52 protein-coding genes and 2 riboswitches (1 of these 54 running past the window's edge) are annotated in these 57,671 nt (G+C 33.4%); of the genes, 21 read left to right on the top strand and 31 right to left on the bottom strand.

Features of this window, described 5'->3' with window-relative positions; genetic code table 11:
- The 7 genes from B5X64_RS11370 to B5X64_RS11340 all read right to left on the bottom strand — a co-directional run.
- Positions 1 to 2,259, bottom strand: partial view of a choice-of-anchor L domain-containing protein gene (locus tag B5X64_RS11370; protein WP_079465361.1) — the 5' portion only. Its footprint begins 1,341 nt before the window's first position; the window shows 2,259 of its 3,600 coding nt (coding positions 1-2,259); it begins with the start codon at positions 2,257 to 2,259; its stop codon lies off the left edge, out of view.
- 169 nt (positions 2,260 to 2,428) lie between these two features.
- Complete coding sequence (locus tag B5X64_RS11365) at positions 2,429 to 4,798, bottom strand: choice-of-anchor L domain-containing protein (RefSeq protein ID WP_079465446.1); 2,370 nt, start codon at positions 4,796 to 4,798, stop codon at positions 2,429 to 2,431.
- 192 nt (positions 4,799 to 4,990) lie between these two features.
- A complete protein-coding gene (locus B5X64_RS11360) occupies positions 4,991 to 5,542 on the bottom strand; it encodes a coiled-coil domain-containing protein (protein ID WP_079465360.1) in 552 nt (183 codons plus the stop codon).
- 11 nt (positions 5,543 to 5,553) lie between these two features.
- Positions 5,554 to 6,321: a TIGR02757 family protein gene (locus tag B5X64_RS11355; protein WP_079465359.1), complete on the bottom strand. Its 768-nt coding sequence runs from the start codon at positions 6,319 to 6,321 to the stop codon at positions 5,554 to 5,556.
- Positions 6,322 to 6,328: 7 nt separating this feature from the next.
- Positions 6,329 to 7,243 carry a ribonuclease Z gene (locus B5X64_RS11350; RefSeq protein ID WP_079465358.1) on the bottom strand — a complete coding sequence of 305 codons (915 nt, stop codon included), beginning with the start codon at positions 7,241 to 7,243 and terminating at the stop codon, positions 6,329 to 6,331.
- 184 nt (positions 7,244 to 7,427) lie between these two features.
- Entirely contained in the window at positions 7,428 to 7,997 is a 570-nt protein-coding gene (gene rdgB / locus B5X64_RS11345; RefSeq protein ID WP_079465357.1) for an RdgB/HAM1 family non-canonical purine NTP pyrophosphatase, read from the bottom strand.
- Between the two features lie 96 nt (positions 7,998 to 8,093).
- Positions 8,094 to 8,924, bottom strand: coding sequence for a CPBP family intramembrane glutamic endopeptidase (locus B5X64_RS11340; protein ID WP_079465356.1), 831 nt, complete (start codon positions 8,922 to 8,924; stop codon positions 8,094 to 8,096).
- A 126-nt stretch (positions 8,925 to 9,050) separates the two neighbouring features.
- Between B5X64_RS11340 and B5X64_RS11335 the strand changes: the two genes are divergently transcribed.
- On the top strand, positions 9,051 to 10,298 hold the full coding sequence (locus tag B5X64_RS11335; protein ID WP_228418886.1) for an MFS transporter: 1,248 nt from the start codon (positions 9,051 to 9,053) through the stop codon (positions 10,296 to 10,298).
- A 34-nt stretch (positions 10,299 to 10,332) separates the two neighbouring features.
- Here the strand turns inward: B5X64_RS11335 and B5X64_RS11330 are convergent, their stop codons facing one another.
- The 4 genes from B5X64_RS11330 to namA form a co-directional block, all read right to left on the bottom strand.
- On the bottom strand, positions 10,333 to 10,917 hold the full coding sequence (locus tag B5X64_RS11330; protein ID WP_079465354.1) for a DUF3267 domain-containing protein: 585 nt from the start codon (positions 10,915 to 10,917) through the stop codon (positions 10,333 to 10,335).
- A gap of 105 nt (positions 10,918 to 11,022) precedes the next feature.
- The gene (locus B5X64_RS11325) at positions 11,023 to 11,355 is read right to left on the bottom strand and encodes a CCC motif membrane protein (protein WP_079465353.1); all 333 of its coding nucleotides are present in this window, start codon (positions 11,353 to 11,355) and stop codon (positions 11,023 to 11,025) included.
- Between the two features lie 19 nt (positions 11,356 to 11,374).
- Positions 11,375 to 11,650, bottom strand: coding sequence for a DUF2752 domain-containing protein (locus tag B5X64_RS11320; RefSeq protein WP_420808110.1), 276 nt, complete (start codon positions 11,648 to 11,650; stop codon positions 11,375 to 11,377).
- 45 nt (positions 11,651 to 11,695) lie between these two features.
- Positions 11,696 to 12,748 (bottom strand): NADPH dehydrogenase NamA, encoded by a 1,053-nt coding sequence (gene namA, locus B5X64_RS11315; protein WP_079465351.1) that lies wholly within the window; start codon positions 12,746 to 12,748, stop codon positions 11,696 to 11,698.
- 109 nt (positions 12,749 to 12,857) lie between these two features.
- Between namA and cdd the strand changes: the two genes are divergently transcribed.
- The 3 genes from cdd to B5X64_RS11300 all read left to right on the top strand — a co-directional run bounded on the left by cdd (position 12,858) and on the right by B5X64_RS11300 (position 16,703).
- On the top strand, positions 12,858 to 13,340 hold the full coding sequence (gene cdd / locus B5X64_RS11310; RefSeq protein WP_079465350.1) for a cytidine deaminase: 483 nt from the start codon (positions 12,858 to 12,860) through the stop codon (positions 13,338 to 13,340).
- 243 nt (positions 13,341 to 13,583) lie between these two features.
- A riboswitch (cobalamin riboswitch) is annotated at positions 13,584 to 13,761 on the top strand.
- Between the two features lie 35 nt (positions 13,762 to 13,796).
- Positions 13,797 to 15,632 (top strand): TonB-dependent receptor plug domain-containing protein, encoded by a 1,836-nt coding sequence (locus tag B5X64_RS11305; protein ID WP_079465349.1) that lies wholly within the window; start codon positions 13,797 to 13,799, stop codon positions 15,630 to 15,632.
- A gap of 12 nt (positions 15,633 to 15,644) precedes the next feature.
- Complete coding sequence (locus tag B5X64_RS11300) at positions 15,645 to 16,703, top strand: YncE family protein (RefSeq protein WP_079465348.1); 1,059 nt, start codon at positions 15,645 to 15,647, stop codon at positions 16,701 to 16,703.
- Between the two features lie 64 nt (positions 16,704 to 16,767).
- Here the strand turns inward: B5X64_RS11300 and B5X64_RS11295 are convergent, their stop codons facing one another.
- The 3 genes from B5X64_RS11295 to B5X64_RS11280 form a co-directional block, all read right to left on the bottom strand.
- Positions 16,768 to 19,116, bottom strand: a complete 2,349-nt coding sequence (locus B5X64_RS11295) for a hypothetical protein (protein WP_079465347.1) — start codon at positions 19,114 to 19,116, stop codon at positions 16,768 to 16,770.
- Positions 19,076 to 20,113, bottom strand: coding sequence for a hypothetical protein (locus tag B5X64_RS11290; RefSeq protein WP_123920728.1), 1,038 nt, complete (start codon positions 20,111 to 20,113; stop codon positions 19,076 to 19,078). Before B5X64_RS11290 ends, B5X64_RS11295 begins: the two co-directional genes overlap by 41 nt.
- Positions 20,114 to 20,524: 411 nt before the next feature.
- A complete protein-coding gene (locus tag B5X64_RS11280) occupies positions 20,525 to 21,946 on the bottom strand; it encodes a CCA tRNA nucleotidyltransferase (protein ID WP_079465344.1) in 1,422 nt (473 codons plus the stop codon).
- A gap of 62 nt (positions 21,947 to 22,008) precedes the next feature.
- On the opposite strand from B5X64_RS11280, the gene B5X64_RS11275 reads away from it, so the two are divergent.
- Positions 22,009 to 24,579, top strand: coding sequence for a YCF48-related protein (locus B5X64_RS11275; RefSeq protein WP_164463397.1), 2,571 nt, complete (start codon positions 22,009 to 22,011; stop codon positions 24,577 to 24,579).
- A gap of 43 nt (positions 24,580 to 24,622) precedes the next feature.
- Here B5X64_RS11275 and B5X64_RS11270 read toward each other — a convergent pair whose 3' ends face one another.
- The 7 genes from B5X64_RS11270 to gldB form a co-directional block, all read right to left on the bottom strand.
- The gene (locus B5X64_RS11270; protein WP_079465342.1) at positions 24,623 to 25,171 is read right to left on the bottom strand and encodes an L-threonylcarbamoyladenylate synthase; all 549 of its coding nucleotides are present in this window, start codon (positions 25,169 to 25,171) and stop codon (positions 24,623 to 24,625) included.
- A gap of 64 nt (positions 25,172 to 25,235) precedes the next feature.
- The gene (gene tnpA, locus B5X64_RS11265; RefSeq protein ID WP_079465341.1) at positions 25,236 to 25,661 is read right to left on the bottom strand and encodes an IS200/IS605 family transposase; all 426 of its coding nucleotides are present in this window, start codon (positions 25,659 to 25,661) and stop codon (positions 25,236 to 25,238) included.
- 145 nt (positions 25,662 to 25,806) lie between these two features.
- Positions 25,807 to 26,310, bottom strand: coding sequence for a DinB family protein (locus tag B5X64_RS11260; RefSeq protein WP_079465340.1), 504 nt, complete (start codon positions 26,308 to 26,310; stop codon positions 25,807 to 25,809).
- Between the two features lie 78 nt (positions 26,311 to 26,388).
- Positions 26,389 to 26,838, bottom strand: coding sequence for a GNAT family N-acetyltransferase (locus tag B5X64_RS11255; RefSeq protein WP_079465339.1), 450 nt, complete (start codon positions 26,836 to 26,838; stop codon positions 26,389 to 26,391).
- A 60-nt stretch (positions 26,839 to 26,898) separates the two neighbouring features.
- Positions 26,899 to 28,038: a cystathionine gamma-synthase gene (locus B5X64_RS11250; protein WP_079465338.1), complete on the bottom strand. Its 1,140-nt coding sequence runs from the start codon at positions 28,036 to 28,038 to the stop codon at positions 26,899 to 26,901.
- 98 nt (positions 28,039 to 28,136) lie between these two features.
- On the bottom strand, positions 28,137 to 28,463 hold the full coding sequence (gldC, locus tag B5X64_RS11245) for a gliding motility protein GldC (RefSeq protein ID WP_079465337.1): 327 nt from the start codon (positions 28,461 to 28,463) through the stop codon (positions 28,137 to 28,139).
- A 118-nt stretch (positions 28,464 to 28,581) separates the two neighbouring features.
- Complete coding sequence (gene gldB / locus B5X64_RS11240) at positions 28,582 to 29,568, bottom strand: gliding motility lipoprotein GldB (protein WP_079465336.1); 987 nt, start codon at positions 29,566 to 29,568, stop codon at positions 28,582 to 28,584.
- Between the two features lie 119 nt (positions 29,569 to 29,687).
- Between gldB and B5X64_RS11235 the strand changes: the two genes are divergently transcribed.
- The 5 genes from B5X64_RS11235 (at position 29,688) to B5X64_RS11215 (ending at position 32,626) form a co-directional block, all read left to right on the top strand.
- Positions 29,688 to 30,230, top strand: a complete 543-nt coding sequence (locus tag B5X64_RS11235; RefSeq protein WP_228418883.1) for a GNAT family N-acetyltransferase — start codon at positions 29,688 to 29,690, stop codon at positions 30,228 to 30,230.
- A complete protein-coding gene (locus tag B5X64_RS11230) occupies positions 30,227 to 30,775 on the top strand; it encodes a GNAT family N-acetyltransferase (protein ID WP_228418881.1) in 549 nt (182 codons plus the stop codon). The genes B5X64_RS11235 and B5X64_RS11230 overlap by 4 nt, the downstream gene beginning before the upstream one ends.
- 14 nt (positions 30,776 to 30,789) lie before the next feature.
- Positions 30,790 to 31,581, top strand: coding sequence for an NAD(+) synthase (nadE, locus tag B5X64_RS11225; RefSeq protein ID WP_079465334.1), 792 nt, complete (start codon positions 30,790 to 30,792; stop codon positions 31,579 to 31,581).
- 82 nt (positions 31,582 to 31,663) lie between these two features.
- Entirely contained in the window at positions 31,664 to 32,146 is a 483-nt protein-coding gene (locus tag B5X64_RS11220) for a ribonuclease domain-containing protein (protein WP_079465333.1), read from the top strand.
- Between the two features lie 174 nt (positions 32,147 to 32,320).
- Positions 32,321 to 32,626, top strand: a complete 306-nt coding sequence (locus B5X64_RS11215) for a barstar family protein (protein ID WP_079465332.1) — start codon at positions 32,321 to 32,323, stop codon at positions 32,624 to 32,626.
- Positions 32,627 to 32,740: 114 nt separating this feature from the next.
- Here the strand turns inward: B5X64_RS11215 and pafA are convergent, their stop codons facing one another.
- A complete protein-coding gene (pafA, locus tag B5X64_RS11210) occupies positions 32,741 to 34,387 on the bottom strand; it encodes an alkaline phosphatase PafA (protein WP_079465331.1) in 1,647 nt (548 codons plus the stop codon).
- A gap of 234 nt (positions 34,388 to 34,621) precedes the next feature.
- Here pafA and B5X64_RS11205 point away from each other — a divergent pair, with 234 nt between their 5' ends.
- Together B5X64_RS11205 and B5X64_RS11200 are read left to right on the top strand one after the other, a co-directional pair.
- On the top strand, positions 34,622 to 36,337 hold the full coding sequence (locus B5X64_RS11205; RefSeq protein WP_079465330.1) for a S41 family peptidase: 1,716 nt from the start codon (positions 34,622 to 34,624) through the stop codon (positions 36,335 to 36,337).
- A 115-nt stretch (positions 36,338 to 36,452) separates the two neighbouring features.
- Complete coding sequence (locus B5X64_RS11200; protein WP_079465329.1) at positions 36,453 to 37,166, top strand: hypothetical protein; 714 nt, start codon at positions 36,453 to 36,455, stop codon at positions 37,164 to 37,166.
- Between the two features lie 56 nt (positions 37,167 to 37,222).
- On the opposite strand, the gene B5X64_RS11195 is transcribed toward B5X64_RS11200, so the two are convergent.
- The gene (locus B5X64_RS11195) at positions 37,223 to 37,597 is read right to left on the bottom strand and encodes a Fur family transcriptional regulator (RefSeq protein WP_079465328.1); all 375 of its coding nucleotides are present in this window, start codon (positions 37,595 to 37,597) and stop codon (positions 37,223 to 37,225) included.
- Positions 37,598 to 37,695: 98 nt separating this feature from the next.
- On the opposite strand from B5X64_RS11195, the gene B5X64_RS11190 reads away from it, so the two are divergent.
- From B5X64_RS11190 to B5X64_RS11180, 3 genes are all read left to right on the top strand, one after another.
- Positions 37,696 to 38,601, top strand: a complete 906-nt coding sequence (locus tag B5X64_RS11190) for an NAD(P)/FAD-dependent oxidoreductase (RefSeq protein ID WP_079465327.1) — start codon at positions 37,696 to 37,698, stop codon at positions 38,599 to 38,601.
- An 83-nt stretch (positions 38,602 to 38,684) separates the two neighbouring features.
- A complete protein-coding gene (locus tag B5X64_RS11185; protein ID WP_111944876.1) occupies positions 38,685 to 40,052 on the top strand; it encodes a glycine-rich domain-containing protein in 1,368 nt (455 codons plus the stop codon).
- Positions 40,053 to 40,069: 17 nt separating this feature from the next.
- Positions 40,070 to 40,630, top strand: a complete 561-nt coding sequence (locus B5X64_RS11180) for a hypothetical protein (RefSeq protein WP_079465325.1) — start codon at positions 40,070 to 40,072, stop codon at positions 40,628 to 40,630.
- Positions 40,631 to 40,879: 249 nt separating this feature from the next.
- Here B5X64_RS11180 and B5X64_RS23040 read toward each other — a convergent pair whose 3' ends face one another.
- From B5X64_RS23040 to B5X64_RS11155, 6 genes are all read right to left on the bottom strand, one after another.
- Positions 40,880 to 41,032: a hypothetical protein gene (locus B5X64_RS23040; protein ID WP_228418879.1), complete on the bottom strand. Its 153-nt coding sequence runs from the start codon at positions 41,030 to 41,032 to the stop codon at positions 40,880 to 40,882.
- 201 nt (positions 41,033 to 41,233) lie between these two features.
- Complete coding sequence (locus B5X64_RS11175; RefSeq protein WP_079465324.1) at positions 41,234 to 42,160, bottom strand: malate dehydrogenase; 927 nt, start codon at positions 42,158 to 42,160, stop codon at positions 41,234 to 41,236.
- A gap of 160 nt (positions 42,161 to 42,320) precedes the next feature.
- Positions 42,321 to 42,872 carry a biliverdin-producing heme oxygenase gene (locus B5X64_RS11170; protein ID WP_079465323.1) on the bottom strand — a complete coding sequence of 184 codons (552 nt, stop codon included), beginning with the start codon at positions 42,870 to 42,872 and terminating at the stop codon, positions 42,321 to 42,323.
- A 9-nt stretch (positions 42,873 to 42,881) separates the two neighbouring features.
- Positions 42,882 to 45,089 (bottom strand): ATP-binding protein, encoded by a 2,208-nt coding sequence (locus tag B5X64_RS11165; RefSeq protein WP_079465322.1) that lies wholly within the window; start codon positions 45,087 to 45,089, stop codon positions 42,882 to 42,884.
- 205 nt (positions 45,090 to 45,294) lie between these two features.
- Positions 45,295 to 47,022, bottom strand: coding sequence for an RDD family protein (locus B5X64_RS11160; RefSeq protein WP_079465321.1), 1,728 nt, complete (start codon positions 47,020 to 47,022; stop codon positions 45,295 to 45,297).
- 31 nt (positions 47,023 to 47,053) lie between these two features.
- Complete coding sequence (locus B5X64_RS11155; RefSeq protein ID WP_079465320.1) at positions 47,054 to 48,067, bottom strand: nucleoid-associated protein; 1,014 nt, start codon at positions 48,065 to 48,067, stop codon at positions 47,054 to 47,056.
- A gap of 540 nt (positions 48,068 to 48,607) precedes the next feature.
- Here B5X64_RS11155 and B5X64_RS11150 point away from each other — a divergent pair.
- Complete coding sequence (locus B5X64_RS11150) at positions 48,608 to 49,006, top strand: DUF7674 family protein (protein ID WP_066676224.1); 399 nt, start codon at positions 48,608 to 48,610, stop codon at positions 49,004 to 49,006.
- A gap of 124 nt (positions 49,007 to 49,130) precedes the next feature.
- Here B5X64_RS11150 and B5X64_RS11145 read toward each other — a convergent pair whose 3' ends face one another.
- Together B5X64_RS11145 and B5X64_RS11140 are read right to left on the bottom strand one after the other, a co-directional pair.
- Positions 49,131 to 50,669 (bottom strand): RagB/SusD family nutrient uptake outer membrane protein, encoded by a 1,539-nt coding sequence (locus B5X64_RS11145; protein ID WP_079465319.1) that lies wholly within the window; start codon positions 50,667 to 50,669, stop codon positions 49,131 to 49,133.
- Between the two features lie 10 nt (positions 50,670 to 50,679).
- Complete coding sequence (locus B5X64_RS11140; protein ID WP_079465318.1) at positions 50,680 to 53,577, bottom strand: SusC/RagA family TonB-linked outer membrane protein; 2,898 nt, start codon at positions 53,575 to 53,577, stop codon at positions 50,680 to 50,682.
- A 418-nt stretch (positions 53,578 to 53,995) separates the two neighbouring features.
- On the opposite strand from B5X64_RS11140, the gene B5X64_RS11135 reads away from it, so the two are divergent.
- From B5X64_RS11135 to tenA, 5 genes are all read left to right on the top strand, one after another.
- Positions 53,996 to 54,352, top strand: coding sequence for a response regulator (locus tag B5X64_RS11135; RefSeq protein WP_079465317.1), 357 nt, complete (start codon positions 53,996 to 53,998; stop codon positions 54,350 to 54,352).
- 148 nt (positions 54,353 to 54,500) lie between these two features.
- Positions 54,501 to 54,593, top strand: a riboswitch (TPP riboswitch).
- Between the two features lie 61 nt (positions 54,594 to 54,654).
- Positions 54,655 to 55,452 (top strand): hydroxyethylthiazole kinase, encoded by a 798-nt coding sequence (gene thiM / locus B5X64_RS11130; RefSeq protein ID WP_172459106.1) that lies wholly within the window; start codon positions 54,655 to 54,657, stop codon positions 55,450 to 55,452.
- Positions 55,449 to 56,087, top strand: a complete 639-nt coding sequence (gene thiE, locus B5X64_RS11125; protein ID WP_079465315.1) for a thiamine phosphate synthase — start codon at positions 55,449 to 55,451, stop codon at positions 56,085 to 56,087. The genes thiM and thiE overlap by 4 nt, the downstream gene beginning before the upstream one ends.
- Entirely contained in the window at positions 56,084 to 56,917 is an 834-nt protein-coding gene (thiD, locus tag B5X64_RS11120; protein WP_079465314.1) for a bifunctional hydroxymethylpyrimidine kinase/phosphomethylpyrimidine kinase, read from the top strand. The genes thiE and thiD overlap by 4 nt, the downstream gene beginning before the upstream one ends.
- Entirely contained in the window at positions 56,904 to 57,554 is a 651-nt protein-coding gene (gene tenA, locus B5X64_RS11115; protein ID WP_079465313.1) for a thiaminase II, read from the top strand. Before thiD ends, tenA begins: the two co-directional genes overlap by 14 nt.
- The last annotated feature ends 117 nt before the right edge of the window (positions 57,555 to 57,671 follow it).

Here is a 57,671-nt window from a genome sequence, read left to right as displayed (position 1 = left end):
ATTAAGCGTAATCTGAGGAACCGCACAAGTAATTGTTTGTGGAGCAGCTATTGTAAGATTGGTAACAGCTGTAGTCAACAACTGTAAAGTTACCACATAGCTACATCCTCCATTTTTAACTAATACATAAATCGTTTGATTTCCTGCACTTTGGAATGTTGTAGGAGCAGCAATTGTATTGCCATTCCCTGCATTGGCATCAGCCTGAAGCACATAATAAGCAAAAGTTGCAGTTCCTACAGTGGTCATCTGAGGTTGTGCAGACGTTAAGTCATAAGTAATATTTCCTTGCTGATAACATTTCAAGAGTGTCGCATTCTGTACGGTTATCGGCTGCGAAACTTCAATCGTTATTGTTGCAGGTGCTGTAGAAGTACATCCGTTTGCTCCTTGTGCAATAACCGTATAAGTGGTCGTTATGGCCGGAGTTACTGTTTGTGTATTTCCTGTTCCGGTAAGCCCTGTCCAAATATAAGTATTACCACCTCCTGCAGTAAGTGTTACGGTTTCTCCTGCACAAATCAATATTTTGCTCGCCGTAAGTGTTGTCGTTGGCGGAGTACTATTTCCTGAAACTGTTACATTAGCTGTTCCTGTACAAACAACAGTTCCCGGTTGATATGTATTTGAAATGGTTAAAGTGTAAATTCCTGCTGTATTAACAATGGGATTTAGGGTATTTCCACCAGATACGATATTACCTCCTGTAGTTGTCCATGCAAATGTAGAACCTGCAGGATATACTGATGCCGCAGCATTAAGAGTTACTTGGGTGTTTGTACAATCTAGAGTTGTAGGTGTTGCAATAGTTGCCGTAATCTGCGGAGCTTTTACCAATTGAAGTTGTGCCACCTTAGAACAGAAGCCATTTTTCACCAATACATAAATTGTCTGACCTCCGGCACTTGAAAATGTGGTAGGAGTTCCAATTGTACTTGTATTTCCTGCATTTGCATCTGCTTGATTGACATAATATGAAAAATTAATTCCTGGAGTGGTACTGATGCTTGCTTCAGCTGATGTTAAATTAAAATTGACATTACCTGGGCCATAACAACTCGTCAATGTTGCGTTTTGTACCGTGGGAGATGTTCCTCCAACAATTGTTACCGTAGCTGAACCAGGACATGAGCTACCTGGAACAGTAACCTCAACTTTATAAATTCCCGGTTGTGTGGCAGTGTAAGAAGCATTGGTTGCACCAAGAATAACTCCATTATTAAAATACCAAACATAGGTTGCACCAGGAACCTGCGTAGAAGCTGTAAAAGTCTGTGGAGTATTATCACAAACGTTAATGGATGCAGGAAGCTGTACACCTCCCGGGCCTAAAATCTGTACCCCGATATCAAAAGACCCTGCTTCTAAAAAGACTCCTGAATCAAATTGAGAATCTTGATTATCTGCTAAAACCATTTTAAAATGATAAGACTGCCCTGGAACTACTGTCGCTTGTGCTGTCAATGGAATAGTTCTCCCACTAAAATTAGTTTCTATATTTGATGTATTATAACCCCCAAAATATGGAGCGTTCAAGGCTCCACAAGCCAATGGAAGACCATTAAATCTTGTTGCTGGACGAATATTTTTAACACTAACAGGACCTCCACCAGCAGGTAGAATAGCTAAGTTTGTATAGGTGGAGCCTGGTGTATTGGGCTTTAATAGCAATGCAAAACCATCTGTAAAATCACAAGGATAATTATCAAAATATTCTTCGGAAGCAAATAGATAGTTAAACTTAATTTCAGTTGCTGTCGGAATAAAGTCAAACTCTATATAACTCGCATCTTTTAACACATTATTAGAAATTCCTAATGCATTTGCTAAATCAATGTCGCCTTGGGTTGGAAGCGCATCACTTAATTCACCTAATATAAAAGAATTCCCTGCTTTTCTAGCTTGTCCTGTAGTCAGTACAATACCTTTTGCAAAAGGGAAATTGGTGGTTCCTTTATTGAAAAAACCCCAGCTTCTTGTTTGGTCACCTGCTGAGAGATTTGGAGAAACTACTACATTAGAAACATTTGCCGTAGAACAAGCAGAACCTCCAGAAATAAGCACATCTTTTACCAATTGTGAAATACTGAAAGAAGATTCTGGGTAACTTGCTGTATTGACATCAATAAATGCTCCTGCTTTCATCGTGAGATTTGATGGCTTGTTGGTACTCTTACTTATTTTTCTCTGTTGAGAAAAAGTAAAATTACCAAGAAGCATCAAAACAAGAAGCAAATATTGTAATCTACCATTTAACATTTTAAACTATTTTTAACAAAAATACTATTTTTTTTGATTAAAATTTAACCAAAATTCATTTACATTAGTTTTAACACAATTCCATAAAGTTCAGGTTTTCAGTTTCATTCGTTACTAAAACAAAAAAAGACCGACAAAATCGGTCTTTTTAAAATATTTGGATTGAATATTATTCAAAATTCTTAAGTAAAATCCAGCCTGTTTTTAAAGTAAGTTGCTTACTTGCAGGGTCTTCAAACGTTACCTGATACCAGTAAGAAGCAGTCGGTAGTTTTTTACCCTGGAAATAACCATCCCAGAAAGGTCTTGTTTTTTCTGCTTTAAATACTACTTTACCATATCGGTCTGAAATAGCTGCCTGGAATTTATTATAATCACTCACGCCTCTGAAATCAATCATATCATTTACATTATCTCCATTTGGAGTAATTACATTCTGCATGATAAAAGTAAAATACTCTAAAGTTCCAACACAACTGGTTGTTTTTACTCGAACTCTAATAGAGATTATTTTATTGTTCGGAATATTATTAAATACATTAGAACCTTGCCAAGTTACTCCGCCATCTGCAGAATATTCAAGTATACCATTACTCAGATTAGAAGCAGTAACAACCAAAGTACCACTCGGGCTGTAATCTACATTGATGATTTCCGGAACAATCGCCAGCTTTACTTCGGTTGTATATCTTTTAGAACAAACTCCATTGCTAATATCTACAAAATAAATCCCTGGAGTTTCAGCTACAACAGTTTGTGTAGTAGCACCATTACTCCAAATATATGAATAATTGGGCCCTGCCCCTGCATCTAAAGTAATTCTATCTCCCGCGCAAATAAATCCGCCTGAAAGATTAGATGTGATAGCAGGTACAACTTCTACTTTAATCGTTGCAGGCTGTAATGATTTACATCCCTGAGCTCCAATCGCATATACCGTATAAGTAGTAGTTTGCGTTGGTGAAAGTGTTTGTACAGCAGTAGCTATTGTAGAATTACTCCATTGGTAGGTAACCCCTCCTGAAGCAGTTAAGGTAACAGATTCCCCTACGCAGATCTTCAATTTCGTAGCAACAAGTTCAGCAACCGGGGTAGCTTCTTTATTTAAGGTCAAAGTAACCAATTTACTACAGAAAGCTCCGTTTGATACAACAACGTGTAAGACTTGACCATCAGTTCCGTTATATGAAGCTAGGTTTGCAGTAGGAATAAAATTGGCATTTTGAGCTTGAGCATCCGCCTGATTTACATAAAAACGAAATACTGCTCCAGCTGTTGTACTAATCTGAGGTTTAGCATCATTTAAATTAAAATTGCTAACAGTTGGAGTTGTACAAAGTTTTAAAATTGCATTTTGTGCTGTCGGAGTTGTACCTCCTACAATCGTTATTTTTGCTTCAACTGGACAAGTATTTCCCGGAATCGTAACAACTACCGTATAAACTCCCGGTGATGTAGCAACATAAGTAGCATTTGTGGCTCCCGGTATTAATACACCATCTTTATACCATTGATAAGTGGCTCCTGTAATCCCTGAAAGCTGAGCGACCAAAGTCTGAGGTGCATTATCGCACACATTCAAACTTGCAGGCAGCGTAGCTCCAGTTCCGTCAACAAGCTTAATTCCTATATCAAAAGATCCTCCTTCAAGAAATACTGCAGAATCATAACTCCAATCATTATAATCAGACAAAACCATTTTAAAATGATAGGCTACTCCTGGTGTTACAGTCCCCACTGCTGTCAAAGGAACGGTTCTACCATCATAATTTGTTACAATATTGGTCGCTGAATTATATCCTGCAAAATACATTTCATTGATCGCAGGACACCCAAAAGTTCCAGGAATAACAGGATGAATGTTTGTCATGGCAACAGGCCCTGCATTATTCGGTAAAATAGCCAAATTTACGTAAGGGCCGCCAGATACAGGTTTGATCAATAAAGCAAATGCATCTGAATAATCGCAAGGAAAAGTTCCGGAATATTCCTCAGAAGCAAAAATATAATTAAATTTTATTTGATTAGAGTTGGGTACAAAATCAAACTCCAGCATAACATTATCATTATAATCCTTACTAGGATCAGGATTAGGAACTGCTGCCAATAGATCTGCATCGTTAACCCCTGTTCCTGGTATTCTATAACTCGCACCAGATGCAACGTTACCAGCTTCCCTGGCACGACCTGTCGTTAAAACGATACCATCAGTAAAAGGAAAGTTTGTAGTCCCCTTATGAAAATACCCCCAAAACCTATCATTAAAAGTCTCCGAGTGAGTGGGAGTAACCGTTACATTAGATACATTAGGTACCGAACAAGTAGTACCACCACTAATCAAAACATTCTTAACAAGCTGCTCTATAGTGTAAGCAGATGGCGCATATCCTGTAGCATTTACATCGATAAATACTCCTGCTTTTTTATTGGTTTCGTCGACTATGTTTTTCGGTGGTTGCCTTTTTTGGGCAGAGGTAGAAACCGACATAAACAATACTACGAAAAGAAGAAGGTAATTTTTTAGTCTATAATTTAACATTTTTGTAATTGTTTGCCCAAAAATACCAAATTTATCCGATTTAAAACACATAATCACGCTTATTATTAGCAACAATATATTAATTCACTTAAATTCTAATGAAATTTTAATTTAATTCTAATTTTAAAACAAAAAAGACCGATCACAAGGATCAGTCTTCTTTATATTTTAATTAAAAAAATTTTTCTAAGATCAATCTTTTTTCAGCTCATCAATTTTATTCTGAAGCTCGGTTATTTTATCCTTTAAAAATCTTATTTCGTTTTTGTTAGAGCTTACATTGCTTTTAAGAATTGCTTTCTTGGCTCTTTCGTTGTGATCATCATCGTCTTCATCCTCATTAATTTCTTCAATATCTTCCTGAATATCTTCAATATCTTCACTGATTTCTTCTAAGTCTTCGCTGATCTCTTCAAGGTCTTCGCTGATTTCCTCGATATCTTCTTGGATATCTTCAATATCTTCACTAATTTCCTCAATATCTTCTTGAATATCTTCAATTTTCTCATGACTTTTATTGACTGACATCTGAATAAGGATCGAAAGATAAATAGCTTCCAATGACAAAACTGTTGTTAAAACAAGCAACATTTTATCTACATCTACAATACCAAATACAGGCAATAAAAAAGAGGTAATAAAAAGCAATGTATGGATAATGAGAGAAGGTATAGAACCGATCCACGAGGTGATCCCATCTGCCATTCTCTCAAGAAATTCTATTTTTTCGTGTGATGTTTTCATTGCTTTTCTGTTTAAAATAATTCTTTCGTTACGCCCAATCCAAATAAAGCAAAATCATATTTTGCAGGATCGGTTTCGTCAAATTTTCTAATAACTACATCTAATTCTTCAACAGTTTTCCAGTCATTCTGTGTTCTTGAAATTAATCCCAGTTTCCTCGAGATATTCCCTGTATGTACATCCAAAGGAATTGATAAAAATTTCTGATCAATATTTTTCCAGATTCCAAAATCTACGCCACGATTATCTTTCCTAGTCATCCATCGCAAAAACATAATAATCCTTTTTGAAGACGAATTCTTGTAAGGTGAACTTACATGTTTGTGCGTTCTGTGCTTTTCAACTCCTAAAAAATTTTGTCTGAATCTTTCAATAGAATGTTGAAAATTACTTTCATTTTCATTGATTAGAAATAAATTTTCAAGACTTTCGTTTTCCTTATAAATTTTGTTGAATTGTTTAATAAAATAAGCAAAGTCTTCTCCATTAAAAGTTCTGTGAATACTTTTGTCTTTAATGCTGTTTAAATCATTTTCAGAATAATTCATCACAAAATCATAAGGAGAATTCCCCATAATATCCAACATTTTTTCAGCTGATTTAATAATAGACTTTCTGTTTCCCCAAGAAATCGTTGCCGACAAAAAACCTGCAATTTCAACATCCTGCTTCAATGAAAAACGATGCGGAATCTGAATAGGATCATCCTGAATAAATTCAAGACTGTTGTAAACATCCGCCTTTTCGTCAAGAAAATCTTTTAATTCTGAAAAATTCATAATTCTTTTAAATTTTCACGCATTCCAAAGCTTTTGGAAGATAAGAATTTGGGAATACCGTTCGTGCCTCATCCGTAAAAACCGTCAAGTCACCATAACGGTTAGAAAAATGTCCTAAAATCAATTTTTCAACTTCGGCTTTTTTTGCAATCGTTGCTGCTTCTAAAGCGGTGGTATGCCCCGTGTAATCTGCCATTTCTTTCAGATCGTGCAAAAATGTCGACTCATGATATAAAACCGTTACATTTTTAATAATCGGGATTACTGATTCCAAATATCTTGTATCGCTACAAAATGCATAAGAAACCGACGGAGCCGGAGCCGTTGTAAGAATTTCATTTTTAAGAACGTATCCATCACTCAAAACAAAATCTTTTCCTGCTTTCAAGTTATGATAATCGCAAGTCTCAATTTCAGCATATTTTGAGACCTCTTCCATATTGATATGACGCTCTTTTGGTTTTTCTCTAAACAGATATCCATTACAGTAGATCCTGTGATCCAGAGGAATCGTAAACACTTCTACCCTGTTATCTTCATAGATTTTTTCTGAATAATTTTTATCCAATTCATGATATACAACCTCAAAGCCTCGGTGCGTTTCGGTAATGGTAAAAATAGTTTCCAGCATTTTTTTAATTCCTTTCGGACCGTAAACATGCAACGGAGTTTCTCTTCCCAAAAGTCGGAAAGAAGCTATTAAACCGGGCAAACCAAAACAGTGATCGCCATGAAGATGCGATATAAAAATATGATTGATTTTTGAAAATCTTGCCTTTGCTTTTCTCAGCTGCACCTGTGTTCCTTCACCACAATCAATTAGAAAACATCTTTCTTCCATTTCCAGAAGCTGAGCTGTAGGTGAAGTATTAATTGTGGGTATCGCCGAGTTAAAGCCTAATATCGTTAAATAAGTACTCAAATCAATAGTTTATTAAAGCAAATGTACAATAAAAGGTTGAGGTTGAAAATGAGGTTGAGGTTGAATCTAAGTTTTAAACCTAATTTAAAATAAGAAAAAAGTTCTTTAAAAACACAAAGTTTTTGCAACCTTAACCTTAACCTTAACCTTAACCTTAACCTTAACCTTAACCTTAACCTTAACCTTAACCTTTCAAAAAATCCAGGAACAAATCTAAAGCCTGTTTTCTGTGACTGATTTTGTTTTTATCTTCAGGATTCATTTCCGCGAAAGTTATTTCATATCCTTCGGGAACGAAAATAGGATCATAACCAAAACCTTGATGTCCTTTATTTTCTGTCAATAAATTTCCGTGAGCTCTTCCGTCAAAATATTGAGCGCCATTTTCATCATAATAACATAATACCGTGATGAAATAAGCTTTTCTGTTTTCAACATTTTCCATTTCGTTTAGAACTTTTTCGATGTTTTTAGCAAAATCGTGATCTCCTGCATATCTCGCCGAAAAAATCCCGGGTCTTCCGTCTAAAGATTCTACCACTAAACCGCTGTCGTCACCCAAACTTGGAATGCCTGTTTTTTCGAAACAGTATTTAGCCTTAATTAAAGCATTGGCGTTGAAAGAGTCTCCATCTTCAATGATTTCGTCGTGAATATCATAATCGGTAAGACTTTTTACCGTAAAATCATTTCCTAAAATCTGTTGAATTTCTTCTTTTTTATGGAGGTTGTGTGTGGCAACTAATATTTCCATTTTTTATTTTTTATATGTTTATTTAAACACAAATATTCTTCACATGATAACACAAAATGATTGTTCAGTGTATGTGATTTGTGTTTAAAATTGAATTTAAATTTCAGAGTAACGCACTTTATTTCTAAATGTAAATAGATAGAAAAATACAGAGAACAATACAATTCCGATTGCCAGAATCATCCATTCCTGTATTTCAAAAGCTTCTGCGAAGCTTTCTTTTTGGGTATAAAATATTAAGATTGCCGAGCAAAGATTATTAAAACCATGCAAAAGCATTGGCAAAAGCAGAGATTTTGTTTTATAATAAACCAATCCTAAGACCGTTCCCAACAAAGTTGCCCCTACCAACTGCCACGGATTTCCGTGTATCAGACCAAAAAGAACACTTGCTAAAAGTATAGCTTTCCATGGTTTTACGCCATTATTAATCATTCCTTTCTGGATAATTCCACGGAAAATAATTTCTTCAAAAATAGGCGCCATAATGACGGCTGTAATAACCATCACCAAAGGATCATCAGTAAGGCCAGCCATGAGGTTTTCAAAAAATTCATAAAAATCTCCAAAAAAAGGTCCCGTTGTAGGAATCTGAGAAGTGATAAACTCACCAACAAACATCATCCCAATCATCATCGGAAAAATCAGAAGATAGGTATAAAAATTAGTGGGTGAAAAATTAAAATTCAATTTCTTTCCCGTTTTTGGGCGTACCATTAAAAAATCGTAAGCTGCAATCATTAAACAGAAAACAACAGCATTGGCAAACATCATAAACCAAGGCTTCTGCATAAAATCTAATTTAAAAATTAATTTTCCTGAAAGTCCGGCAACGCCAACAAACATACTTCCAATAATATATCCCGCAAATAAGATAAGACCTCCCATCCAGTCAAAAATATATTTCGGATATTTTGAGTTTTCCATGTACTGATGAATTTTTTAAGAGAAACAAAGATAATTGAAATTATATGAAATGAAAACCGATATAAAACTTCTGACATTCTTAAAGTATGACAAATCTTATCTTTTTTTTAACCTTTGAGACCGAATGTGAAAAATAATATCGCTGTATCTTTGCAGCTTAATTTTTTTCATCACATGGACAGTTCAATTAATCCACCCAAAAATATCAATCTCCAACTTATTTCTTATGTTTCTTTTACTTTCATAGGATATTTCATTATTGGTCTTTCGCTTTCCGTTTTGCCGATTTTTATCAGCAAAAATTTAGGATACAGTCTTTTAATTGCAGGGATCGTAATTAGTTTACAATATATTTCCACTTTTTTCTTGAGAGCATACTCCGGAAAAGTCATTGATGGAAAAGGTCCCAAACCAGCCGTTTTATTCAGCATGATTGGTTTTTCATTAACCGGAATTTTTCTGATTCTTGCTTACTATTTTAAATTTTCACCGATACTAAGCCTTGCATTTTTGGTTATTACCAGACTTTTAACAGGCTGCGCGGAAGGTATGGTTGGAGCAAGCCCGATTAACTGGGCAATTATGGCTTTAGGTGAAAAACATACTGCAAAAATAATTTCCTATAATGGGGTTGCCTGTTACGGAGCTTTGGCAATGGGAGCTTCTTTAGGTATTGTAATTGAACACAAATTCGGTCTTTATGGCATTGGAATCCTGTCTATCATTTTGGGAATTATTGGATTTTTCTTTGCTAAAACGAAAGAAAACAAGACCAACACAAATCCACAAGAAAATCAGTCTTTTTGGAAAGTTTTGGGAAAAGTAGCTCCTTTTGGAGTTTGTTTGGCTTTAGGTGGAATCGGTTTTGCAAGCATTTCTACATTTATCACGTTATATTACAATTTTTTTCATTGGAATAATGGTGCTTTGTGCTTAAGTATTTTCGGAGCATTATTTGTTGCCGGAAGATTGGTCTTTAGCAATGTTATCAATAATTACGGCGGAATAAAAGTTGCGATTGCCTGTCTTTTTGTAGAAACTATCGGGCTTTTAATTATCGCATTTGCCACCAACGCTCAAATGGCATTGGTGGGAGCCGGTGTTACAGGATTAGGATTTTCTTTAATATTTCCGGCTTTAGGTGTGATGGCAATCAAAAGCGTTTCACCATCAAGCCAGGGTTCTGCTTTGGCAGGTTATGGACTTTTCATTGATATTTCTTTAGGTGTTGCAGGGCCGATAATCGGAAGTGTCGCTGATTTTTTTGGAATGCAGTTTATTTTCCCATTCAGTGCGGCAATGGTTTTCATCGGATTGGGACTGGCTTATTTCTTAAAGAAAAAATCAAACTTAAAGAAACTGAATGAGGTTTAAATTTAATCTGAATTAGGTTTAAACAAAATTCAAATTACACTTTTGCTGTATAAACAAAGCAACCAGCTTCGCTTGGATGGTCTAAAACCAGATCTTCAGGATTTTCATTTTTTAAAGTCATTAAAATCATAAAATCTCCTGCAGCTCCCATGATAAAGAAAATTCCGAAACACAGAAGGTAAAAGTTACCTATTGCGATTGCCCAAACAGAAGGAAGGAAACCCAAAATAATTGCAGGCATGAGAACTCCGATTCTGTAATATTTCAGCTTTAAAGGTTCTTTGCAATGACAGTAAGGGGTAAAATATTGTTTTAGAAAACCAAATTTTATTGATTTAAAACCATTTTTACAAAAAGGCAAAAAAGTGAGCCCATGAATAAGCTCATGCAAAACGATTCCCAAAACCATAAAAAACAATGGGATAAATCCACTTAAGAAAGTATACTTTTCTATAAACCTCTTAAAGGTTGCTGTAAAATGCTCGAAACTAAACTGATATTGCCAAAGAAACACATAAGGAATTAGAAAAATCACACACGAATACAGCAATATTTTCAATGAATAAATATTTGCTTTCTTTAAATCGATCGTCAGTTTTTTCTCAGTATAGTTTTCCATGAATCAAAAATTAAAACCTGAATATAGTAATTTAAATATCATTAATTAAAAATAAAAAAAGACCGCATTTCTGCAGTCTCTAAATTTTATGGGTTGATAAATATACTATCTACCTTGTAATTCTTTCATTCTTTCTTGCATCAATTCTGGATCAGAAAGAGCATCCATTCCAAAAAATGCTATACAGAAAATAAGATATGCAATAAATAGAACACTTAAAACAATACCAATAATTGCAAGGATTCTACCTGTATTCAAGTTATTGTAATCTGAATATAAACTTGGATTTTGTTTATACAAAGCATTGTCTTTTTTATAAAGAAAAAGTGCAATAATACCAGTAATTAATCCTGGAACACCATAGCAACAGCAAGCTACAATAGAAACAATTCCTAAAACAAGTACCGCCGTAGCATTAGGTAATTTTTGTTGATTCATAATTTGTTTTTTTTAATGTTTAGTTTAAATGAATAATAAAATGTTTATAAAAGTAAGAAAAAACCATGATCAGTGAATTAATTATTGCTAAAAAAATCAAAATCTGCCCATAATTTCTTTTCTTGTCGATAAAATTAATCCCTACAAAGCAGAAAAACAGCAACAAGGTGTAAACTGCTGGAAACATTTGAAAGGCCTCAGAAAACTTTCCCTGAAAAACCATCAAAATAGCCCGCTGAGTTCCACATCCGAAACATTCGATCCCCAAAAACTTTTTACTGGGACACGAAAGCATAAAATCTTCTATACGCATTGCAGTCTTATAAATTTGCTTTTAAAATTAAGAAGAAATTTTCGCTCTAAGGTATTGATGTGGAAAAAAAGATTCTTCTTTCATTTCAAAAGAACCCTGAACTGCCAAATAAGGGTTTCGCAAAATTTCTCTCGCTACAAATATTAAATCGGCTTCGTTGTTTTGTAAAATTTCTTCTGCCTGTGCGGTATTCGTAATCAACCCTACTGCTCCGGTTTTCACATGTGCCTGATTTTTCACAGTCGAAGAAAACGGTACTTGGTAACCATCAAAAACAGAAATTTTTGCGCCATGAATATTTCCACCACTCGAAACATCTACCAAATCTACATGATGATCTTTTAAAATTTTTGCCAACTCTACACTGTCATCAATATCCCAACCGTTTTCAGCATATTCCGTTCCTGAAATCCTCACAAATAGTGCTACATTTTCATTAAGCTCTTCATTAACAGCATCTACAATTTCCAGTAGAAATCTGATTCTGTTTTCAAAGCTTCCCCCATACTCATCGGTTCTTACATTAGAAAGCGGTGACAAAAACTGATGAATAAGATAACCATGCGCTGCGTGAATTTCAACAATATCAAAACCTGCATTTACTGCTCTTTTTGCAGCATTCTTAAAATTATGAACCTGTTCCTTTATTTCATCAACCGTCAAAACGTGCGGAATTCTTTCTGTCGGATGATACGGAATAGCACTTGGTGCAAGAGTTTCCCAACCTTCTTCCAAAGAGATTTGTTTATTTTCCCATGTAGAACCTTTTCTTCCCGCATGAGCAATTTGAATTCCTATTTTACTATCTGAATTCTTATGTACAAATTCTACAATTTTCTGAAGCGCAGCAGCTTGTTCGTCATTCCAGATTCCCATACAATGATTGGTAATTCTGCCTTTCGGTTCTACACCGCTTGCTTCTACGATGAGAAGTCCGGTTCCGCCTTGAGCACGGCTTCCGTAATGTACAAAATGAAAATCATTTGCAACACCATTTTCACAAGAATACATACACATTGGCGACATTACCCAACGGTTTTTAAGCTCTACATTTCTAAATTTTATAGGAGAATATAACATTGATTTATTTTTTAAAGAATTAAAAATACAAAATTTGGCATAATTAAGACGTATTGTCTACGTCACTAAAAAGGATTACTTTTATGCCCCTTTTTTACGGAGACAAAAAATGAAAAAAGATATAACAATCAATTACGAACATTTCAAAGGTAGGAACGAACTTTCAGAAGTAGAAAACAGCCTTTTCGAAAAAGCAATTCAGGCAAGAAACAATGCTTATGCTCCCTACTCTAACTTTTTTGTAGGTTGTGCTGTTTTGTTGGAAAATGGTAAAATTTTCTCAGGAAATAACCAAGAAAACGCAGCTTTTCCTTCCGGACTTTGTGCAGAACGGACTGCCCTTTTTTGGATCGGCGCCAATTTCCCTGATCAAAAAATTAAAAAGATTTTTATTGTGGGTGGACCAAAAGAATTTTCAGAGACAAACCCGCCAATTCCTCCATGTGGAGCTTGCCGACAAAGTATTATAGAATACGAAACAAAGCAAAACGAAAATATAGAACTGTATTTTTCTAACTTAAATGATGAGGTGATCAAAGTTACTTCTATAAAAGATTTGCTTCCATTTTATTTTGACGGAACGTTTTTGTAGATTTTTTTTTATCCCACAGATTAAATTGAAAATAATCTGCAGTTTACCACAGAATCAACAAAAGAAATGGTTTAAAAAAAAATTTAATAGCAAGCAAAATGTAAACTGCTATTTTGTCAACTTTTGGAGATACTAAAATTTTAAAAATATTTTGCTTCTTTTGCGGTTAAACCTTACAATTTAAATTAATTGTAAGGTTTTATTTTAGCTTTAATAAAATTTAATCTTTCTTTTCAAAAAAACTATATTTGCAAAAATTTTGGTTTCCAAGAGATTGGAACTAAGAGGGAATTGGGTGAAAATCCCAAGCTGTCCCCGCAACTGTAAATCGCAATATCAATTTCTACAAAAAAACCACTGCCAAAACGGGAAGGTGTAGCAAAGCGAAAGTCAGGAGACCTGCCGGAATTTTAATATTAATAATAGAATTGCTTTCGGAGGAAAGGCAGATATGACATGATTTTAAAAAGAGCATTAACCCTACTTTCTGTGTCTTCTTGCCTGACAATTTATTATAGTCAGGAAAAAAATATTGACACCGTATTTGTATTCGACAGTCAAATGAAAAAAGTAAAACTTTTTCATTCTTTGACTACTTTATCTCCTGCAGATATTCAAAAAAATTCTTCGAACCTTTCCGAGGTTTTACGATTTCAGTCGCCTGTTTATATTAAAGAAAATGGTCGTGGAGCAGTTTCTTCGCCGTCATTTCGCGGAACAACTGCCCAGCAAACTGCTTTTGTCTGGAACGGAATTAACATAAATTCCCAGTTTTTAGGACAAGGTGATGTGAATAATATTGCCCTTTTCGGATATGATCAGATGGAAATAAAATCCGGTGGCGGAAGTGTAATTTACGGAAGCGGTGCGATTGGTGGAAGTATTCATTTGAATAATGATCTGAGTTTCAATAAAGGTTTTAATGGTTTGTTTAATTCTGAAATTGCTTCTTTCGGAACTTATAATAATTCTGCAAAAGCTGCTTTTAGTAATGATAAATTCAGTTTTAAAGTTTCAGGAAATTATCTCATCAGCGAAAACGATTATGAAGTACCCGAAGAAAATTATATTAACAGAAATGGTAAATTCTATAACTCTACTTTAAATATCGGTACATCTTATAAAATTGCAGACAACCAAACAATCTCTTGGCAAAGTCAGTTTTATGATGCGACTCAGAATTATAGAATTCTTGAAGAAAATCTGAACAAAACCAGCTATGAAGCACAGACTTTTAGAAGTTTAGTTTCTTGGGACATCAACAAATCTAAAGTTTCAAACAGCTTGAAAGCGGCTTATACTGAAGATAACTTTCAATATTTCGGAATTTACAATGCTCCTTTTACGAGCGGTGGAATTAATAAAAACTACATTTTAAAAAATGATTTCAATTATTTCATTATTCCTAAGCTTAATATCAACGTCATCGGAGAGTTTCAACAAAATCAAGGAGAAGGTTTAGGAAGTTCAGAACTCAAAAATGTCAGTAGAAATGTTGGTTCGGTTGCAGGTCTATTAAGATATTTTGCAACGCAAGATCTTCGTTTTGAAGCTGGGATCAGGCAGAATTTCATAGAAGATATCAGCTCTCCTCTTCTTTACTCTTTTTCAGGGAAGTGGAAAGCTAATAATTGGTATCAAATCAACTTAAATTTGTCAAAAAACTTCAGACATCCTTCATTCAATGATTTGTATTGGGAACCTGGAGGAAATCTTAATTTGAAATCGGAAACTTCGATTCAGGCAGATCTAAATCAGGAATTTAGCCTACATGGGTTTAAACTAAGCATCACTCCTTATTATATTAAAATTGACAACATGATTCGTTGGCTTCCGACTGCATTTGGCTATTGGGCAGCATTTAATACTGAGAAAGTAGAATCTTATGGTTTAGAGTCTCAGCTTAGTTATCAAAAAAGATTTAATGAAAATCATTCTATAAAGCTCATTGCAGGATATACTTATACAAAATCCGTAGATTTGAAAATTCAAAAACAGCTGATGTATGTTCCCCTGCATAAATTTACGTCAAATGTAGATTATCAGTATAAATTTTTGAATGTTTTTGCACAGGGAATGTTTAACGGATTAACATATACGACTTCTGATGAGAGCAAAAAAGATGCGATTTACCCATATTTTGTAATGAATGCGGGAATTTCTGCCACGATTTTTAAAAAATATACTTTGGGAATAAAGATGAACAATATTACAGATACAGTGTATGAAACAACTGCATATTATCCTTTGCCAAAAAGAAATTACAGTATCAACGCAACAATAAATTTTTAACAATATTATATTATGAAATTAAACAGACTATTACAGATTATTTTCGGTTTCGTTCTTTTATTTTCGGTTTCTTGTACTTCAGACTACGAGGAAATCATTCCGGAAATCACGTATAACAATGGTTTTTTTATTACTAATGAAGGTAATTTCCAAACTCCCAATGCTGATGTTACTTTTATTACAAAAGATTTAAGCTTAACGCAGAATGACATCTATAAAGCAAAAAATAATAACGAAAATCTGGGAGATGTTCTTCAAACAATGGTTTTAAACGGAAATAAAGCCTATCTTCTTTTGAATAGTTCAAATAAAATTAAAGTTGTAGATCGAGTAACATTCAAAAAAACTGGAGAAATTTCTGAACAAGTGAATAATCCTCGTTATATGGCTGTAGCAAACGGAAATCTTTATGTTACTAACGATCAATTTGGAGCAGGAAAATTTGTAACTGTTTATAAATTATCTGACAACTCTTTTGTAAAGAAAATTGACTTTGCAGCAACAAGTACGGTTGAAGGAATTGTAGAAGCGGGAGGAAATATTTATGTACAAAACACCAATTCTTTTAATCCTGGAACTACAATTACAAAGATTAACACGAGTAATAATACAATCGATCCTACTCCGATTCAGGTACCAAACGGAAATAATATCAACAAAATTATTTCTTATAACAACAGTGTTTATGCAATTGTTGAAGGAACTTCTAATTCATATATTCACCAAATTCCTGCGGCCGGAGGAGTTATCACAACGACAACTTTGACAGGAATTGAAAAAGGAACGAATCTTCAAATTGATGGCGGTAGATTCTATTTTAGCTCTAAGAATAAAATTTATTCTATGGCGATGAATGCTACAACAGCTCCTACTTCACCTCTTATTACAGCAGTAGATGGAGGAGACTATTTCACACTTTACGGATTCTCGGTATTAGACGGAAGAATTTTCACAGTTGATGTAAAAGGATTTACAGAAGCAAGCGAAATCACAGTTTATACTACTGCAGGAACTGCAATTAGCAAGTTTAAAGCAGGAAAGGGAGCTAACGGAGTTTATAAAAATTATTAATCTCTTATTTTTCAAAAATAAAAAATGCGGGTTCTTTTGAACCCGCATTTTTTATTTGATGATTTTATCTTCTTGCTTTAAAATAAGCTTTAAAAGATTCACAACCACTCATCATATCTTCATATTCATCAGAATATTTATTTTTAAGATTCTGGTAATATCTATTTTGCCTAAATCTTCTGTCTTCGTAATATTCAGCCTTAGAAGAATAATTTGTAGTATTCTCTCCAATAAAGTCATAATTATAATTTTCACACCTTCCCTGCATCCTTATGCACAAAGCTCGGAATTGATCTGTTTGAGCATTCTCTAAAGCCTTTCCGTAATAGAATTTTGCAAGAGAAGCAGTATTAAATTCCTGATTATCTTCATGTATTGAAAAGTTCCCTGCCGAGCTTACAGAATAACGTCTCATCATCCAAGCATTTCCATATTGCGACATATTATAATAACAATTTGCTACCAAGAAATAATAATAATCTCTGTCTCTTTCTTTAGGATTATTGGCTCTATTAAGATATTCTATAAGCTTTTTGGTAACCGAAATTTTATTGATTCTAAAATGTTCTTTTTCAGGAATAAAATCTGGAGTATATTTTAAATGATAAAAAGGATTTTTATCAAAAACTTTACCGGATGAATAATAACTGTCTTTACCATCTCTTTCCCAAAGTGAATATTGCACATCAAAATAGCTTTCACCTAATTTATTAAAAGCATTCAATGCAAAATTCAATTTGTTTTGTCTGATATATTTTGTACCTAATAAATCATACAAATCATCGATTTCTGGCTGAGTAAGCAAATGAAAATTCCTATAAAATGAATCTGAATTTTTATTTAAACTTTTAATTTTATCAATAAAGCTTTGTAATTGTTCAGGCGAATAAACTGCATCTAAATAATCAAAATAATTATCATAATAAGTACCGTAAGTTTGGTTAGAGTTTTTTAAAGATTTGTAATACACAAAATTATAGTCCCTATTTTCCGTAGAAGGATCATTTAAAGAAGCATACACAATTGCAGCATCATCAGTATTGCCCAAATACTCAAGCTCTCTTCCTAAAGCAAAAATAAAATGCTTGTTGTTTTTATTTTTAATAATAATATTTTTTGCAGCGTCAGGAATTTTGGCATTTCCATATGCTTGATTCGCAAAAAGATTTAAAGCTTTTATAAGCTCTACATTATTTCGCAATACATCTTCAGAAGACAGCACTTTTTCCAATTCTACAATCTGCTTTAAACTTTCTGCATAGTTTTTTGTCATTAATAAAAGCTCGGCTCTCGAATATTTCCAGAAATTTGGGTTTTCAACTTTTGATAAATCAACCGAATCGATAAATTCCAAAACTTCTTTTGCATATTGTCTGTCAATTTCAGAACGTTCTAAAATTTTAAGAATATTTTGATTTTCAAAATTGTTATTACCCCAAAGATCTTCTTTAGAAGAAAAAAGAGAATAATAAGGTGTAAAAACCCAATCTTCAAGTTTTCCCAATTCGCGGTAAAGCAAAAAACTCAATCCGTCAAATTTTGGATATTCTGCATAAATTTGTTTAATATTTTCCAAATTTTTATCTGGATTATAAAGGCCGTAAAGTAATAAAACATTGGCTTTTTCTTTTCCGGTTTTAGCTAAATTTAAAACATCAGCTTCTGGAACTTTTGATGAAAAATATTGCCATGAAACAAAACGTTTTTCGGGGCTTGCAGCAAAAACTTTCGCAAAATAAAGATTCTTTAAGGCAGGATTATTCTCAGAAATTGCTTTAAAATACAATGCCCAAATATCAATTACATCATTTGCCTTATTTGGAAAAAAATATTGACTGTACACTTTTTCAATACTTTTCATATCCTTATTGTAAAAAGCCAGACGAAGCGCCAAGAAAGCGTATCTTTTTTTGATTTCGTTACTTTTAGCTTTTCCTGCAAAGAGAACTGCTTTTTGAAATAAATCATTTCTTTTTACTGTTGAAACGCTATCATTTCTTTCCCAAGGATCATCCTGCCAAGTATTAAAATATTCACAGTTCTTTGCAAACTTCAAATAATTAATCGCTTCAACATCTTTTTTAGAATACAAATAACGAAGAAACGGATTCATAGAATTTTCATGAATATCAGAGAAACTATACTCTTCTAAAACGGAAGAAATATCTGTAAGAAGAACCTGATTATTATTACAATATTCTCTCCATAATTTTTCATTATCCTGATTAGAAATGGTAACATCAGAACTTTGTCCGAAACTTAATGACGAATAATAAAACGACGAATAAGCCTGAAAAGAAAAGTTATTAGGATTCAGAAAATAAAACCGTACATCTTCTCCATAAGGATAAAAACCGCACGCGTAAAAAGCATTACTTAGTAAAATCGCTGTAAAAATGACTAATTTCTTCATCGGTATAATTATTAAGCTGGTTTTCGTCTAGGTGAAAAAGCGTTACGGTAATTTCTTTATCAAGCTTTATATTTTTCTTGATCAATGCAATGGCTTTATTTATTTTATCTGCCGTTATTTCCTCGTATTTTATCTTGTCGCCCACTCTCAGATAGGTTTCGTAATTAATCACAGTGTCTTTCTGTACCTCGTACCAAAGTGGTTTTATCTCTTTTAGATGAGGTTTAATATCTTTCACATCATACAAAACATTCGTAAACTGATTATTTTGATACACCTGCATCCACGAATATACCGGAAGTGCAATATCCATATGCAACGGATATTTTTTCCTTGTATTCAGATAACTTTCCAGTTCTTTGAGGTCAAGAATTGAATTTTTGGATTGATCAGCCAACGGATTAATGAGATTATAACACATTAAAGTTACTTTATCAACTGGCGGAACTCCCATTTTATCGGGATATTTATAAGGGTACAATCTCAATGTGACAGAAATTTCCTTTTGAGAAATCGGCTTTAATTTTTTAAGGAAATAAAAATAATTTTCTTTTGTAGAAGCCGTCCAATCACAATCGATTTGTATTTCTGCTATCTTTAAAGAATCTAATTTTTCGTTGGTGTATTTATTGATTAAAAAGTTGACATTATCTGCTAATTTATCAAGATCTTTCTCGCTACTTTTTTGAAAAACTATATTTTTAATATAAACTGTGGGAATAATTTGATAAGGATTGGGTTGATCCTCATTACAATAAGAATTTAAAGAAAAACTTGTTTTAGAAATAGGAAAATTACCCATCGCATCACTGTAATCCGCTTCAAAAAATTTCACAAAAATTTTCTGAATATTCTGATTATCCAGAATTTGTTTTTCTTTATCTGAAGGATAATTATCAGATTTCCAGTAATAAAATGCTTTTTCTACTTTTTCTACTTTGTGCTCACAAGAAAATACCAGAAAAAGAAACGGAAGAAAGAAAATGATTTTTTTCACCAATAAAATTTTAAATATTAAACGAAATTGAACTTGAAATTTCCAACAAATGTAATAACAAATTTCGTGCAAAATTTAAGATTTCTTTAACATAATTTTAAGATTATATTATCACTTTATTTTTTGGTAATTTTTCTGAGAATAAAAACTTCTATCGCACTAATAAACCACCAAATAGGAAACCTAAAATAAGTATATAAAAGTGTAAAATTATCAATAACAGGTTCATTTTCAGTAGCCTTATTAATTTCAAATCCCATTGAAAAGAATGGAATGATAAATCCCAATAAGAAAAACGCAATCAGATATAAAATCCAATTGCGTTTCCTAATTATTTTATATTTCCAAATTCCAAGATTGAAGATGAAAATAAGCGTTAAAATGATATAATCAAATGTTCCAAAAAACATTTTAAACAAGTGTTAATCCTAGTTTCTCTGCTTCTGCAATTACAAATCTTTTTGCTTCTTCATGATTATTTCCAATTTCGCCTTCCAAAATTGCTTCTTTTACTTTTTCCTTTAAAATTCCGATTTCACGGCCTGGCTTCAGATCAAACATCGTCATAATTTCTTCTCCTGTAATAGGTGGTTGAAAATTTCTTACCTGATCTTTTTCTTCCACTTCTTTTATTTTTACCGCAACATATTGGAAATTTTTTTTAAATCTCTCCTGCTTTCTAGAATTTTTGGTCGTGATATCTGCTTTACAAAGTGTAAATAAATCTTCCAAATCTTCTCCTGCATCAAACAGCAGTCTTCTCAATGCCGCATCTGAAGTATCATCAGTAATCAGGGCAATGGGACGAGATGAAAGTTTTACCATTTTCTGAACATACTTCATATCAGCGTTCAATGGTAATTTTAATTTTTGGAAAAGTGTTTTCACCATTTTCGAGCCTAAAAACTCATGCCCATGAAAAGTCCAGCCTGTTCCTTCAACGAATTTTTTTGTGGGAGCTTTTCCGATATCGTGAAGCAAAGCAGCCCAGCGAAGCCATAGATTGTCTGTGTTTTCAGAAATATTATCAACCACTTCCAAAGTATGGTAAAAATTATCTTTATGAGTCTGCCCTTCTACTTCTTCTACGCCTTTCAGGTCGATCAATTCGGGAATAATAAGCTTCATTAAGCCTGTTTCTTCCATTAATTTTAAACCAATTGATGGTTTCTTTGACAACATGATTTTATTAAACTCAACCATGATTCTTTCCATAGAAACAATCTTGATTCTTTCTGCCTCCTGCTTTATTGCATTTAAAGAATTTTCTTCAATCGCAAAATTTAAAGTCGAGGCAAAGCGTACCGCTCTCATCATTCTCAAAGGATCATCAGAATACGTTTGAGCGGGTTCTAAAGGTGTTCTTAGAATTTCTTTTCCTAGATCACCAATTCCATCAAAAGGATCTATTAATTCTCCAAAATTATCTTTATTTAAAGAAATCGCCATTGCGTTGATGGTAAAATCTCTTCTTTTCTGATCATCTTCAATCGTTCCGCCTTCCACTTCGGGTTTACGGCTGTCTTCAGTATAGCTTTCCTTTCTTGCTCCTACAAACTCCAATTCAAGGTCTTTGTATCTGATCATCGCCGTTCCGTAGGTTTTAAAAACTGAAACTTTCATTTTAGGATCAATTTCTTTTCCTACATTTTGGGCAAGCTCAATTCCGCTTTGTTCGGTCACAAAATCAATATCGGTAGACGCTTTTCTTTTCATTAAAAGATCACGCACAAAACCACCAACGATGTACACCGACTGATTGTTTGCCGCCGCCACTTCAGAAATAATTTTGAGAAGTTTTAAATTTTTATTTTGATTGAGGTTGATCTCCATTCTATAAAGTTCCATTAATAAGCAGCAAAAATATGGTTATATTTGCTCAATTAAAAAAAAACATGAAAAAAAAAATTCTATTCTTTTTGTTCTTATTCTATTCTCTCTTTCAATCTCAATGCGGGCAGTACACTCAAAGATTTACCGAGAACATACGTAAAATTCGATTTTTTGATGATCAGAATGGGTATTGTTTCGGAGGAAGTACATTATTAACAACAACCAATGGAGGCAGCTCTTGGAATTTATTTGATCTTCCTGATTATTCTACATTAATTACCCCACTAATGGATACTGATATAATAAACAGTAATTCTGCAATTATAGTGGGGCATAATGGAAGGATTCTAAAAACTAACAATAAAGGGGCCTCTTGGGAATATCAATCTTTAAGAAATGATGGAAGAGAATTCATTACTTCAGTTGATTTCATAAATGATAATACAGGATATATTGTTGGTACTAATGAAGCTGTAAACGAGATTTTCATTTACAAAACAACAGATGGTGGTAATAAGTGGATAAAATTACCTTCCAATATAAATAATGTACAAGATTCTTTTAATTATCCTTATGAATATGTAAAGATGAATATAAAATTCTTCAATGAAAATGAAGGGTTCATGTGGAGAAAATATGATCTTTACAGAACTACAAATGGTGGAATTACATGGGTAAAACTAACTAACAATAATGAGTTCTATAACAGTGGACTTATCATGAATGTTGAAAAAACTCAAAATAATAAATTATATTTATCTACAAGTGATTATACAGTAGGATCTAAAATATACACATCGTCCGATAATGGTACTACATGGGCTCTTAATACAGATTTGCAGTATACAAATAATATTAGCATTAATGTGTACGGAGAGTTTGTAATGCTTGGAAATGAATTTATTTCGACACAAAACGGACAATTAATAAAATATAATACCGAAACCCATTCAATCTCGTTAAAACCTATTGGAAGTTTTCCTTATTTAGCTAATATTTATACTAAAGATGGACAGAATATTTATTTAAGTTTTTATGGCACAGGAACTCCCGGTTTAGGAAAAAGAATATTGAAAACCAATGATTCGGGCAATAACTGGCAGACAATATCAGAATTTGCAAATGATGAAAACACTAGTTGGGGAAATGCATTCAGAATAGAAAATGACGGAAATACTCTACTAATGAGCCGTTATGAAAATATGAATAGCTTTGACACTAAAAGATATACTATTTACAAATCATTGGATAATGGAATTTCATGGAAACAGGTTGCAAGGGAACAAACAAATCCCAATACAAGTTGGATAAATTTTTCGACTGTATTGAGAAATAAAAATAATTATTTAAGCTATTTCAATTCAAAAACTTTAATTGTAAATAACACACAGACTAACCCAACATATTATCTTACGGAGTCAAATGATGGGGGCCAAAACTGGGTAACTTCCAATATTAATCTTACGCCAAGTTTTATTCAGTCTCAAAATATTTTTCAACCTGAAGAGAACATATTATATATAAAAAATTATAATAATACAATTTTCTTGAGTACCAATAAAGGGCAAACTTGGAAAACAGTAGCTGCTCCTACAATAACAGATGGAACGTTTTATGGAATAGAATATAAAACGCCAAACGAGATCTATGCTTGGGGAAGAAAAAGTAACTGGCCTACGGATTATGACTATTTTTTGTATAAAACTACTAATCAAGGAGCAACTTGGCAGAACATTATAAATATTCCTGATAATAATGGCAACGATATGGGATACATCGGAAGCTATACCGTTTTTGGATCAAATTATGCGATTGTATCTGTAGGTGGAAATAAATATTATAAAATAAATTTAGGAAATAATACATATTCCGATTATACAGGAACTCTACCGAATTCTCCTGTATATTCAGAAAGATTAAAGATAATAAGAGACAATTTCTGGTATTATCCGGATCAATATAATTTTACTTATTCAAAAGATTTTGGACAAACTTGGACTGATCGTTTTTGTCTTGTTTGTGGAGAAAATGTTCTTTTAAATTCTAATAACAATGATATTTTAGTTTACAATCAAGATAATTCTATAGAACGCCTAAAGGATATACAATTTGATGTTCCTAAAATTTTTGGAAATAGCAACCCTTCAATAAACTCAACTGAAGAATATTTTATTCCTTTAAACTTCTTCTCCGATACAGAATGGTCACTCAGTTCAGGGGGAACAATAAGTTTTGATCCTAACACTAAATTTTACAAAATCAAAATAACTTGGAATTCTAATGGTCCACATATATTAAAAGCACGTAAACTTAATGAATGTGGATATTCTACTTTTACAGAGTTTCCAATAACTGTTGGTATTTTAGCAACTAATGAAAATAATTTGAATAATTCTTTGGAAGTTTATCCCAACCCTTTCTCAGATAAAATAGCAATAAAATCTTCTTTACTCCAGAATCAGATTAAAATTATTTTATATAATACTTCAGGACAAATTGTATTACAAAAAGGAATCAAGAAGAATGGAGATAATTATGAACTTAATAATCTGAATACTCTTCCAAATGGACTTTATTTCTTAGAAATTATAGATGGAGAAAAAAAAGCAATGAAAAAGATTATAAAAAATTAACTGTAAAAAGAAAAGGCTGCCTAAAATTAGACAGCCTTTTCTTTTATTCGCGAAGAATTTTTATTCTGTTATCACTCCAAATTTTTATCACGGAAGAACCCGAGTATTGGGAAACCTTTTCACGATCTTCTTCCACAGCATAATCCACTAGATCAATAATTTCTTTTGAAATATCAGAGAATTTCAACGGACTTTTATCTCCACTAAAATTAGCAGAAGTTGAAACCAATGGTCTATTTAATTTTGTAATGAGTTTTTTACAGAAATCATTTTTCACTAGGCGAATTCCGATACTTCCGTCTTCTGCAAGAAGTTCTTTCGGTAAACCTTTTGGGTTTTCGTAAACAATAGTTACAGGTTTTTCGCTCAAATCGATAATTTCCCACGCCATTTCCGGAACGTCGACCAAATCCTGCAATCTTTTTTCAGTTTCCACCAAAATAATCATCGATTTGTTTTTTTCCCGTTTCTTGATATCGAAAATTTTGTTGATGGCGTCTATATTTGTTGCGTCACAACCGATTCCCCAGATGGTGTCTGTTGGATATAAAATTGTTCCGCCGGATTTTAAAGTTTGTATGATGTTTTCCATATTCAGTAGGGACGGACTTTAGTCCGTCTTCAAAATTAAGCATTCATTCGGCTTTAGCCAAAGCCTATTTAAAATTATATTTATCGATAAATTCTTGATATTCGTCTGCAAACGATTTTTTCTTATGATGTATTTCTTGATTCTTAATATAATTTCGAACTGATTCAATCATAGATTCTGACACAGAAACTGCAAAATATTCATCCTGCCAAACAAATTTGTCTTTAGTCAATTGATTTTTATTAATCCAAAAAGAAGATTCTCCTTTTATAAGTTGCATTATTTTTTCAATATTTTGATTCGAACCTAAAGAAATTAAACAATGGCAATGATCTGAATAACCATTAATCATATCTAAATAAATTCCTTTGCTAGATGCATTTTCTTTTATATGTTTCCAAACCATCACTCGTAATTCTGTCGAGTTTAAAAGTGGAATTCTGTTTAGAGTAGAAAAGACAATATGAACATAAATTTTGATAAAAGACATTTGTGTTGTTTTTAACAAAATTATAAAATTTTTAGATTTTGGCTAAAGCCAATATAGGAATTTAAAACATAAAACGGGCTAAAGCCCGTTCCTATTGATATTAATTAAGTTTTTTGATAAAGAAACATTATTCTCTTTTAAATATTTACAACTTCGGTAAATATCTTTCCTCAATCACATTCAAATGATGAATATTATGCCCAATAATCAGTTTACCTATCGTTTCTGCAGAAATTTGATTTCCATTGGCAGTTCCGATATTATTTAAGGCTGAAGAATTCATTGTTTCCAATAAAATTTGAGAAGATTTTCTCACCAATTGATACTCTTCCAATAAAGAATCTAAACTTCTTTCATTTGCAAAAGAGTTTTGAGCATATAATTCTTCATCAAAACCGGGCAAATCCTTTTCTTCACCTCTTGCAATAGCCAAAACTCTGTATTGGAAAATTCTTTCGGTATCTGATAAATGAAGAAGCACTTCTTTCAGAGTCCATTTCCCTTCCGCATATGCGAATTTTGATTGTTCTTCTGTTAAAAATGAAAATAAAGAAACAGTTTTCTCACCCACAGATTTTAATTCTTCCAGCCAGTTTTCAGATGGAATTAAATCTAAATATCTTTGAATATATTTTTGAAAATCAGTCATAATTTTTAAAATTTAACAATATAGCAGTCTAATAATGTAACAATCATTGGTAAACTGCTAAATTGATACATTGTTACATTAAATTTTGTTTGTCCATTCATAGAAATTCACTTCATCGTAAATTTCGAATCCACAACTTGGATACAGTTTGTTTCCGATGTCATTAGATTTTCCTGTTTCAAGGAGAACTCCGCAAGCATCGGTAGATTTTGCTAATTGTTTTGCTTCTTCAATCAATCCTTTTGAAAAGCCTTTTCCTCTGTAATTTTCGTTGACATACAAATCATTCAATAGCCAATAACGCTTCATTCTTGTTGATGAAAATAAAGGATATAACTGAACAAAACCTACTAATTTATCATCACTTTCGGCAACAAAAATTTCAGAATCGTTATTTTCTATTCTTTCTTTTAAAAATTTTTCAGCAGCAGGAATATCAGAATTTTTATGATAAAAAACTCTGTATTGGTCAAACAATTCTGCCAATTGAGATACATCTTGAACTGTAGCTTTTCTTATGTTTTTCATGTGAAATTTAATTTAAAAATAAACATCCGCTATAAAAACGGATGCTTAAATTCATTTATTTTAAGAGAATGCTTTTTCCAAATCTGCAATCAAATCTTCTGCATCTTCGATTCCAACACTTAGACGAACTAAGTCATCAGTGATTCCCAATTCAGCACGTTTTTCAGCAGGAATTGAAGCGTGAGTCATCAAAGCAGGATGATTTGCCAAAGATTCTACTCCACCCAAAGATTCAGCCAATGTGAAAACTCTCACTTTCTCTAAGAACTTGATAGCATCTTCTTTTTTACCTGATTTGAAAGTGAAAGAAACCATTCCTCCAAAATCCTTCATCTGAGCTTTTGCCAATTCATATTGAGGATGACATTCCAATCCTGGGTAAATTACTTGTGCAACTGCAGGATGAGATTCTAGATATTTTGCTACCGCCATTCCGTTTTCAGAATGTCTCTGAACTCTTAATGCCAAAGTTTTAATCCCTCTCAACACTAAATAAGAATCGTGAGGTCCTAAAATTCCACCGCTCGCAAACTGAATGAAATGAAGTTTTTCTCCCAATTCAGCATCTTTTGCGATTAAAGCTCCTGCAATAACATCAGAGTGACCTCCTAAATATTTTGTCGCAGAATGCATCACAATATCAGCTCCCAAATCGATTGGTCTTTGAAGATAAGGTGTTGCAAAAGTGTTGTCAACTGCAACCAAAATGTCTTTTCCTTTTGCAATTTCAACCACCGCTTTGATATCGACCAATTTCATCAAAGGGTTTGTTGGTGTTTCAACCCAGATCAATTTAGTTTTATCAGTAATGACGTCAGCAATTTTTGAAACATCATCAAAATTCACGAACGTAAATTTCAACTGATATTTTTCGAAAAGTCTGGTAAACATTCTGTAAGTTCCACCGTATAAATCGTCTACTGCAACAACCTCATCACCTGGGTTTAATAATTTTAAAACACAGTCGATTGCCGCCAAACCAGAACCGAAAGCTAAACCTCTTGCTCCGTTTTCTATGCTTGCTAAAGAGTCTTCTAAAGCTTGTCTTGTAGGGTTTGCTGCTCTAGAATATTCGTATCCTGAATGTACTCCCGGACTTTTTTGTGCGAATGTAGAGGTTAAAAAAACCGGAACATTTACAGAACCTGTTGCAGATTCATGATGTTGTCCGCCGTGTATAACTTTTGTATTGAAATTCATTATTTTATAATTTATTAATCTGAAAATTTGAGAATTTGAAAATGTACACAGTAAGTTTAATTTTCAAATTAATTCATTATCAAATTTTCAAATTGATTTTACATTTTTATTGCTGATTTTACTGCAAATTCTTCAGCTATCTCCTCGATCCATGCTGCAACATCATCTTCTCCTGTTGCTCGTTGATACGTACTTCCCATAGAGACTAAAATCTGATGCATAAACATTTTCATCTGGTCAACCGGCATTTCTTTTGTCCAAAGGTCGATTCTTAAAGCTTCTGATGCTTTTTCGTCCCAAACGGAAATCATTACTGCTTTTGTCTCTTCTTTTTCTACTCCTCCATCCTGAGCATTCCATGTCATTTTTTCAGGAATGTGGTTTTCATCCAGCTCTACATCTATCGTTATTTGAGTCTTTCTCATTTTTCTATTTTTTCTACTATGTTTAATTGGTTTTTAGGTTTTAGTTGTTAGTTGTTAGTTGTTAGAATTACATAATATTAAAAGCTATCAACCATCAACCAATCCCCATCAACACTACTTACTCTTCTAATTTCGGTTTATATCCTGCTTTATTGAAAATTTCCGTCGCATCCATTTTAAGGAAATCGGTCAATTTTGTTTCCGGGTTTTTCTTTAAATATTCTTTACAAATCTGCCATCCGATAAACACACCGACCATTGGTGAAGATTCGTTATCAATTTCTGTATAAAATTTTGAAAACGGTCCCGGATTGATAAAACGGTCAACCAAACGGTGATCGTCTCCAAAAATCAAATTATTTTCAACAAAATAATTATAAATATTGGCTTCATTGGCAACAGACCAATCGTATTGCTTTTTATCATAATCCATTTTCAGATAATCTGGAGTTTCGGGAAGAAAAGCATCCTGAAGCAGCATTATTTTTCCGTTGTAGACCAAAAGATCAATAAATTTCTGATGATCTGGAGAGAAAGGAGCAACCTGTTCTGCAAATATTCTTGAAACTTTAGGAACAATATTATTCGGATTCATCGATTTCTGAAAATAATTTTCCAAACCTTTATAATTAGGATTATTATTTCCCATAAAACCACTTACATCAATAAACAGAAAATTGGTTTTATCATCAAAAAATATAGGATCTTGAATCATCTGTAACGTTGATGAAAACAGATATACTTTCGGAGTTTTGAACTCGGGAAAATAATATTTGATGTGCGAAAACAGATCCTGAAGTTCTTTCTGAAGTTTCGTTTGATCGATTTTTGAAATGGCTTCTTTGTAAATCTTGACTTCATCAGGATTCACTCTATTTTTTGCAAAATCGGCATCAGAAACCGTTCCCTGAAACCATGGAAATTTAGCTTTAAACTGATCCAAAGGAACATTTACATCGTAAAATTCTTTTGAAATATCGGTAAGTTCTACCTTTTCGGCAGGATTTTTTATTTCTACTTTCCAATCAGTTTCCTGCTCCTTTTTACAAGAGGCTAAACTTAAAACTAAAAGGCATGAAAGTGCTGCAATTCTAAAAATCTTCATTATTTTTACATGAAATTTAAGTTTACAAAAATAAGGATATAAATATAAACTTATGCTGAAAAAGGATTTTTTTGTGGCTATTAGGTTTATATTAAAATCTTTAAAACAAGACCAGACAAATGATGAATATTTATCTTGAAACCGAAAGACTCATTCTCCGAAATCTTGTGGAGGAAGATTACAAGCGTCTTTATCTGCTCGATTCTGATCCGGAAGTCATGAAATATGTAGGAATGCCAACACTTTCTAAAATTGAAGAGTCAAAAGAAGTGGTGAAAATGATTATTCAGCAATATGAAGATAATGGTGTGGGAAGGCTTGCCGTAATCGAAAAAGAAAGCGGACTTCTTATCGGTTGGAGTGGACTAAAACTAAATACTTCCGAAGTTAACGGGTATCAAAACTTTTATGAACTCGGCTATCGTTTTTTACCTGAAACATGGGGAAAAGGCTATGCTACAGAATCAGGAAAAGCTTCTTTGGATTATGGTTTTAATGATTTGAAAGCCGAAATAATTTATGCATACGCTCATTCTGAAAACCTGGCTTCAAATCACATTTTAACAAAACTAGGATTTGAAAAAACTGATGAATTTACCGAACTGGATGGAGTTTGTTTTTGGTATGAGTTAAATTGTGAAAAACATTTTACTAAATCATGATAACATTAAGAACAGAAGAGGAAAAAGATTATAAAAAAGTTTTTGAGATTGTGGAACAAGCCTTTAAAACATTAGAATATAGTGATCATCAGGAACATTTTTTAGTTGAAAAACTAAGAAAATCACATAATTTCATTCCCGAGCTTTCGATTGTTGCAGACTTTGTGAACGATGATACTGGTGAAAAAGATCTTGTAGGTCATATTTTATTTACAAAAATATCCATAGAAAGCGATTCGGAGTCTTTTGAATCTTTGGCTTTAGCACCTGTCTCTGTAAAACCAGAATATCAAAACCAAGGAATTGGTGGACATCTTATTGCGTTTGGACATCTTATTGCTCAGGAAATGGGTTATAAATCTGTGGTTTTGGTTGGTCATGAGAAATATTATCCGAAATTTGGCTATATAAAGGCAAGTAAATTTGGGATTACTTTTCCTTTTGATGTTTCTGAAGAAAACGGGATGGCGATAGAATTAGTTGACAACGGTTTAAAAAACATAAAAGGTATTGTAAAATACCCTAAAGAATTTGGAATAGAATAAAAAATTAAAATACAATGCAGACACAAAAAGTAATAGATCATATCGTACAATGGCTGAAAGATTATGCCGAAAAATCAGGAGCAAAAGGTTATGTATTGGGAGTTTCTGGTGGTGTAGATTCCGGAGTGGTTTCTACTTTGGCAGCGATGACCGGTTTGAAAACGTTGTTGATCGAAATGCCGATTCGTCAAAAAGAAGATCAGGTAAACCGTGCTTGGGAACACATGAATGATCTAAAGTCTAAATTTCCGAATGTTGAAGCAATGTCTGTGAATCTTACGCCAGCTTTTGAAGAACTATACAAAACTTTTGACGTTCACGATGACGAGTTTCCAAACGAAAAATTGGCTTTTGCAAATACAAGATCGCGCCTGAGAATGCTTACTTTATATTATTATGGACAAATTAATGGCCTTTTAGTTTGTGGAACCGGAAACAAAGTGGAAGATTTCGGAATTGGTTTTTACACTAAATACGGCGATGGCGGCGTTGACGTCTCTCCTATTGCAGATCTTTACAAAACTGAAGTTTACGAATTGGCACGAGCTTTAAATCTTGTCAAAAACATTCAGGAAGCAATTCCTACAGACGGACTTTGGGATGCCGAAAGAACCGATGAAATGCAGATTGGTGCGACCTATCCTGAACTTGAAAAAATTCAGAAAGAATGGGGAACGAAAACTGAAGCCGATTACAGTGGTAGAGATTTGGAAGTTTTTAAAATTTTCAGCAGAATGAATAAAGCTGCACAGCATAAAATTAATCCGATTCCGGTGTGTGATATTAATGAAGAATGGAGGAATTAAATTAATGTAACAATTTATCAATGTAACCGTTTACCAATTAATTGTTACATTGATATACTGATAAACTGGTAAATTGAATCATATGAATCCTAAAATACGCTCGCTTTTCTTTGCCTGTCTCGGACTTCTTTTTGGAATGTCTGTGATGTTTGTTTATAATAATTTTATTGCTGACAAAAAAGCACCAGCTAAAACCGAAAATATTTCAGAAGCATCAGTAAATCAATCTGACCAACAATCTATTGATGAACTCACGAATGAAAATACGGTAATTAACTATGTAAAGAAAAATCACAACCTTCCCGATTATTACATCACCAAAAATGAGGCTAAAAATCTGGGTTGGAATCCGTCACAGGGAAATCTTTGTGAAGTTTTACCCGGAAAAGTGATTGGTGGAGATTATTTTGGAAACCGAGAAGGAAAACTTCCAAAAGATGAAAAATATTTTGAAGCTGATGTTAATTACAGCTGCGGAAACAGAAATAGTGACAGAATTGTTTTCACTAAAAATGGCGAGGTGTATTTAACTAAAGATCATTATAAGAGTTTTGAGAAGAAATAATCTATCATCATTCAAAGAGTATTTGACGAACGTATTATAAATTGATTTTAAATTAACTTAGCTTGTAAATATTTGAGATTGCTTCGTCACCTCGCTCCTCGCAATGACAAAAAAACAACTTTTTAACAATCACTGAAAACTCCTACATTTGCACATTAGAAATTTAAATAAAAAATGAATACAACATACATCGACTTTACAGAAATCGGAGATTACGAAGATTTTTATACCCAGCTTAAAGAAAAAGTAAAACTTCCAGAACATTTCGGAGATAATCTGGATGCACTTTCAGACGTTATTTCAGGCGAATTGGAAATGCCTTTGCATATCGAGTTTGTTAATATGAGTGTTGACCAGCTTGAACTATTTGAAGATCTTCTGACGACTTTAGAAGATGCAGAAGAGGAAGTTGAAGATTTTACTTTCAACTATTATCTGGAGCAGTACCAAGATGATGAGGATGAAATTGATGAGCAGTAAAAACCTGAGAAAAAATTAAAGATTTCGGCGATGCTTCGCATCGCCGAAATCTTATAAATAAAGAATCGGGCGCAGCTTTGCTGCGCCCGATTCTTTATTTAAATACCCCGAATATTATTTTCCTAAAACCTCAGTAATCGGATTACCTACATTTCCACTTGGAAACTGAATGTGTAGCAAAGCTGAAACCGTCGGTGCAATATCGGTCATATGATATTGTTTATTGCTTTCGCCATGCTTAATTCCCCATCCCATAAAAATCAAAGGAATGTGTGCATCGTAAGAATTCCAAACACTGTGTGTAGTTCCTGTTTTTGAATATGGAGGAAGCATAGAATCATGAGAAATCAGTTGAATATCACCACTTCTCTGTCTGTTGATTCCGTTGATAATTCTTTGTTTGATAGGTTCAGGAATTGTCGCTTCCTGTACTTCTGTTGTAGAAACTGCATATAAAACTGTTGGATCTTTTTCCAATTCGTGAATCGCAAATTCTTTGACATCTTCAAGTTCCAGCTTATTATCAGTCATTAATTTTCTATCGAAATAAATCTGATAATTATCAACTCCGTTGATTAATTTATCAACTCCAAACTTAGATTTCAGCTTTTCGTTTAAGCTCTTTTCCATTCCTTCACCAAAAAATCCTGTGTTGATTTTATGTTCTTTCAGGAAACCTACAGAATGCGCCCCACCGTGATCTGCCGAAACAAAAACTGTGTACTTATTTTTCCCAACTTTTCCATCCAAATATTTGAAAAATTTAGCTAAATCCTGATCCAGTCTTAAATAAACATCTTCTACTTCGATAGAATTCGGGCCAAATTTATGTCCTGCATAATCTGTTGAAGCTAAATTGATGGCTAAAATATCAGTTACCTCATCAGCTCCTAAATTTTCACCTTCTACCGAAGCTTCAGCCAGTTTTAAAGTTAAAGTATTTCCAAAAGGCGTGTAACGGATGTTGTCTTTTTTAGTTTTATAATCTTCAGCCAAATTATTGTAAGGGAAAACAGGAGTTTTTGAACTTCCTAAAAGCCCTTCCCAAGGAGAATTATCGGGCGAACTTTCTGTGTATTGATTGATAGGTAATAAAGTATTCCAACCATTTGCGACCAACTGATCAGGAAAATTTTGAGAATTGAAGTTCTTCACCCATTGAGGCAAATCATTCATATACCAAGTGCTTGTAATAAAATCTCCGGTAGAATCGTCAAACCAATATGCTCCATTTGGCGTGTGACCAGCCGGAAGAATTGAAGCTCTGTCTTTCAAAGAAACTCCAACTACTTTACCCTGAAAATTAGTCGCTAATCTCAGTTCGTCTGTAACCGTTGTAGACCAAAGATTCTTCGGAGAGTGGCTCCCTACTTTTACGTTAGTTGTACCTACAGGCTGTGTATTTTCATCGGTTGTACAGTACACATTTTTTCCGGTTTCTTTATCTGTCCAGTCATTTCCGGCAATCCCATGAATTGCAGGAACCGAGCCTGTATAAATAGAAGTATGTCCCAAAGCAGTTACTGTAGGAACATATGGAATATGTACATTATTTAAAGAATATCCTTTATTTAAAAGTCTTTTGAAACCGTCATTTCCATACTTGCTGTAATATCGGTAAAGATAATCCCACCTCATCTGATCGATAACCAAACCTACGACCAATTTGGGTCTATCAACCTGATTGTTTTTATTTTTCTGAGCATTGATTGTAATTACAGACAGCAATGCAGCTGCAGCAATTGAAATTTTCCTAAACATTGAATAACTTTTTAGTGCCACAAATTTACGGGTTTTGAAAGTTTTGGTGTGTGAAATTTTGATTAAATTTCATGAAGCCCACCTTTCATTTGATAAGATTTATTTTCTCATTTTTATATTGAAAATCTAATATAAATGTAGTTTCGATACTGATAAAACAAAATTTTCAACTTATTGATTTTAATTATTTCCCAAATGACAAATATCTGTTATCTTTAAAAATTACTTATCCTCATGAAAAAAACATCAGTTCTTCTTATCTTTTTTCTATTTCAACAATCCGTTTTCGCTCAGAAAGACCAGTATTATGACTTCATCAAAACCTGGAATTTCATTAAATATTATCATCCCGATCTTGCAAGTGGAAAGATAAATGCCGACAGTTTGTTTTTGGTGAACGTAAAAAATATCAGTTCTCAAGATGATTTTAATTCTATAGCCAATAAATTAACTACAAAACTCAATAAAAAATTTACAACTTCTGCTCCGGCCGAAACATCGCAAGACGTTCTTTCAAAAAATCAAAATTTCGACTGGTTTCAGAAAAACAGAAAAGTAAGCTCTGAAAATAAAGATTTACTCAATACCATTTACAAGCATCGGTACAATTTTGAAAACCTTCCAAAAGGAAAATTGGTAAGCGAGGAGAAAAAATATCCATTTGCTAAAGACGAAAATCTTCCGCAAGAATATCGTTTATTGACTTTAGCTAAAATTCAGGGAGTTGTAGATTACCTTTTTCCACATAAATATTTGATGGATAAAAATTTTGATACGTTCTTTAAAAATATGCTGGATGAAAGTCTTACAATAAACACCCGAAAAGATTTTGAGATTATTCTGGCAAACCTTGTTTCTAAAATGGAAGACAGCCATGCCTTCAAATTCTATCGTGAACTCAACTACAGAAACGATTTTTTGTTTAACGCTTCTTACTACTCTCCTTTCGATTATAAAATTGTAGACAATTATCTCTTGGTTACCGACATCGTATTTCCAGAGATTTGTACAAAAGCAAACATCAGAAAAGGAGATCACATCACAGAAATTAATGGTAAAAAAATATCCAAGATTATCGATGAGAAAAGCAGGTTACTTTCCGTTTCTAATCGTGAAAAGTTAATATATGAACTTTCATCCTATCAAAACAATCTTATTTGGTCAGACAATTCTCCACAGAAATTATTAAAGGTAAAATCTGGTAATAAAACATTTACGACAAATATCGAACTTGTAAACACTTTAGATAAAACACAGGTCAATGTACTTTCAAATTATATAAACAATAAGAACCAAAAATGGGCAACCCGAGAACTAAATAATAAAGATATTGCCTATTTTAATATTAATAACACGCTACAATTTATCAATGATGTGGATGACGATAAAATTGATGAAAAAATGGAGAGCATTATTCTAAATGCCTCAAAGAAAAAAGCAATGGTTTTTGACATGAGAGGTTATCCGGATTGGGGTGGATTTATTTTTCATTATGTGTATAAATACTTTTCACCTTCCGAAAATTATTTCTATAAATATTACGCTCCCAATCTTAAAAACATTGGCACTTTTGCTTATCTGAAAGATTCTTATCATTACTTCCCTGAAATAAAAAATATGCAAACGATGCCCTACTCCGGTAAAGTTTTTATTATCGTTAATCCTGAAACCCGAAGCGCAAGTGAATGGTATACGATGAGCCTACAAAAAATCTTTCCTCAATCGATTACAATTGGTCAACAAACTGCCGGTGCAGATGGCGATGTAGTAAGAGTAAATCTTCCCGGCAATTATCTTTTAGAATTTACAGGAAACGGAATTTTTTATCCTGATAATTCGCAAACCCAACAAATAGGAGTCAAAATTGATGAAGTCATTAAATATAAAGATCAGGATTTCTTAGATAAAAAAGATTTGGAATTTGAGAGGATTTCAAATGCATTGAAATAAGTATTGCCTCATTTTTCATTTACAATTTAACATAATTTTAAACTTTTTTCATCTTCTTTAGCACCAATTTTGCTACCACAACAAGGCAGAATGATGCCTCTCAACCTATTGAATTATGAAGAATACGCTTTTAACGAGTGCTTTGGCGGTGCTTACTTTGTGGTCGTGTAGTAAGAAAAATGAAGATCCAGATGTTTCTCAGGAAACAGTAAATGCAAATCCAGCTGAGCATGAATATTCATCAGAAGCGATTTCAGATACGGGCTATAATATCAGCAAAATTCCTGTTACTGATAAATTTCACGGAACGTTTCCTTATTTCCAGCTTCCTCAAGGATATACTTTCACCGATCCAAATTCTTATCAGGGAGACGGACAAACCAAAGATTTTGATAAAGAATATTTCTACGATCACGGTTCATATACTTCAATGGAAGGCAAGACGTACAAAGCCGAAATCAGGATTTCTGAAGAATTTAAAGACAAGAAATTTTCTCCGCTTGAAATTCAGAAAAGTTTTGATGAATTAATTAAAAACGTAGGAGGTATAAAAATCAACACTGGTGAACCTTTAAGAGACGGTGAAGAAGAACGTATAAAAAAGGAGGATCCGGAAGCTTATAATTTAGGCTACATGCACTCTTGCAACAACTGGAAAAATGTAAATACCTACATTATCCGAACGGCTGAGAAAACAGTTTTTGTACAATATAATCTAGGAAAAGACCAAACCAGCATCACTATTTTAGAAACAAAACCTTTTGAAAATAAAATGTCGATTGTGGATGAAAAACCAAAAGCAGATTCTTTAGATAAAAAGAAAAAGTAACTTTTTAAAATACCCAACACAACCTTTGTATATTCTTGCAAAGGTTTGTTTATTTTTCAAGCACAATCTTTACAAATCCCCGTCAGAATACAATTTACGCTTTCGACTAAATAGCCCTTTTCTAAAGAAAACTGAACTTCATTCGGTAAACATTCTATCGTTTCACATTTTGTACATCTGAAATGAAAATGATGATCTGCCAGCTTTTTTTCTTCACATTTTATACAAACAGCAAAATACTGCTTTCCGTCTTCTGCGACAATTCTATGAAGAATTCCGTCTTCACAGAACCGATTGAGAACACGGTAAATTGTAGCACGATCAATACTGATATCAACTTTCTGCATCACTGCATCTGAGCTCATCGCTTTTCGAGAACCTGCTAGAACATTCAAAACTGCCTCTTTTGTTGGGGTACTTCTTCTTATCATTTTGTTAATGCGATTATGTTGCAATAATAAAAATTTATTCTAACTTTGCCAAACTTTCCAAGTTAAAATATTTTCGTCAACTTTTAAAATCAGAAACTATGAATGAAACAGAATACGAAGTAATCATTATTGGCGGAAGTTATTCCGGGCTTTCTGCAGCAATGGCTTTAGGTAGGTCATTAAGAAAAACTTTAGTAATAGACAGCGGAAAACCCTGCAATGAGCAAACTCCACATTCTCATAATTTCTTGACGCAGGACGGAAAATCTCCCAAAGAAATTGCAGAAAACGCACGAAAACAGGTAAGTGAATACGAAACCATACACTTTCATCAAGGAAAAGTGGTTGATGCTAAAAAATCTGAAACCAGTTTTGAAATCACCACAGAAAAAGGTGAAAAATTTCATTCAAAGAAATTGATTATTGCAACAGGAATTGTAGATGAGATTCCTGACCTCAAAGGTTTTAAGGAATCTTGGGGAATATCTCTGATCCATTGTCCATATTGCCACGGTTACGAATACAAAGGCAAAAAAACAGGAATTATTGCTAATGGAGACAAAGCGGTGCATATTTCTTCGCTTGTGAAAAACTTAACCGAAGACGTTACGATTCTCACACAAGGAAAAGCCAACTTTACAGATGAACAATTAGAAAAACTGAAACGAAACAATATTCAAATCATTGAAAGTGAAATTTCTGAATTGAAGCACGATAACGGAATCGTTGAAAGCATTATTTTCTCAGATCAAACAGAAATAAAATTTGAAGCAGTTTATGGAGCTTTTCCTTTTCATCAGCATTCAGAAATTCCAAAAAATTTAGGTTGTGAGTTTACAGAATTTGGTCACCTTAAAACGGATCAGTTTCAGAAAACCAATATTCCCGGAATCTTTGTATGTGGTGACAATTCTTCGATGATGCGTTCAGTTTCAAACGCAGTGATGACCGGAAATGTAGCCGGAGCCATGGTTAATATGGAATTGGTTACGGATTGTTTTTAAATAAATGTTAAATCTTATTATCTAAAGATCTACATAGAATATTGAACTTAAAAATTACTTATCTTTAAGTTCAACATTTAAACATGATGAATAAAGATCTTTGGGAAAAAATTGAGCGGTTTGATTTTGATCATCCACCAAGTGAATATGATTTTACATTACGGTTGGCTCATGAAAATTATTGGACGCGAAATTTTACAAAACAGGCGATTTTAGAATACAAAAAATTCATGTATCTGGCTGCAGTTTCAGACATGATGGTTTCACCTTCAGAAATTGTAGATACGGTTTGGCATCAACATCTTATTTTCACCAAATCTTATTCAGAATTTTGTACGATTTTAGGAAAACAAATCCAGCATATTCCTTCGACACACAATAAGGAAGATTTTCAAAAATTTAAACTCGCCAAAGAACGGACGACAAAACTTTATGAAACTCATTTTGGAAAACAACCTGAAAGTATTTGGGATCATGCAAATCCGTATGAAAGTCTGAACCTGAAAAAATCAAACTTTAAACTGAGAACTTCATTAATTGTAGGAATAATTGCATTCATCGTTTTAAGTTTTCCACTTTATTTTTTACTGAAACCTTTATATCTCAGCATTAAAAATCCTGATTTCATTTTTTTATTTTTAGGATTAATCATAGTTTCTTTCGTGGTATTGGAATGGTATAACCGAAGAAAGTTTGCACAAGCAATCCGTTTATTCGATAAAGACTCTTTTGTATTTGATCTTCAGCCTTATGAATTAATTTATCTTAAAGACCGAAATATTTCTTCTGTAGTCAACGGAACCGTAAATGAATTGATTGATAATGGTTCGATAAAAATAAATGAAGATCAAACGATTAGCACTAACAAATTAACGTTCATACAATCACGAGAACATCAACAGGTTATCGACTTATTAAATGATCTTGGTAAAACTTCTTATCCTAATTTTTTAATTCAGTTGATTACAAAACCTGCGTTTTCAAACATCATTAAATCGATGGATGAGGTTAAAAAATATTTTATCCGGTCAAAGGTTTTCTCCCATTTATTCGTTCTGAATTTTATTGTTTTTCTAACATTAATTATGTTCGGATTTCTAAGAATTGTCACTGGAATTTTACGCGACAAACCCGTTTTGCTCATAAGTTTTGCTGTTGTTATTCTCATTTTTATGATGATAGGATACTTACTCAAATTAACCAATTTATTTAGTTCTAAAATTTTACCCGACTTATACAAAACCGCTATATTGCCAAAAAAAAACACCGACAACAATTGGCAATGGAGCTATTTTCTTTTAGGAACAGCCGTTTTAACAACTTCTTTTGTTCCTTTAACTGCCAAATCAACTTATGACGGTTCAGGTGGCGGTTGCGGAACCTTATCATCATCAGATTCTTCTTGTGGCGGCAGCTCGTGCAGCAGTTGCGGAGGTTGTGGTGGAGATTAATTTAATTTTTAATATATATGAAAAAAACACTTTCACTTTGCTGTATAGCTTTATCATTATTAATTTTTTCCTGCAAATCGGAGAATAAGAAAACTGAAAAACAAATAACAGCAACAGAACAAATCACTCAGCCGAAAACCGAAAAACCAGCTGACAAAAAGGAAATTCAGGATATTGATTTTTCAGAATACAGCAAACTTGCTCCGATTGAACTGAAGGAATCTAAAAGTAAAAATGTTTTCAAAAAATACGGTACAGAATTCAGTGGAAACTGTTATGCATGTGATTTAGCAGTGTTTAAAATCAACAAGAAAAATTTTGATATTGTAAATGTATGTGATGATAATGATTTTAAAAGATTTAAAGACTTCAAATATGAAAAATCTGGCAATATCTTAAAAATTACAACTTCAGAAACAACTTTTATCTTTACGAAAGTTGAGAACGAACCCATTTATCAACTAACATTTGAAGGCAAAAAACCTGACTTAAAAAATAAAAGAATATCAGAATTCTACACTCCTGAAACATTGATTGAAAAATTTGAAGAACATGATTGTGGAGATTTTGAGGGGTGAAAATAAGTAAGACTATTAATTCATATAGTGACAGTGAAAGACAAGCTTTGAAAGCGAAAATTACGAATATTTCTGTAAAGTAATTTCATTAAGTAAACGTCATATAAATTAGTGACAACTTCTCAAAAACAATTTACTTTAAACTTTAGTAACTAATAATGAGATATTTAAAGATATTTTCTATCATATCGTATTCATTAATTATGCTGATTGGACAAATGATACCAATTCCTTTTATCTTATGGTTATTTACTGTGTTTGATTTTGGAAATATTGATCAACTTTTTGTGCATTTTTAGGTATTGCAGGAGTTATTCTTAGCTTTATAAAGAGTAAGTATCCTGCCTTAATTTCGTTAATCAGTTTTATACTTATGATTTCAGCAGTTGCAAGCCGGCTCATGTACGTTTCTATTGAAGCTTTAAATTATCCCGCTTTTACAATTCCATTTTTTATATTCATAACAACTCAAATAATATTGATATTTCTAAACATAAGAACTAAAAATAAATCAAATCTTATAAAATAAATTTTAATAGAAATCTAACAAAAAAAAAATCCGCATCTTACGATGCGGATTCTATTTATATAAAGTCTAATCAATTAAAACTTCAAATCACCATTTACTTCTCTTACTGCTTGTGCAGCTTCAGCAAATTTAGCTTTTTCTTCTTCAGTTAAAGAAATTGTTACGATGCTTTCAACACCGTTTTTCCCGATAATTGCAGGAACACCTAAACAGATATCGCTTTCGCCATATTCTCCGTCAAGCATTAATGAACAAGGGATCATTTTCTTTTGGTCACAAGCGATTGCCTGAACCATTACAGAAACTGCCGCACCTGGAGCATACCAAGCTGAAGTACCTAATAATTTAGTTAATGTAGCACCACCAACTTTAGTTTCTTCAATTACATAATTTTGTTTTGCTTCGTCAAGGAACTCAGTTACAGGAACTCCGTTTCTTGTCGCTTTGCTCAATAAAGGAAGCATTCCTGTATCACTGTGAGCAGCGATTACCATACCGTCAACATCAGAGATTGGAGCTTCTAAAGCTTCAGCCAATCTGTATTTGAATCTTGCAGAATCTAAAGCACCACCCATACCGATGATTTTGTGCTTAGGAAGACCTGAAGTTTTGTGTACCAAATAAGCCATTGTATCCATTGGGTTAGAAACCACGATTATGATTACTTCCGGAGAATTTTTTACTAAGTTTTCAGTAACTTCTTTTACGATTCCCGCATTGATACCGATTAATTCTTCTCTTGTCATTCCCGGCTTTCTTGGGATACCAGAAGTGATTACTGCTACATGGGAACCTGCTGTTTTGCTGTAATCTCCTGTTGTACCGGTAATTTTTGTATCAAATCCGTTCAAAGATGCAGTCTGCATCAAGTCCATTGCTTTTCCTTCAGCAAAACCTTCTTTGATATCTACTAAAACTACTTCTGAACAGAAGTCTTTCATTGCGATGTATTCTGCACAACTTGCACCTACAGCGCCTGCACCTACTACAGTTACTTTCATAATATATTGATTTATTGTTTTTAATTGGCATTATGGAACTTTACAGTTTCATAATACTTTTTTATTATTTATTTTGTTAGTTTAATTTTTGCTTCCCAAATGTACAAATTCCCGAAAAATTGAGCAATCTTTCGGGAATTTTAATTATTATTTAAGGAAATTAATTAACGTTTAGTAAAAACGTATATAATTTTTTAGCTCCTGACAATACCTGGTTGTAGTTTTCTTCAGTAACTTCAGTATCCAAAACTTCTTTAAAGTTTTTCCACATCGGTCCTGTATTTTCCTGATAACATCCGAAAAAGTTGAAAGTTACATCATCAAAACCTTCAGTTTTAGAAAGTTGCTTTGCGATAACATTTCCACCCAAAGTAGAACCTTCAATGACATACATTGCTCCTAAAGCTTCATGTTCATTCGCCAATTCAAATTCGTGAGAAGCTGTTTGGTTTTCTAAAGCTAAACTTGCTAAATCTTTTTCGATTAAAGGAAGCTTTACTCTTTGATCTAACTGAAGTTTTTCAGAAAAATTTTCAGAAAGGTTGTTGAATATTTTATTTTCACTGTGAAGAAGCATCAAATAATTGGTGTTGATTATTTTTTTGTAATCTTCTAAAGTGAAAGTTTTATTAAAAATTTTCTCAGAATTAAAAAGCTTTTCGGCAGCATCGTGATACTCCGCCGTATTTTGTTTTAGATATTCAGATACCATATTTTTGTTTTAAAGTTGCACAAATTTAGGTTTTTGAAACGTTAAAATAAAACAAGTTCCTTCTTTATTACTCTCATAATCTACGTTTCCGCCCAATCTATTCATAATTCTGTGAACAATCGAAAGCCCTACTCCATTTCCCTTGAACTTTTTGGCATTATCCATACGGTTGAAAATTTTAAACATTTTATGCTTATTTTCTGCAGGAATTCCGATACCGTTGTCTTTGATACGGTAGATAATTTTGTCTCCGGCTTCTGTTCCTTCTATTTCGATAATCGGCTGTTCCTGATCTGATGAATATTTTACTGCGTTATTAATGATGTTTAAAAATACCTGATGTAGCATCGTTTTATCCGCCAAAACTTCAGGACATTCTTTAATCACTACCATACTTTTTTGGCTATCGTACGTGATCTTTGCATTCTCCGTAATCTTACGAATGGTGAGATTGGTTTCGATGGTTTCCAGCTGTATTTCGCTGTGTTTTGCACGGCTAAGCTGAAGTACATTCTGCATCATTTCTGCCATATTATCGATTTCGCCGATGATAGAATTGATTTTATTTTTGTCTTTGTCTTCTATATCCCCCAAACTATTGAGCAGCATCTGTGCATTCAGCTTCATTACCGTAAGCGGAGTTCCCAAATCATGCGAAATCGTATAAGAAAAACTGTCTAGTTCCTCATTTACTTTTTTCAGCTGATCATTCAGCTTTTTTATGGTAATATATTGTTTATGCGAAGTTTCAAAGATAAGATCACGGATAAGGTGTACCGCAATCTGGTTTTTAGAGCTCCATCTTTTTGATTTTCCCTTTATATTTTCAGTGAAAACCTGAAAAGATTCTCTTGGTGATATGGTTCTTATTTCCTGACCGTTTTTTGAGAAAGTTTCAATCTTTTTTTCAGGATTTCCTGCCCAGCTGATGTGCTCGTCAAATTCTTTTCTGAACCATATCAAAATTTCTTTCTTACTACGCTCAACAAAATAGATGATGATTCCTGCAGTATCCGAATTTAAGCCTAATTCGGCTCCATAATCTTTCAGAAAACGATTACTTATAAAGACATTTTCTGAGGTATTTTCGTATGCCCAGTTTACAATTTTATTAATAATTTCGCGCTGAGGCGTAGCTCCGTCCGTAATAATTTCATTGTCCGAAATAATTGCCAATCCATCAGCCTTAGGCATAAGTCTAAGCTGAGATTTATTAAATTCTAATGACTCGAATAAAGTGCCGTGCTCTAAAAATTCAGACTTAAGCGCATACAATTTTTCATTAAGATCAATTCTGTATTGTAATTCTTTTTTAGATTTAAAAGAAGAATAGGCATTAGATGCCAAAACAGTAAAAATTCCAGCCTGTACACGATCTTCAAGATCTATATGTTTTGGTTCAGAATTTTGACAGGTTACCAATCCCCACAATTCATCATCAATAATAATTGAAATACTGAAACTTGATGAAGCTCCGGAGTTTTTGATGTACTGACCATGTATGGGAGACATTGCTCTGGAAGCCACAAAAGTAAGATCTATATTTTTTCCGCTTCGGCTGAGAATACGCACCGGCTCTGAGTAAACATTAGAAAATATTCTTTTTCTTTTCTTTTTATAAAGCTCACGCGCCTGTCTCGGAATATCGTGTTCAGGATAATGAAGTCCTAAATAGCTTTCCAGATGACTGTTTGTTTTTTCTGAAATCACTTTCCCGGAACCATCATTCATAAATTTATAGACCATGATCCGGTCATAATTGATGATATTGGAAACTGTATTGAGCAATTGATCCCAGATTTCCTGTTCGTTATCGATAATATAAAAATTATCATATTTATTGGTAATGCGCTTCTGATGGTTTTCAGAAACTGCTTCAAACTCGAGGAAAATATAATCATTCGCTCTGAAAACCGAGAAGTGATATTGTTTTTCGGCGATTACAATTTTGTCGAAGTAGGTTTCATTTTCTCTTTTTGAAAGAAACCCTGCATCTTTGAAAATGTCTGAATCTAATACTGTTTGAAATACTTCAGGAAACTGCGAAAGCTTTTTTCCAAAAAGATTTTCACAACGTTCTATTTTAAAAATATCCGAGATATTTTCACTGATGAAAGCAATGGTAAGAGAAGTTGTCTCGATGCCAATCAAGTATCCGAAACTTTGTATGTAGCCCGGAATATGAATGGGCTCATCATGACATTCAACAAAATTCATAATATGCTAATAAAAATCAAAGATAGCTAAATAATCCGCCAAAACAATCCTCGTGTGGTATGCGAGATTACATATACAACAATTATTAACAATAATTATGATTTATTAAAATAAATACAGAATTTAATTACTTAAATACTAATCATAATTCACAATTATTAAGAAATTAATTAACATTACAAAAATAATTTATAATATTTATTATTTACTTAACCTCTGTCACTTCCGCCTGCATGCCATTGGTTTTCAACAGATAAATATGTTTTTGTTTTAAAGAATCTAGCATCTCAATTTGTGAAATATTTCTTTCACTTACTTTAAAATTTTCTACCGGAACAATTGTAGGAGACTGCACATCATTCGTTACTTTTAACGGAAAAGAGGTTTTCCATTTAATATCATTATTGATATTTTTTATATTGAGTATCGTTCCACTTCCACCAAGATTCTGAAAATATACAGATGCATTATGATTACTGTAATCATTGCTATCAGAGCCTATCGAAACCTGTAAATAGGGGGTCGCAAAATTGTAAACATTTTCAATTCCGTAGCGAATTCCCGGTTCGAAAAACTCCAATGTTCTCACCGGACGGTAAATTTCCTCCTGAGTTTTTGGGAAAATATTCACCAGATTATCTCTTCTGATAATAAATGTTTTTGCTGTATCTTTCTGTTGATCATAAAGATATTTTGCCTGTGCAAAGCTGGATTCTGATAGAGATTCGCCAATAATTCTCTTGATTGTTATTTTGCTGCCTTCAATTTTTTCTATTTTAAAACCATAATTGTTTATGTTTCCGTAATAGTCAACATCATTCACTACAAAAAACTGATTCGTGTTTGGATTTTTAATTTCAGATTCCAAAAAGTTTAGTTTTTCAGACATTGTATTATTAAATTCAATACTGGCTTTATACTCAGTATAAAATCGTTTTCCGAAATACATTACCGAAAGATAAATTCCTAAAACCGGTAAAATCCACAATAATCTATTGGTTTTAAAACCAGTTCTTTTCTCTTTCACCACATACGTTTCAGAAAGCGAGTCGTGCCATCCTCTTTTAGAGAAAAAAGAAAGTGCATCGAACGGTATATTTCTACATAAAGTCCTCAAAAATATTGTAGACGAATTGGGAGATTCTGCTTTAGAATTAACAACTCTGGATTCCGTTAAAAACTTTCCGGGTGATGACCCAAAAAGAATCTCTGAAATCGGGTAATAAATAAGAATGAATAAGAAAATAATGGTGTACAAAGACCATCTTCCTCTAAAAAATATCTGAAGCGTTTCATTTCCGCTCAAAATACCAGAATCTGCAAGCCAATATCCTAAACTTATAATCACAGGAATCACAACTAACGACATCACCGCAACATCAACAACCCAATGAAAAAACCGCTGCCACTTTCCGGTATCGGTAACAATCGTTTTGTTCTCAGTTATTATTACGTCTATTTCTTTTCCGCTTTTAATCAGTTTCAAAACTCGATAACTTACATACAAAACGACCATTAAAGCAAGATAACCGATGATTATAGAAAATATTTGCAGAGACGTTACATCCTGCCATTTTGTAATGAAAAATTTATAAAATGTACTTTGTAAAAGCACAATAATAGCATTAAAAAAAATCACAGAAAATACAAAACCAATGAAACGTGTTTCTTTTCCTTTAGTTTTTATAAACTGCAACGAGCCAATGAACAGCAGCAGATAAAATACAAAATTCCATATATCAAGATGCTCAAATCGATTGGTAAAATCTAAATTTAATGTACTGAATGAAAATAAAATTCGAAAAATTTCAGGAATTGTATTAAACTGCGATGCTCCATTCCACACCCTGTAAAACGAATAAAAGCAACTTAAAATACCAATGAGGGATATTGCCAGCGAACTGATGGCAATAAATCTGTAGTTTTTTTCCATAAAATGATCGAAATTTATTTTAAACTAATCTCTATACTTCTTTATCAAAGTAAAGCATATAAAATTTCCCTTTCTCATCCTGCCCCTGCTCAAGCATTTTTCGATCACCATGAATGTAGATATGAAAATTTTTATCTAATTTAATAATACTTTTGAAATGTCGCTGCGTTTTTTTCACTGCCGCTTCACTGATCGGGAATTCTTCGGCGATATTGATCTGCATTTCCTGTTCGTAATCGGTTTTATAATTGTTAAAACTTTCGATTACATGCTCGTCTTTTAAGACTTCAGCAGCAAATTCATCCAGCTTGAACTCTTCTTTTTCTTTAAAGAAATTAATGGATTGGTTTAAAAAGTCAGCCTGATCCGCTTTTGAAACTTCAAATTCCTGCGGAAGCTGTTTCACGATAAAATCTTTGTAAACCATCAAAGCTTCCTGCGTATGAAAATACTCATCATCACGTTGTTTTACCTTTAAGAAATCTTCGAACCAGTAATACATATCTCCGTTTTTATTGTTGTCAACCACGGAAAGTACATAGCCACTTTCTTTATTGTTATTGTAAATCAGGGCTGCTTTATCGATTTTTGACAGACTGATTCCCTGATCTTTTTCAATTTCGAAAGACTCGTTTTTAGGGAATATCTTTAAGAAAGAGTCTCTTTTCTCGGTTTTAAAAATTCCGATTTTATCTACTCTTTCCTCGCTTTCTCTTTCGTCTTCAAAGAAAACGATAAATAATTCTCCACCCTGAACTCTAGGATTTTCTGCAGCTTCGAAAAGATGTTTTGCAATATTTTCTGCTTCCCAAAGAAACTTGGCTTTATCATCAAAAATTTCAGATACCGAACTGAAAACCGGATTGTTTACCAAATAAGAATCGCTGTAAAACTGGTAGGTTTCTTCAGTTTTAAAAGAGCCTAAAAAGTAATTTTCAAGCATTTCTACCGTGCCTTCATCCAATTGAAGTTCTTCCTGTGAAAGTATAAGTGATTCTCCGTTGATTTTATTTCCGACTCTGTGAACTACGATTTTTGTAAACATCTCTGATTTTTATGGATTGCAAATATATTTATTCTGAAAATTAAAATCGACTAATTGTATATTTATCTTTAATGAATATCCTTTAAATAGATATATTTAAAACGCAAAGATTTAATAAATGGATAAAGCTCTTTAAGGGGCAAAGATAGCAACAAGTTGCTGATTAAGCTTAAAATAATAAATTTTTGAAACCAATCTTTGTCTCAAAAATTGTGAAGATTACAAAAAAAAAATGAAGATTTTAAATTTCTTAATTCTAAGAATTTAAAATTTGACTTTAAAAATTTTCATTATACCATTTAAATGTTTCATTACTAAACAATAAAAACCAGTATCAATTAATCCAATTAAAATCAACGAATTACAATTTTAATCACTAAACAAAGAAATAAAAATTCACTAAAATAACTATTAACAATAGGCTTACCAAAAGATTTAAACTTAAAACAAAATTAACATGAAGAGTAGTTTTTTTAACATCTCGATAGAGCAATTGGTACACTTTTAGCTAATACAAGAATGTTTTGAAAAATATTTAAAATGAAGAATATTGAGAAGAAAGTAATTAATGAAAATGGGGCAATTGAACATTTAAAAGTATTCTATCCTTCATTACAAAAGGAAATAGTGCAACTTTCAGCACAAGATAACTTTGCAGGAATTATTCAGACAACAGTAGATCACCTGAAAAACCTTTTACAGGAATCGAAAATTAACATTGTGAACCACAACATTAAAATGATGGGCTGGATTTATAGAAACGGAACACAAAACGTAAAACAGATTATTGAAAATCTTTTTGTAAGATCTTTCAAGAGTTTTAAAAAACAAACCGACACTCATCAATGGGAAATGTTATATCAATACATGCCGGTAAGTTTTCAAAAGATCTATGTAAAACAGTCAAAAATGGACGAAATATTATTTAAGAGACACTAAATCAATATCATATAATTACGAAAAAATCCCGGAGCAATTGCGCTTCGGGATTTTCTTTTTGTATGAAGATAAAGCTGACTGATATTCATTTTCAAAAATATCAGTCAACTTTTTAAAACATCTTTTAAGGATTTTGATCGTATCCCGCAATCTGGATTTGAGATAAAGGAACTTGGTATAAATAATCGTTGGTTGTAATGGTAAAATTGTAGTTTAAAACAGCTGCAGCCTGATTGATGACCGCCACTCCAGTATTCCAACGTACCAAATCATGCCAATAAATACCTTCTCCTGCAAACTCTACTCTTCTTTCTTTACGAAGTGCCGTTGTGAAATCTGCTGCAGAAATTGATGTAGAAACAGCCGCAAGCCCTGCTCTCTGACGAATTCTATTCAAATAAGGAACAGCTGTACTTGTACTTCCCTGAGTATTTAAAACTTCAGCATACATCAAAAGAACATCTTCGTAACGGATGATCGGGAAATTAATTGGCCAATCGTAACGGTTGGTGATCACTTTTCCGGGCTCACGGAATTTAATGAAATAATTGGCATTGTCTACCAATCCGTTTTGTGCGATGAACTGGGTTTTAACCGTTACCGCTTTTCTTAAATCTCCCGCTTCATAAGAATTAATCAAAGATTGAGAAACTCCTAATTCACCTGAGGTAAATAAACTTCCCTGCGGATTATACAAAGGATCAGCGGTACCAAAATTTGGAGAAACATAGCTCGGCAAATAAGAACCTTGTGACAAACCTCCGCTTATATGCTGGATTTCGAAGATGTGATATTTGTTGTCATTCGTACTTTTAAACAAATCTGCATAGTTCGGTGACCAGGTAACATACTGACCTTCCCCCTGAATGACAGCAAACAAATGATCTTTTGCTTTTGCAACGTAAGAACTGTTATTTAAAGGATAACCCGATCCTGTAAGATAAATTCTACCTAACATTGCGTGAGCTGCAGACTTGGTAATCCTTCCTTTATTAGCTGCATCATGTATATTTTTCAATCCTGCTACAGAAGCCTCAAGTTCTGAAGTAACGAAGTTATAAAGTGTTGCTAGATCTGTTCTTGGTATTGCAGCCGCTTCAGTAGGACTCACGGGTTTTTCGATTAAAGGAACTTTCCCAAAAGAACGCATCAATTCAAAATAAGCATACGCTCTTAAGAAACGGGTTTCTGAACGGTATTGTTCTTTTGTTGCTTCGCTTGCAAAAGGAACATTATCAATTCTTACTAAAATATTATTGGCATACGTGACCATTTGATAGGCATCTTCCCAAAGAACTTCCATCTCTTCTGTGGTAGAATTGTCTTGAAAACGATTGATCGCGTAATAATCTCTGTTTCCGTTTTGTGAAAGTGCGGTATAATTATTAGAACGAACTTCTGATGCTAATAAGTAAAAATTCACATCATAGCCACCTCTCGAAGAAGCATTGATCATCGCCGAATACACTCCCGAAACGGCCTGTTGAATCTGCAATTCTGTAGTGTAAAAAGAGGTTTGGGTAATATTATTTTCAGGTTCAAGCATCAAATCTTCTCGGCTACAACTTATTGTTCCGAATGTTAATGCACCAAAAATCAATACTTTTCCTAAATTTTTCATATTAAATGGTGATCTGGATATATTTATTGTAGTTGTCTTCATTGTAAAAATTTTAGAAATTAAAGTTTAGGCCCATCATATACACTTTTGCATTAGGATATGCTCCGTAATCGGTACCGTCTGACTGTACAGATTCTGGGTTGTAACCACCGTAATAATGATCTTTTCTCCACACATTTTCTAAACTCACATAGAGTCTAAGGTTTGAGACCTTTAATTTGCTTACCAATTCCTGTGGGAAATTATATCCTAAAGTCACATTTTTAAGCTGAATATAAGTGGCATCATATAACCATCTTGTATCTAAAAGACCTCCTGTAGTACCATCTAATCTTGGGGTTTTACCGTCTCCAGGATCTGCATCAGAACGCCAACGGTTTGCCCAGTTCCCCATTACGTTGGTTGTGGTTCCCATTCCAGGGCGATCGATTGCACGACCTAACAAAGCGTAGCTATAACCTCCTTTCTGACCTTGAAAAAATACAGAAAGATCAAATCCTTTGTATGAAAATGTGTTGGTAAATCCCCAATAATAATCAGGAGTGGGACTACCGATGATATGACGGTCGTTTTCGTCAATTTTACCATCACCGTTAAAATCTCTGTACTTCACGTCTCCTGCAATGGCACCAGTTGTTTTCGCAACACCAGTATTATTGATATCTGCACTTGATAAAACCCCGATTGCTTCATAAAGATAAAAAGAGTTCAGTTCTTCACCGACCTGTATAACATTTGTTAAGTTACTAAAACCTGTATAAATAGGCTTGTTGTTATTCCCTAATTGCAATACTTTATTATTATTAAATGCAATATTGGCAGAAGTGTTCCACTTAAATTGACCTGTTAAGTTTTTGGTGCTTAATTCAAATTCTAAACCTTTATTCTCCACAGATCCCACGTTTCCAATAATGCTTGGAAAACCAGTTGCTAAAAGTATAGGCTCTTGAAGAAGAAGAGCTTTGGTTTTTTTAGTATAATAATCAACTGAGAGATCAATCCTGTTGAATAGTCCCAATTCAAAACCAAAATCTGATGATTGTGTTTTCTCCCAAGTTAAAATACGATTTTCAATGCTGTTTGGGACTAAACCATTAGATAAATTACCTCCAAATGAGTAATTCCCTCCTGTTAATGTTCCAAAAGACTTATAATCACCAATGGCATTATTTCCGTTTTCTCCCCAACTGTAACGTAGTTTCAGGTTGCTTAACCAAGATTGGTTCTTTAAAAATTCTTCTTTGTCAACCTTCCAAGCTCCACCAAATGCGGCAAAAGTTCCGTAAAGATTATCCCAACCAAATCTGGAAGAACCGTCTCTACGAATACTTGCAAACACCATATATTTCTTTTGGTAATCGTAATTTACACGTCCAAACAATGACGTTAACATCCATTCTGAAGCGGTATATTCTGAATTTAATACAGAAGCAGATTGCGTAAAGTTGAATGTTTTCAGATCATCATTCGCAAAACCTTTGTTACGGTTGTATTGACTAGTCGTTCTGGAATTTTCTGCACTATATCCTGCAAGGGCGGCAATACTATGACTTCCGAAAGTCTTTTTATAGTTCAATAAAGCTTCTCCTAAATATCTGTTATAATTTACCGTTCTACGGCTTCCAATACTTACCTGCCCCGGAATATTGGTCACCAAATTGAAGGTTGGAATATAGCCGTTATTGATGTTAAAATTATTAGTCGCCGCTCCTGAAATCTTAAAATTTAAATCTGGTAAAATGTCATAAGACATATACATACTAGATAACATTCTAAACTCGTTGGTGTTATTGGTTGTATTTTCTAAAGTACCAATCGGACTCACGGTAGAACCCGCCCATCTGTATCGTATATTATTCCAGAAGTTGGTATAAAGTCCCGCTCCTAATTCTGCGACCGGAACCATAGAAAGCATTTTATGTGCTTCGTTATCTTTTCCATCTACGGCAGCGCCATAACTTTGTGAATAACTTGGTCTTAATGCAATTCCCGCTTTCCATTTACTTGAGATATTAACATCAACAACAGCACTTAAATTGAATCTATTAAAACCAGTATTTAAAGCCATACCTTCCTGATCAAAATAGGCTGCCGAAATCGCATACTTCACATTACTGCTCCCTCCTCTTACCGACAATTGATAATTTTGGATAGCAGCCGGGCGATAAAAAGCATCCTGCCAATCAATATTTGCCAACTGATTAGTTCCCCATCTCGGATCTAGCATATAGTTGATGTTGGCTAAATTGTAATCGGTAGTATTGGGTAAATTAAAATATTTTGCTCTTACTTCATAACTGTCGGAAGCCGAATTACCAGGAGCTAAAGCAACCCACCTTTTATTAATTGATTCTGTTGCATAATCTATCCATTCTGCACTGCTCATGATGTCTAGCTTTTTCTCAATAGTCTGTACCCCATAATACTGAGAAAATGTAAATGAAGGTTTTCCTGAAACTCCTTTTTTTGTGGTGACGATAACGATACCATTTGACCCTCTTGAACCATACATTGCAGTTGACGCAGCGTCTTTTAAAACTTCAATCGATTGCACATCATCAGGTGAGATATTTGCCATGTCGTCGGCAACAATTCCGTCGATAACATACAAAGGTGAATTATTTGCAGATATAGAAGCAGTACCACGAACTCTAATTTCCACGGGTTCTCCAGGTTTCCCCGTTGTAGAACGAGTTTTAACACCGGCAATCTGCCCAGTTAAAGCCTGGTCTACTCTCGCAATGGGACGATCTTTGAAACTTTCTGCGCTCACTCGCCCTACAGAACCTGTAACTTCACCCTTTTTCTGAGTACCGTAAGCGATTACAACTACTTCCTCAATATCCTTGGTTTTATTACTCGTATTGGCTTTTATACTATCTTTTTCCTGTGCGAAGATAAAACCTGTGGTACTTAACAAAATACCCAAAGTTACTATAGATTTCTTCATTTTATGATTGATGATTAATTATTACTTGTTTATACTTTCTCTTAAATTAAAACGCAAGAAAAGTTAAATCTTAAAGACATGATATTTCTCATATTTTTATTTTTATAAAAGTATACTTATCGAAAATTTCAGCTATCCTGCAGTTACCTGCCCAAATATCAAACAATAGAAACACTAACAAATACCCGCTGTAAGAATCTTTAAAGCCGAAAACCATCTTAAACTAAGAAAGAAACGGGTAAGCTTAGACACGTCAATTCCATACTTCTATTGTATAATCATTAAACCAAAAACCAGTGGTCTAAAATCAAAAAAAAACATTTTACATTATTTAATAATTAATAACATAGATTCCGATTTTTGATGCAATTTTTGCTCGCTATCTCAATATTGGCTTTGTTTTTGCCAAGCAAGATGTATGAAAACAATTTTTATCGTAGAAGATGAGACAGGCATCAGAGATGCATTACAATTGCTCCTGTCATTCGAAAATTATGACGTACGTTCATTTGCTACCGTTGAAGCCTTCAACAATAGAGATCAATCGTTCGTACCGGATGTTTTTATTTTAGATGTAAGATTACCTGATGGTTCAGGTACCGATCTTTGCAACCAAATAAAAGAAAATGAGGCTACCTCAAATATTCCGGTAATGATTATCAGTGCACATGCAAAAGCAGAAAATGTAATCAACTCTTGTAATGCTGATGAATTTATATCTAAACCCTTCGATATCGATGATGTACTGGGGAAAATTGAAAAACTAACGGCTTAATATTAAATCTATTACATTATTATAAAAGCACTCTGAAGCATCTTGTTTTAGAGTGTTTTATTTTATTAAAACTTTGAAGAAACTTCGTTTATTTTCGAAGACATTGTCAGTCTTTAATTTATAAATCAATATTTTTCAATACTTTTGTGTTACGCTTTAGGGGTATTCTGAAAAGAATTGAGAGAGTCCCTTTGAACCTGATACGGCTTACACCGACGTAGGGAAAAGCAATATGTCATATTCTGAATAATGACTGTTGTTCCGGATTTTATCCTAAAGCTTTTATTGATAAAAATATTAGAATGGAAAATAATCTTTGGCACAACATCCTTCACGTAAGAAATACTTCTCCCCTCGTTCACAGTATCACCAATTATGTTGTAATGAACAACACTGCGAATGCGCTTCTGGCAATTGGTACATCACCTATAATGGCTCATGCAAAATCTGAAGTAGAAGAAATGGTTAATATTTCTCACTCATTGGTCATTAATATTGGTACAATCGATGAATATTGGGAAGAAGCCATGCTTATCGCAGTAAAAAAAGCAAATGAATTACAAAAACCCTGGATTTTAGATCCTGTTGGAGCCGGAGCAACATCTTACCGTGATTCGGTTTTAAGCAAGATACTTTATTTAAATCCAACTGTAATCAGAGGAAATGCTTCTGAAATTATTGCCCTTTCAAAAGCCAGTAAAACGATTACAAAAGGAGTCGACAGCACTGCCAAAAGTAATGAAGCTGTAGAAGCTGCCAAAACATTGGTCAAAAATCACAAATCGATAGTTTGTATTTCAGGTGAAACCGATATTATCATCAGTGATAATCAAGAAATCCATTTAAAAAACGGCCATCCAATGATGACCAAAGTTACCGGATTAGGTTGCACTGCAACTGCGCTGATTGGTTCTTTTATCGGAGTTATTGATAACAAAACAGAAGCTATTATTGCAGCAATGAGTTTACTAGGAATAGCTGGAGAAATAGCAGCTCAACAAAGTGCAGGTCCGGGAAGTTTACAGCTCAATATCATTGATAAACTGTACAATATTACAGAAGAAGAATTTTCGGCTCATCTAAAAATGATAAAGCAATGATCTTAAAACCTTCATTTCCTTATCAGCTGTATTTGGTTATTTCTGAGAAAGATTGTTTGGGGAAAGATTTTCTTGAAGTTGCAGAAAAATCAATTTTGGGTGGCGTTGATATTATTCAGCTGCGTGAAAAAAACACCTCAACAGAAGATTTTCTTCGGAAAGCATTCGCATTAAAAGAGATTACCGAAAAATATAATATTCCACTTATTATTAATGATCATTTTGAGGTTGCTGAAAAAATTGGTTCGGCAGGAATTCATGTCGGGAATAACGATAAATCTCCATCAAGTCTCAGAAATGAATTGTTTTTTAAAGATAAAATAATTGGATATTCTATTGAATATTTAAGCCAACTTGAAAATGTAAACACAGAATTGTCAGATTACCTGGGAATCAGTCCCATATTTAGCACCGACACCAAAAAAGATACAGTGACAGAATGGGGATTGGATGGTTTATCAAAAATAAGATCTCTTACAGAAAAACCACTTGTTGCCATCGGAAATATCAATTCCTACAATGCAGCTTCCATTATAAAAGCGGGAGCCGATGCATTAGCTGTTGTATCTGCGATTTGCAGTGCCGAAAATCCTGAAAAAGCAGCGTACGAAATTAAAAATGAAATAGTAAAATGAAAAAATATACTTATCCTACCGTTCTTACGATTGCCGGTTTTGATGGCAGTGGCGGCGCAGGAATACAGGCAGATATCAAAACGTTTTCAGCTTTGGGATGTTATGCAACATCTGTACTTACTGCACTTCCGGTTCAAAATACAATGGGCGTAAGAAAAATATATCCTATTGCAGTGGAAGCTATTGCAGATCAAATAGAAACTGTACTCGACGACATTTTCCCTAATGCCATAAAAATTGGAATGGTGCATACTTCTCAATTAGTTGAAACCATTGTGAAAACTTTAAGTAAATATCCAAAAATCCCCATTGTATTTGATCCTGTCATGGTTGCTACCAGTGGACATCGCTTGATTGAAGAGGAAACCATTCAAACTATCGTTGAACAATTATTTCCCATCGCAGAAATTATTACCCCCAATATGGATGAAGCTTCAATATTGGCACAAATGGAAGTGAAAACGTTAGAAGATATGCAGATTGCCGGTGAAAAAATTTTAAGATCAGGCTGCAAAAACATCCTTCTCAAAGGTGGTCATCAGGAATTACCCACTGTAACTTCATTATTGTTTGAAGAAAATGGTAAACAATCTACTTTTGAAACCATAAAATTTGAAACAAATAACACCCACGGTTCCGGGTGTACCCTTTCCTCGGCAATTGCTGCTTTTATAGCAAGAGGTGAAGAGTTGTCTAAGTCAGTTGAATTAGCGCAGGAATATGTTTTTGAAGCTATTAAAAACGGAAAAGATGTTGTCGTCGGAAAAGGAAATGGTCCTCTTAATCACTTTTTTAATCCCCATAAAATAATTAAAAATGAATTGGTCTGAATTAACCTGGAAACAAACTGAAGAACGGTATCAAGCTATTCTTACCATGCCTTTTGTTGCCCAATTGGCAGATGGAAGTCTTCCCAAAGAAAAATTTCAGTTTTACATGGCTCAGGATTCTTTATATCTCGAGCATTTCGGAAGAGCATTGGCATTGATTGCAGCAAGAGCACATGATATTAGCAACACCTTACAATATCTGAAATATGCAGAAACTGCAATTATCGTCGAAAACGCACTTCATGAATCTTATTTCAAAGATTTTGGCTTAAAAGATAAAGGTACAATGCAACCTGTCTGTCATCATTATGTGCATTTTCTTAAGAGTACCGCTGCACTCGATTCTGTTGAAATAGCGATGGCAGCAGTATTACCCTGTTTTTGGATTTATAAAAAAGTAGGTGACCACATTTACAATACCATAAAGTCTGAAAATAATCCTTATCAAAAATGGATTGAAACGTATGGCGGTGAAGAATTTGCAGAAGCCGTACAACAGGCAATTAGTATCTGCGATGAGGTAGCAGCTTCTACAACTCCTGCCATTAGAGAAAAAATGACAGAAGCATTTTTAACCTCATCCCGAATGGAATATTATTTCTGGGAAGCAGCGTATGATAATAAAATCTGGATTTAATTGTAATAAAAAATCAGCATTGTGTCCCGTCCTAAAAATCCGATACAGATTAAGGGTCAAAAATAAATAATTTAAATCGAAGCAAAAACGTTTTTGCTTCGGTTTTTTGTTTTGTAG

Origin of the sequence: Chryseobacterium balustinum, assembly GCF_900168205.1 — a bacterium.
GTDB lineage: Bacteria > Bacteroidota > Bacteroidia > Flavobacteriales > Weeksellaceae > Chryseobacterium > Chryseobacterium balustinum.
Note: the sequence above shows the minus strand (reverse complement) of the source record. Positions and strands in the feature narration are given on the sequence as shown.

Coding starts and splice junctions, on each gene's coding strand:
- B5X64_RS11365 (WP_079465446.1), bottom strand. CDS start 4,798: ATGTTAAATTATAGACTAAAAAATTACCTTCTTCTTTTCGTAGTATTG.
- B5X64_RS11360 (WP_079465360.1), bottom strand. CDS start 5,542: ATGAAAACATCACACGAAAAAATAGAATTTCTTGAGAGAATGGCAGAT.
- B5X64_RS11355 (WP_079465359.1), bottom strand. CDS start 6,321: ATGAATTTTTCAGAATTAAAAGATTTTCTTGACGAAAAGGCGGATGTT.
- rdgB (WP_079465357.1), bottom strand. CDS start 7,997: ATGGAAATATTAGTTGCCACACACAACCTCCATAAAAAAGAAGAAATT.
- B5X64_RS11340 (WP_079465356.1), bottom strand. CDS start 8,924: ATGGAAAACTCAAAATATCCGAAATATATTTTTGACTGGATGGGAGGT.
- B5X64_RS11330 (WP_079465354.1), bottom strand. CDS start 10,917: ATGGAAAACTATACTGAGAAAAAACTGACGATCGATTTAAAGAAAGCA.
- B5X64_RS11325 (WP_079465353.1), bottom strand. CDS start 11,355: ATGAATCAACAAAAATTACCTAATGCTACGGCGGTACTTGTTTTAGGA.
- B5X64_RS11320 (WP_420808110.1), bottom strand. CDS start 11,650: ATGCTTTCGTGTCCCAGTAAAAAGTTTTTGGGGATCGAATGTTTCGGA.
- namA (WP_079465351.1), bottom strand. CDS start 12,748: ATGTTATATTCTCCTATAAAATTTAGAAATGTAGAGCTTAAAAACCGT.
- cdd (WP_079465350.1), top strand. CDS start 12,858: ATGAAAAAAGATATAACAATCAATTACGAACATTTCAAAGGTAGGAAC.
- B5X64_RS11305 (WP_079465349.1), top strand. CDS start 13,797: ATGATTTTAAAAAGAGCATTAACCCTACTTTCTGTGTCTTCTTGCCTG.
- B5X64_RS11300 (WP_079465348.1), top strand. CDS start 15,645: ATGAAATTAAACAGACTATTACAGATTATTTTCGGTTTCGTTCTTTTA.
- B5X64_RS11295 (WP_079465347.1), bottom strand. CDS start 19,116: ATGAAGAAATTAGTCATTTTTACAGCGATTTTACTAAGTAATGCTTTT.
- B5X64_RS11280 (WP_079465344.1), bottom strand. CDS start 21,946: ATGGAGATCAACCTCAATCAAAATAAAAATTTAAAACTTCTCAAAATT.
- B5X64_RS11275 (WP_164463397.1), top strand. CDS start 22,009: ATGAAAAAAAAAATTCTATTCTTTTTGTTCTTATTCTATTCTCTCTTT.
- B5X64_RS11270 (WP_079465342.1), bottom strand. CDS start 25,171: ATGGAAAACATCATACAAACTTTAAAATCCGGCGGAACAATTTTATAT.
- tnpA (WP_079465341.1), bottom strand. CDS start 25,661: ATGTCTTTTATCAAAATTTATGTTCATATTGTCTTTTCTACTCTAAAC.
- B5X64_RS11260 (WP_079465340.1), bottom strand. CDS start 26,310: ATGACTGATTTTCAAAAATATATTCAAAGATATTTAGATTTAATTCCA.
- B5X64_RS11255 (WP_079465339.1), bottom strand. CDS start 26,838: ATGAAAAACATAAGAAAAGCTACAGTTCAAGATGTATCTCAATTGGCA.
- B5X64_RS11250 (WP_079465338.1), bottom strand. CDS start 28,038: ATGAATTTCAATACAAAAGTTATACACGGCGGACAACATCATGAATCT.
- gldC (WP_079465337.1), bottom strand. CDS start 28,463: ATGAGAAAGACTCAAATAACGATAGATGTAGAGCTGGATGAAAACCAC.
- gldB (WP_079465336.1), bottom strand. CDS start 29,568: ATGAAGATTTTTAGAATTGCAGCACTTTCATGCCTTTTAGTTTTAAGT.
- B5X64_RS11235 (WP_228418883.1), top strand. CDS start 29,688: ATGATGAATATTTATCTTGAAACCGAAAGACTCATTCTCCGAAATCTT.
- B5X64_RS11230 (WP_228418881.1), top strand. CDS start 30,227: ATGATAACATTAAGAACAGAAGAGGAAAAAGATTATAAAAAAGTTTTT.
- nadE (WP_079465334.1), top strand. CDS start 30,790: ATGCAGACACAAAAAGTAATAGATCATATCGTACAATGGCTGAAAGAT.
- B5X64_RS11220 (WP_079465333.1), top strand. CDS start 31,664: ATGAATCCTAAAATACGCTCGCTTTTCTTTGCCTGTCTCGGACTTCTT.
- B5X64_RS11215 (WP_079465332.1), top strand. CDS start 32,321: ATGAATACAACATACATCGACTTTACAGAAATCGGAGATTACGAAGAT.
- pafA (WP_079465331.1), bottom strand. CDS start 34,387: ATGTTTAGGAAAATTTCAATTGCTGCAGCTGCATTGCTGTCTGTAATT.
- B5X64_RS11205 (WP_079465330.1), top strand. CDS start 34,622: ATGAAAAAAACATCAGTTCTTCTTATCTTTTTTCTATTTCAACAATCC.
- B5X64_RS11200 (WP_079465329.1), top strand. CDS start 36,453: ATGAAGAATACGCTTTTAACGAGTGCTTTGGCGGTGCTTACTTTGTGG.
- B5X64_RS11195 (WP_079465328.1), bottom strand. CDS start 37,597: ATGATAAGAAGAAGTACCCCAACAAAAGAGGCAGTTTTGAATGTTCTA.
- B5X64_RS11190 (WP_079465327.1), top strand. CDS start 37,696: ATGAATGAAACAGAATACGAAGTAATCATTATTGGCGGAAGTTATTCC.
- B5X64_RS11185 (WP_111944876.1), top strand. CDS start 38,685: ATGATGAATAAAGATCTTTGGGAAAAAATTGAGCGGTTTGATTTTGAT.
- B5X64_RS11180 (WP_079465325.1), top strand. CDS start 40,070: ATGAAAAAAACACTTTCACTTTGCTGTATAGCTTTATCATTATTAATT.
- B5X64_RS23040 (WP_228418879.1), bottom strand. CDS start 41,032: ATGAGCCGGCTTGCAACTGCTGAAATCATAAGTATAAAACTGATTAAC.
- B5X64_RS11175 (WP_079465324.1), bottom strand. CDS start 42,160: ATGAAAGTAACTGTAGTAGGTGCAGGCGCTGTAGGTGCAAGTTGTGCA.
- B5X64_RS11170 (WP_079465323.1), bottom strand. CDS start 42,872: ATGGTATCTGAATATCTAAAACAAAATACGGCGGAGTATCACGATGCT.
- B5X64_RS11165 (WP_079465322.1), bottom strand. CDS start 45,089: ATGAATTTTGTTGAATGTCATGATGAGCCCATTCATATTCCGGGCTAC.
- B5X64_RS11160 (WP_079465321.1), bottom strand. CDS start 47,022: ATGGAAAAAAACTACAGATTTATTGCCATCAGTTCGCTGGCAATATCC.
- B5X64_RS11155 (WP_079465320.1), bottom strand. CDS start 48,067: ATGTTTACAAAAATCGTAGTTCACAGAGTCGGAAATAAAATCAACGGA.
- B5X64_RS11150 (WP_066676224.1), top strand. CDS start 48,608: ATGAAGAATATTGAGAAGAAAGTAATTAATGAAAATGGGGCAATTGAA.
- B5X64_RS11145 (WP_079465319.1), bottom strand. CDS start 50,669: ATGAAGACAACTACAATAAATATATCCAGATCACCATTTAATATGAAA.
- B5X64_RS11140 (WP_079465318.1), bottom strand. CDS start 53,577: ATGAAGAAATCTATAGTAACTTTGGGTATTTTGTTAAGTACCACAGGT.
- B5X64_RS11135 (WP_079465317.1), top strand. CDS start 53,996: ATGAAAACAATTTTTATCGTAGAAGATGAGACAGGCATCAGAGATGCA.
- thiM (WP_172459106.1), top strand. CDS start 54,655: ATGGAAAATAATCTTTGGCACAACATCCTTCACGTAAGAAATACTTCT.
- thiE (WP_079465315.1), top strand. CDS start 55,449: ATGATCTTAAAACCTTCATTTCCTTATCAGCTGTATTTGGTTATTTCT.
- thiD (WP_079465314.1), top strand. CDS start 56,084: ATGAAAAAATATACTTATCCTACCGTTCTTACGATTGCCGGTTTTGAT.
- tenA (WP_079465313.1), top strand. CDS start 56,904: ATGAATTGGTCTGAATTAACCTGGAAACAAACTGAAGAACGGTATCAA.